General features: G+C 36.2%; 58 protein-coding genes. 30 read left to right on the top strand and 28 right to left on the bottom strand.

Annotated features, from left to right (window positions below):
• Window positions 1-38: 38 nt before the first annotated feature.
• From ODR02_RS12960 to ruvX, 5 genes are all read right to left on the bottom strand, one after another.
• Window positions 39-914 carry an SdiA-regulated domain-containing protein gene (locus ODR02_RS12960; RefSeq protein ID WP_309513138.1) on the bottom strand — a complete coding sequence of 292 codons (876 nt, stop codon included), beginning with the start codon at window positions 912-914 and terminating at the stop codon, window positions 39-41.
• A gap of 57 nt (window positions 915-971) precedes the next feature.
• A complete protein-coding gene (gene mazG / locus ODR02_RS12955; RefSeq protein ID WP_209785987.1) occupies window positions 972-1,739 on the bottom strand; it encodes a nucleoside triphosphate pyrophosphohydrolase in 768 nt (255 codons plus the stop codon).
• Between the two features lie 289 nt (window positions 1,740-2,028).
• Window positions 2,029-2,586, bottom strand: a complete 558-nt coding sequence (locus tag ODR02_RS12950) for a DUF5606 family protein (RefSeq protein ID WP_209785988.1) — start codon at window positions 2,584-2,586, stop codon at window positions 2,029-2,031.
• A 75-nt stretch (window positions 2,587-2,661) separates the two neighbouring features.
• A complete protein-coding gene (def, locus tag ODR02_RS12945) occupies window positions 2,662-3,234 on the bottom strand; it encodes a peptide deformylase (protein ID WP_105684357.1) in 573 nt (190 codons plus the stop codon).
• Complete coding sequence (gene ruvX, locus ODR02_RS12940; protein WP_209785989.1) at window positions 3,231-3,647, bottom strand: Holliday junction resolvase RuvX; 417 nt, start codon at window positions 3,645-3,647, stop codon at window positions 3,231-3,233. The genes def and ruvX overlap by 4 nt, the downstream gene beginning before the upstream one ends.
• A gap of 115 nt (window positions 3,648-3,762) precedes the next feature.
• On the opposite strand from ruvX, the gene ODR02_RS12935 reads away from it, so the two are divergent.
• Window positions 3,763-4,239: a SixA phosphatase family protein gene (locus ODR02_RS12935; RefSeq protein WP_062675602.1), complete on the top strand. Its 477-nt coding sequence runs from the start codon at window positions 3,763-3,765 to the stop codon at window positions 4,237-4,239.
• Window positions 4,220-5,113: an archaemetzincin gene (locus tag ODR02_RS12930; protein WP_309513139.1), complete on the top strand. Its 894-nt coding sequence runs from the start codon at window positions 4,220-4,222 to the stop codon at window positions 5,111-5,113. Before ODR02_RS12935 ends, ODR02_RS12930 begins: the two co-directional genes overlap by 20 nt.
• A gap of 163 nt (window positions 5,114-5,276) precedes the next feature.
• Here the strand turns inward: ODR02_RS12930 and ODR02_RS12925 are convergent, their stop codons facing one another.
• Window positions 5,277-6,821 carry a serine hydrolase gene (locus ODR02_RS12925; protein ID WP_309513140.1) on the bottom strand — a complete coding sequence of 515 codons (1,545 nt, stop codon included), beginning with the start codon at window positions 6,819-6,821 and terminating at the stop codon, window positions 5,277-5,279.
• Window positions 6,822-6,909: 88 nt separating this feature from the next.
• On the opposite strand from ODR02_RS12925, the gene ODR02_RS12920 reads away from it, so the two are divergent.
• The 6 genes from ODR02_RS12920 (at window position 6,910) to ODR02_RS12895 (ending at window position 10,386) form a co-directional block, all read left to right on the top strand.
• Window positions 6,910-7,374 carry a hypothetical protein gene (locus ODR02_RS12920; RefSeq protein WP_309513141.1) on the top strand — a complete coding sequence of 155 codons (465 nt, stop codon included), beginning with the start codon at window positions 6,910-6,912 and terminating at the stop codon, window positions 7,372-7,374.
• 58 nt (window positions 7,375-7,432) lie between these two features.
• The gene (locus ODR02_RS12915; protein WP_309513142.1) at window positions 7,433-7,882 is read left to right on the top strand and encodes a hypothetical protein; all 450 of its coding nucleotides are present in this window, start codon (window positions 7,433-7,435) and stop codon (window positions 7,880-7,882) included.
• The gene (locus ODR02_RS12910) at window positions 7,882-8,379 is read left to right on the top strand and encodes a metallophosphoesterase family protein (RefSeq protein WP_309513143.1); all 498 of its coding nucleotides are present in this window, start codon (window positions 7,882-7,884) and stop codon (window positions 8,377-8,379) included. Before ODR02_RS12915 ends, ODR02_RS12910 begins: the two co-directional genes overlap by 1 nt.
• A gap of 120 nt (window positions 8,380-8,499) precedes the next feature.
• Window positions 8,500-8,994: a Smr/MutS family protein gene (locus ODR02_RS12905; protein WP_105684363.1), complete on the top strand. Its 495-nt coding sequence runs from the start codon at window positions 8,500-8,502 to the stop codon at window positions 8,992-8,994.
• 18 nt (window positions 8,995-9,012) lie between these two features.
• Entirely contained in the window at window positions 9,013-9,729 is a 717-nt protein-coding gene (locus ODR02_RS12900; protein WP_105684364.1) for a DUF3822 family protein, read from the top strand.
• An 84-nt stretch (window positions 9,730-9,813) separates the two neighbouring features.
• On the top strand, window positions 9,814-10,386 hold the full coding sequence (locus ODR02_RS12895) for an RsmD family RNA methyltransferase (protein WP_309513144.1): 573 nt from the start codon (window positions 9,814-9,816) through the stop codon (window positions 10,384-10,386).
• On the opposite strand, the gene ODR02_RS12890 is transcribed toward ODR02_RS12895, so the two are convergent.
• Entirely contained in the window at window positions 10,383-10,730 is a 348-nt protein-coding gene (locus ODR02_RS12890) for a winged helix-turn-helix transcriptional regulator (RefSeq protein ID WP_309513145.1), read from the bottom strand. The two genes, ODR02_RS12895 and ODR02_RS12890, sit on opposite strands and share 4 nt — an antisense overlap.
• An 84-nt stretch (window positions 10,731-10,814) precedes the next feature.
• On the opposite strand from ODR02_RS12890, the gene ODR02_RS12885 reads away from it, so the two are divergent.
• The gene (locus ODR02_RS12885; RefSeq protein ID WP_309513146.1) at window positions 10,815-11,414 is read left to right on the top strand and encodes a nitroreductase family protein; all 600 of its coding nucleotides are present in this window, start codon (window positions 10,815-10,817) and stop codon (window positions 11,412-11,414) included.
• Window positions 11,415-11,670: 256 nt separating this feature from the next.
• On the opposite strand, the gene murI is transcribed toward ODR02_RS12885, so the two are convergent.
• The 5 genes from murI to ODR02_RS12860 form a co-directional block, all read right to left on the bottom strand.
• A complete protein-coding gene (gene murI, locus ODR02_RS12880) occupies window positions 11,671-12,501 on the bottom strand; it encodes a glutamate racemase (RefSeq protein WP_079240419.1) in 831 nt (276 codons plus the stop codon).
• 61 nt (window positions 12,502-12,562) lie between these two features.
• Window positions 12,563-13,687, bottom strand: coding sequence for a radical SAM family heme chaperone HemW (gene hemW, locus ODR02_RS12875; RefSeq protein ID WP_309513147.1), 1,125 nt, complete (start codon window positions 13,685-13,687; stop codon window positions 12,563-12,565).
• A gap of 51 nt (window positions 13,688-13,738) precedes the next feature.
• The gene (locus ODR02_RS12870; RefSeq protein ID WP_105684369.1) at window positions 13,739-14,689 is read right to left on the bottom strand and encodes a PorP/SprF family type IX secretion system membrane protein; all 951 of its coding nucleotides are present in this window, start codon (window positions 14,687-14,689) and stop codon (window positions 13,739-13,741) included.
• Between the two features lie 51 nt (window positions 14,690-14,740).
• Window positions 14,741-15,814, bottom strand: a complete 1,074-nt coding sequence (locus ODR02_RS12865) for an RluA family pseudouridine synthase (RefSeq protein ID WP_209785998.1) — start codon at window positions 15,812-15,814, stop codon at window positions 14,741-14,743.
• Between the two features lie 73 nt (window positions 15,815-15,887).
• The gene (locus ODR02_RS12860) at window positions 15,888-16,979 is read right to left on the bottom strand and encodes a PASTA domain-containing protein (RefSeq protein ID WP_209785999.1); all 1,092 of its coding nucleotides are present in this window, start codon (window positions 16,977-16,979) and stop codon (window positions 15,888-15,890) included.
• A 156-nt stretch (window positions 16,980-17,135) separates the two neighbouring features.
• On the opposite strand from ODR02_RS12860, the gene ODR02_RS12855 reads away from it, so the two are divergent.
• The 4 genes from ODR02_RS12855 to ODR02_RS12840 all read left to right on the top strand — a co-directional run bounded on the left by ODR02_RS12855 (window position 17,136) and on the right by ODR02_RS12840 (window position 19,957).
• Window positions 17,136-18,119: a D-alanine--D-alanine ligase gene (locus tag ODR02_RS12855; protein ID WP_309513148.1), complete on the top strand. Its 984-nt coding sequence runs from the start codon at window positions 17,136-17,138 to the stop codon at window positions 18,117-18,119.
• 96 nt (window positions 18,120-18,215) lie between these two features.
• Window positions 18,216-18,680, top strand: coding sequence for a pantetheine-phosphate adenylyltransferase (coaD, locus tag ODR02_RS12850; protein ID WP_209786001.1), 465 nt, complete (start codon window positions 18,216-18,218; stop codon window positions 18,678-18,680).
• 103 nt (window positions 18,681-18,783) lie between these two features.
• Complete coding sequence (locus ODR02_RS12845) at window positions 18,784-19,416, top strand: trimeric intracellular cation channel family protein (protein ID WP_105684370.1); 633 nt, start codon at window positions 18,784-18,786, stop codon at window positions 19,414-19,416.
• A 4-nt stretch (window positions 19,417-19,420) separates the two neighbouring features.
• Window positions 19,421-19,957, top strand: coding sequence for a hypothetical protein (locus ODR02_RS12840; RefSeq protein ID WP_309513149.1), 537 nt, complete (start codon window positions 19,421-19,423; stop codon window positions 19,955-19,957).
• Between the two features lie 35 nt (window positions 19,958-19,992).
• Here ODR02_RS12840 and ODR02_RS12835 read toward each other — a convergent pair whose 3' ends face one another.
• Together ODR02_RS12835 and ODR02_RS12830 are read right to left on the bottom strand one after the other, a co-directional pair.
• A complete protein-coding gene (locus ODR02_RS12835; RefSeq protein WP_105684372.1) occupies window positions 19,993-20,562 on the bottom strand; it encodes a hypothetical protein in 570 nt (189 codons plus the stop codon).
• 75 nt (window positions 20,563-20,637) lie between these two features.
• Complete coding sequence (locus ODR02_RS12830) at window positions 20,638-21,132, bottom strand: dihydrofolate reductase (protein WP_209786003.1); 495 nt, start codon at window positions 21,130-21,132, stop codon at window positions 20,638-20,640.
• 73 nt (window positions 21,133-21,205) lie between these two features.
• Between ODR02_RS12830 and ODR02_RS12825 the strand changes: the two genes are divergently transcribed.
• The 6 genes from ODR02_RS12825 to ODR02_RS12800 all read left to right on the top strand — a co-directional run bounded on the left by ODR02_RS12825 (window position 21,206) and on the right by ODR02_RS12800 (window position 26,380).
• Window positions 21,206-21,811, top strand: a complete 606-nt coding sequence (locus ODR02_RS12825; RefSeq protein WP_034693337.1) for a LemA family protein — start codon at window positions 21,206-21,208, stop codon at window positions 21,809-21,811.
• Between the two features lie 2 nt (window positions 21,812-21,813).
• Entirely contained in the window at window positions 21,814-22,242 is a 429-nt protein-coding gene (locus tag ODR02_RS12820) for a TPM domain-containing protein (protein ID WP_185126838.1), read from the top strand.
• The gene (locus ODR02_RS12815; protein ID WP_209786004.1) at window positions 22,223-23,038 is read left to right on the top strand and encodes a TPM domain-containing protein; all 816 of its coding nucleotides are present in this window, start codon (window positions 22,223-22,225) and stop codon (window positions 23,036-23,038) included. The genes ODR02_RS12820 and ODR02_RS12815 overlap by 20 nt, the downstream gene beginning before the upstream one ends.
• Before the next feature lie 98 nt (window positions 23,039-23,136).
• Window positions 23,137-23,715, top strand: coding sequence for a hypothetical protein (locus ODR02_RS12810; protein ID WP_209786005.1), 579 nt, complete (start codon window positions 23,137-23,139; stop codon window positions 23,713-23,715).
• A 250-nt stretch (window positions 23,716-23,965) separates the two neighbouring features.
• Window positions 23,966-24,487 (top strand): NAD(P)H-dependent oxidoreductase, encoded by a 522-nt coding sequence (locus ODR02_RS12805; protein ID WP_105684376.1) that lies wholly within the window; start codon window positions 23,966-23,968, stop codon window positions 24,485-24,487.
• 3 nt (window positions 24,488-24,490) lie between these two features.
• Complete coding sequence (locus ODR02_RS12800) at window positions 24,491-26,380, top strand: monovalent cation:proton antiporter-2 (CPA2) family protein (RefSeq protein ID WP_309513150.1); 1,890 nt, start codon at window positions 24,491-24,493, stop codon at window positions 26,378-26,380.
• A 1-nt stretch (window position 26,381) separates the two neighbouring features.
• Here ODR02_RS12800 and ODR02_RS12795 read toward each other — a convergent pair whose 3' ends face one another.
• Window positions 26,382-27,209, bottom strand: coding sequence for a GIN domain-containing protein (locus ODR02_RS12795; protein WP_309513151.1), 828 nt, complete (start codon window positions 27,207-27,209; stop codon window positions 26,382-26,384).
• 254 nt (window positions 27,210-27,463) lie between these two features.
• Between ODR02_RS12795 and ODR02_RS12790 the strand changes: the two genes are divergently transcribed.
• Both ODR02_RS12790 and ODR02_RS12785 read left to right on the top strand, forming a co-directional pair.
• Complete coding sequence (locus ODR02_RS12790; protein WP_309513152.1) at window positions 27,464-29,605, top strand: M3 family metallopeptidase; 2,142 nt, start codon at window positions 27,464-27,466, stop codon at window positions 29,603-29,605.
• A 148-nt stretch (window positions 29,606-29,753) separates the two neighbouring features.
• A complete protein-coding gene (locus ODR02_RS12785) occupies window positions 29,754-30,131 on the top strand; it encodes a YchJ family protein (protein ID WP_105684380.1) in 378 nt (125 codons plus the stop codon).
• Between the two features lie 200 nt (window positions 30,132-30,331).
• Here the strand turns inward: ODR02_RS12785 and ODR02_RS12780 are convergent, their stop codons facing one another.
• Together ODR02_RS12780 and ODR02_RS12775 are read right to left on the bottom strand one after the other, a co-directional pair.
• Window positions 30,332-30,832 carry an FKBP-type peptidyl-prolyl cis-trans isomerase gene (locus ODR02_RS12780; RefSeq protein WP_309513153.1) on the bottom strand — a complete coding sequence of 167 codons (501 nt, stop codon included), beginning with the start codon at window positions 30,830-30,832 and terminating at the stop codon, window positions 30,332-30,334.
• A 146-nt stretch (window positions 30,833-30,978) separates the two neighbouring features.
• Window positions 30,979-31,227 (bottom strand): VF530 family protein, encoded by a 249-nt coding sequence (locus ODR02_RS12775; protein ID WP_309513154.1) that lies wholly within the window; start codon window positions 31,225-31,227, stop codon window positions 30,979-30,981.
• A 123-nt stretch (window positions 31,228-31,350) separates the two neighbouring features.
• Here ODR02_RS12775 and ODR02_RS12770 point away from each other — a divergent pair, with 123 nt between their 5' ends.
• The 3 genes from ODR02_RS12770 (at window position 31,351) to ODR02_RS12760 (ending at window position 35,958) form a co-directional block, all read left to right on the top strand.
• Window positions 31,351-31,503: a hypothetical protein gene (locus ODR02_RS12770; protein ID WP_309513155.1), complete on the top strand. Its 153-nt coding sequence runs from the start codon at window positions 31,351-31,353 to the stop codon at window positions 31,501-31,503.
• 210 nt (window positions 31,504-31,713) lie between these two features.
• Window positions 31,714-32,919 carry a metallophosphoesterase family protein gene (locus ODR02_RS12765; RefSeq protein ID WP_309513156.1) on the top strand — a complete coding sequence of 402 codons (1,206 nt, stop codon included), beginning with the start codon at window positions 31,714-31,716 and terminating at the stop codon, window positions 32,917-32,919.
• A gap of 3 nt (window positions 32,920-32,922) precedes the next feature.
• Complete coding sequence (locus ODR02_RS12760; RefSeq protein ID WP_309513157.1) at window positions 32,923-35,958, top strand: SMC family ATPase; 3,036 nt, start codon at window positions 32,923-32,925, stop codon at window positions 35,956-35,958.
• A 73-nt stretch (window positions 35,959-36,031) separates the two neighbouring features.
• On the opposite strand, the gene ODR02_RS12755 is transcribed toward ODR02_RS12760, so the two are convergent.
• Window positions 36,032-37,057: an LLM class flavin-dependent oxidoreductase gene (locus tag ODR02_RS12755; RefSeq protein WP_309513158.1), complete on the bottom strand. Its 1,026-nt coding sequence runs from the start codon at window positions 37,055-37,057 to the stop codon at window positions 36,032-36,034.
• 284 nt (window positions 37,058-37,341) lie between these two features.
• Window positions 37,342-39,480, bottom strand: a complete 2,139-nt coding sequence (locus ODR02_RS12750) for a S9 family peptidase (protein WP_309513159.1) — start codon at window positions 39,478-39,480, stop codon at window positions 37,342-37,344.
• A gap of 530 nt (window positions 39,481-40,010) precedes the next feature.
• Here ODR02_RS12750 and ODR02_RS12745 point away from each other — a divergent pair.
• Both ODR02_RS12745 and ygiD read left to right on the top strand, forming a co-directional pair.
• Entirely contained in the window at window positions 40,011-40,523 is a 513-nt protein-coding gene (locus ODR02_RS12745) for a YceI family protein (RefSeq protein WP_034693303.1), read from the top strand.
• 80 nt (window positions 40,524-40,603) lie between these two features.
• Complete coding sequence (ygiD, locus tag ODR02_RS12740; RefSeq protein WP_309513160.1) at window positions 40,604-41,431, top strand: 4,5-DOPA dioxygenase extradiol; 828 nt, start codon at window positions 40,604-40,606, stop codon at window positions 41,429-41,431.
• Between the two features lie 78 nt (window positions 41,432-41,509).
• Here the strand turns inward: ygiD and ODR02_RS12735 are convergent, their stop codons facing one another.
• The 4 genes from ODR02_RS12735 to hutH all read right to left on the bottom strand — a co-directional run bounded on the left by ODR02_RS12735 (window position 41,510) and on the right by hutH (window position 45,557).
• Window positions 41,510-42,991: a S8 family peptidase gene (locus ODR02_RS12735; protein WP_209786017.1), complete on the bottom strand. Its 1,482-nt coding sequence runs from the start codon at window positions 42,989-42,991 to the stop codon at window positions 41,510-41,512.
• Between the two features lie 91 nt (window positions 42,992-43,082).
• On the bottom strand, window positions 43,083-43,529 hold the full coding sequence (locus ODR02_RS12730) for a GNAT family N-acetyltransferase (RefSeq protein ID WP_309513161.1): 447 nt from the start codon (window positions 43,527-43,529) through the stop codon (window positions 43,083-43,085).
• A gap of 81 nt (window positions 43,530-43,610) precedes the next feature.
• The gene (locus ODR02_RS12725) at window positions 43,611-44,060 is read right to left on the bottom strand and encodes a DUF2059 domain-containing protein (RefSeq protein WP_309513162.1); all 450 of its coding nucleotides are present in this window, start codon (window positions 44,058-44,060) and stop codon (window positions 43,611-43,613) included.
• Window positions 44,061-44,063: 3 nt separating this feature from the next.
• Window positions 44,064-45,557, bottom strand: a complete 1,494-nt coding sequence (gene hutH / locus ODR02_RS12720) for a histidine ammonia-lyase (protein WP_309513163.1) — start codon at window positions 45,555-45,557, stop codon at window positions 44,064-44,066.
• A 129-nt stretch (window positions 45,558-45,686) separates the two neighbouring features.
• Here hutH and ODR02_RS12715 point away from each other — a divergent pair, with 129 nt between their 5' ends.
• Window positions 45,687-46,448 carry a hypothetical protein gene (locus ODR02_RS12715; protein ID WP_309513164.1) on the top strand — a complete coding sequence of 254 codons (762 nt, stop codon included), beginning with the start codon at window positions 45,687-45,689 and terminating at the stop codon, window positions 46,446-46,448.
• A gap of 85 nt (window positions 46,449-46,533) precedes the next feature.
• A complete protein-coding gene (uvrC, locus tag ODR02_RS12710; RefSeq protein WP_209786022.1) occupies window positions 46,534-48,327 on the top strand; it encodes an excinuclease ABC subunit UvrC in 1,794 nt (597 codons plus the stop codon).
• A gap of 393 nt (window positions 48,328-48,720) precedes the next feature.
• Here the strand turns inward: uvrC and ODR02_RS12705 are convergent, their stop codons facing one another.
• The 4 genes from ODR02_RS12705 to ODR02_RS12690 all read right to left on the bottom strand — a co-directional run bounded on the left by ODR02_RS12705 (window position 48,721) and on the right by ODR02_RS12690 (window position 54,391).
• Window positions 48,721-51,585: a T9SS type A sorting domain-containing protein gene (locus tag ODR02_RS12705; protein ID WP_309513165.1), complete on the bottom strand. Its 2,865-nt coding sequence runs from the start codon at window positions 51,583-51,585 to the stop codon at window positions 48,721-48,723.
• Between the two features lie 76 nt (window positions 51,586-51,661).
• Window positions 51,662-52,405, bottom strand: coding sequence for a hypothetical protein (locus ODR02_RS12700; protein ID WP_309513166.1), 744 nt, complete (start codon window positions 52,403-52,405; stop codon window positions 51,662-51,664).
• 11 nt (window positions 52,406-52,416) lie between these two features.
• Entirely contained in the window at window positions 52,417-53,499 is a 1,083-nt protein-coding gene (locus ODR02_RS12695) for a PorV/PorQ family protein (RefSeq protein WP_209786025.1), read from the bottom strand.
• Between the two features lie 13 nt (window positions 53,500-53,512).
• A complete protein-coding gene (locus ODR02_RS12690; RefSeq protein WP_209786026.1) occupies window positions 53,513-54,391 on the bottom strand; it encodes a DMT family transporter in 879 nt (292 codons plus the stop codon).
• 170 nt (window positions 54,392-54,561) lie between these two features.
• Between ODR02_RS12690 and ODR02_RS12685 the strand changes: the two genes are divergently transcribed.
• Window positions 54,562-55,083, top strand: coding sequence for a GNAT family N-acetyltransferase (locus ODR02_RS12685; protein WP_209786027.1), 522 nt, complete (start codon window positions 54,562-54,564; stop codon window positions 55,081-55,083).
• Window positions 55,084-55,369: 286 nt separating this feature from the next.
• Window positions 55,370-56,998, top strand: coding sequence for an acyl-CoA carboxylase subunit beta (locus tag ODR02_RS12680; RefSeq protein ID WP_209786028.1), 1,629 nt, complete (start codon window positions 55,370-55,372; stop codon window positions 56,996-56,998).
• A gap of 83 nt (window positions 56,999-57,081) precedes the next feature.
• Here ODR02_RS12680 and ODR02_RS12675 read toward each other — a convergent pair whose 3' ends face one another.
• Window positions 57,082-57,279 carry a hypothetical protein gene (locus ODR02_RS12675; protein WP_149835059.1) on the bottom strand — a complete coding sequence of 66 codons (198 nt, stop codon included), beginning with the start codon at window positions 57,277-57,279 and terminating at the stop codon, window positions 57,082-57,084.
• Between the last annotated feature and the right edge of the window lie 392 nt (window positions 57,280-57,671).

Below are 57,671 nucleotides of genomic sequence, written 5' to 3'. Positions count from 1 at the left end.
TGATGCTTTTGGCGAGATATTAGTTTATTATAAAAAATTTAGTTTAGAGAAAAAGTATACACATTTCCACCTTCATTCTTCCCTTTCTCATCTGCAATCATTAATGTTTTATCATCAAAGAAAACAAGGGCTTCCTTCTGGGAATTATGACTCAACGGGACTTTCTGAATTTTTGCAGCACTGAAATCGTTGGCCGTGAATCCTGTAAGAACATGTACATTTTTATGGGTAAGCAATACAATTTTATCTTTGGTACTATTGATGGTAGCAGAGGTAATAGCAGCATCGTTATACCCTCCATCAAGCTTTAACGTCCCTATTAACTTCGCTTCAAAATCCCCTTCTTTATTAGGTACCTGGAATACAAGGAAAGTTCCGTCAAAACCTTTGCTTCTGTTTTTGGTGAATAAGTAGAAGTTACCATCCATTTCTACAAAAGCCTCACAATCATACAAAAGATTTGATTTTTTCGGAGGAAATTCCGTCTGTCCCTGATAATGGAATTTCGTAGTCTGAACAACCTTGGTGGTAATTTGTTTGCTGTCTTTCAAATCTGTTTTTAAGATAGCAAGATCCTGTCTGTTATTATCATTATTACCAAAATCCCCAATATAAATATTTCCCTGAGTATCTGATATGATGTCTTCCCAGTCTGTATTTTCAGCACTTTCCACAGGGATCTTTGCCAGCATATCACCTTTGTCACTCAGCCCGTATATTGCATTTTTATTTCCTCTGTCTTCTATCACCCAGATCGTTTTCTTATCTTTTGACAAAGTAATTCCGGAAACTTCCTTCAACTTTTTAGGTAAGGAAAACTGAACTTTTAATTCATCTTCATTAGCAGGAGAATTCTGAGCTTTCGGATTGCAGCTCAATAAAAGCAAAGCAGGTAAAATAAGAAAACGTAACATAGGTATATTTTTATTTTTTAATTGAATGTAAGAAGCATTAATTGTTCCAATCAGAAGTTATGAAAGTTTTTTGGCCTTTTCCCAAAGAACATCCATTTCTTCCAGAGACATATCTGCTAATTTTAAATCCTGCTCTTCAGCAAGCCCTTCCATCTTTTGAAATCTTGAAATAAACTTAAGATTAGTTCTCTCCAGCGCAGAATCCGGATTGATTCCTGAAATTCTGGCATAATTGATCAGGGAGAAAAATACATCACCAAGTTCCTGTTCTTTTTTATCCAGATCAGTCTCAGCATGAAACTCCTGGATCTCCTCATCTACTTTCTTCCATGCATCTTCTGCATCATGAAACTCAAAACCGATACCTTTCACCTTATCCTGAATTCTGTAGGCTTTAACCAGACTCGGAAGACTTTTCGGTACACCACCCAAAATAGATTTGTTTCCTTCTTTTAATTTTAATTTTTCCCAGTTCTGTTTCACTTCTTCTTCATCTTTCACCTCAACATCTCCATAAATATGAGGATGACGGAAAATCAGCTTTTCATTAAGGGAGTTGATGACATCTGCAATATCAAAACTCTCTTTTTCCGAACCTATTTTAGCATAAAAAACCAAGTGAAGCAAAACATCACCCAGTTCTTTTTTTATTTCCTGTAAATCATCCTGTAAAATGGCATCTGAAAGCTCATAGGTTTCTTCAAGGGTAAGATGGCGAAGCGACTGTAATGTCTGCTTCTGATCCCATGGACATTTTTCACGCAAATCATCCATAATATCCAGTAATCTTCCGAAGGCCTCTAGTTTCTCCTGTTTCGTATTCATAAGTAATGGAAATTCAATCTTACAAATGTAAGGGATATTTTGGGTCTTTGGTAGAGGTTTGAAGTGAAAGTTTGGACGTTTATGGTTAACAGGATACGAGATACGGAGTTAGTGAGATTCTAGGTTCAAGGTTTAAGGTTTAAAGATAAAGACGAAGCTTGAACTCTGCAGAAAATTTCACTAATCCCTGCTACCTGCTTCCTAACATCTGCTTCCTGCTACCTAATAAAAAACAAAAAGCCTTGTCCGGATATTCCAGACAAGGCTTTGTATTTTTAATTCAAATGAATTATCCTTGTTTTCTGTGTGTACTCTTCGGAGCTGATTTTGCTGCTGAAGTAGCTTTTACTTTTGGAGCCGCTGGTTTTTCTGCTTTTGGAGCTGCTTTTTTAGCGTCTTTTTCAATGCTTACTTCTTCAGCCGGTTCTCCTTCTAAAGTTTCAGGCTCTGCTTTTACAAAGCTTTCCGGAGTGATGTATCCTGCTTTATGAAGGATATTATACCACTGAGCCAGTTTTTTGATATCAGAAGAATATACTCTTTCTGTATCATAGTTAGGAAGAGATTCAAGCATAAAATCTTTCAAATCTGCATCAGAAGATTTGTGAGAAATTGTTGGCTTATAGTCGTTGTTTTTAGCAATATTTTCAAATACTTCAAACAAAGGAACTTCTTTCTCAAATGTAAACATGGCAATATTGTCCAATAAACTTACTTGGCTTGAGTTTCCAATGCTTACTTTTTTCTTGTTGGTAACATCTTCAATGATGAATCCGTTTCTTAATTGAGAAACTAATTTGAAAAGTCCTGGTTTTCCAGAAATTGAAATTATTTTTTCTAACAGCATAATTTTATTTTTTGTAAATTCTGCAATCAGCACTAGCTTTTTGCTTTTTATTATTTCTTTTAATCCTTATTTAAATTACTTTGGAAATCTCATTTTGTAACCGATGTTTACATCACCCTGAGAGATTTTAGTCAGCTTACCTTTTACCAGTTTCTTCTTCAGAGCACTTAGGTGGTCAGTAAATAGAACTCCTTCAATGTGGTCATATTCATGCTGAATTACGCGGGCTCTAATATCGGAAAAAGTTTCTGTATGTTTCACAAAATTTTCGTCATAATATTCAATAACGATTGTGCCCTTTCTTTTCACGTCTTCTCTTACATCCGGGATAGAAAGACAACCTTCATTAAACTTCCATTCTTCGCCAGATTCTTCAAGAATTTGAGCATTAATAAATACCTTTTTGAAGTCTGCCAATTCATCTTTAATATCTTCATAATCCTCATCTTCTGCAAGAGGCGTCACATCTATTACAAACAGACGGATATCCAAACCAATCTGTGGCGCTGCAAGACCTATGCCATTTGCGCTGTACATGGTTTCGAACATGTTATCTATCAATTCCTGTAATTCGGGATAATTTTTGTCTATATCTTTTCCCACTTTTCTCAAAACAGGATCCCCAAAAGCTCTTATCGGTAATATCATCTTAATCTTTGTTCTAAAAAATTCTGCAATATGATTGTTGCACTTACTTTATCTATTAGTCCTTTTTCCTGCCTCTTTTTCTTATTTTTTCCGCTTTGAGAAATAAAGAATGAAGCCATTTTGGAAGTAAATCTTTCATCAAAACGGTGAACTGCAATATCCGAAAATTCTTTTTTAAATTCTTCAATGAATTTTAAAATATCGGTTTCCACCTCTGAAACATTTCCTTTCAAATCTATGGGAAGCCCAATTACTACGTCATCTACCTTATTTTCGCTGAAATATTTTTTCAAAAACTCCATTAAAGAACGGTTCTCTACAGTGTCCAGCCCACTGGCTATAATCTGCATATCATCGGTTGCAGCGATACCACAACGAGCTTTTCCGTAGTCTATTGCAAGGATTTGTCCCATAAGTCTGCAAATTTAGTAAAATTTACTGATTTTATTCATAACGCAGTTTTTTTATATAAATCATGTTTTATTCCATTATTTTTTTTATAATTTTAATCTTCCAAAAAACAATTATATGAAGAAACTCATCCTCGTAAGACATGCAAAAAGCGATTGGCCTGAGGAAACGGAGGACTTTGACAGACCTTTGGCAGACAAAGGTCTGGAGGATGCTATGCACATGTCCAGATTCCTGAAAAACAATAATATTTCCATCGATCATTTTGTGTCCAGCCCTGCGGTGCGTGCGCTGAATACCTGTAAAATTTTCAATCAGGCATATCAGCTGAACTGTTCCACTGATGAAAAATTATATAATCCTTCGGAAAGAAGTTTTGAATCTGTAATTTATGACCTGGATGACAACCTGAATTCGGTTGCTTTCTTTTCTCACAATAATGGAATTTCCAATTTTGCCAATTCTATTTCTGAGGATATTTTCCATTTCCCCACTTGCGGAGTTGCAGGCTTTGAAGTAGACTGTGAATCATGGTCCGAATTTGATGGTGCTAAAAAGAAACTTCTCTTCTTTTATGAGCCAGGGAAAATATAACTTCACCTCTTTATTTTTTTATGTACCCTTATTAATCCTTCTTTTCTCATGCCAGAAACAGAAGAAAAACTACTATGAATCTATTGCACTGAATGATATAAAGCTTTCCTCTTCTCCAAAACCCGGAAGCTGGCGGTATAATCATGATGAACATTTCCAGACATTTGAAGATTTTCAGAAATTAAAAAAGATAAAACCTGAGCCTGGAAAGAACACCATTTATCTGCAGCCGATCGGGCAATTTGATGAACTTCAGAAAAAAGAAATAGAACTTACCCAACAATATCTGAAAACCTATTTTCAGCTGGAAACGAAGGTACTTCCTGTTTTACCCAATACAATATTTCCTGAAAAGGTTAAAAGAATTTCAAAAGAAGGGCAGAAACAGGTTCTTGCTGGATATGTTTTAGACAGTATTCTGATTAAAAGGAAACCGAAAGATGCAGTGGTACTGATGGGAATCACAGAGCAGGATCTTTTCCCAAAACCGGAATGGAACTATGTTTTCGGACTGGCTTCATATGAGGATGGCGTGGGAGTAACCTCGATGTACAGATTTGCCGGAGGTCAATTAACAGATTCTAATTTTAATGAAAGTCTTTTAAGACTCATAAAAATCAGTTCACACGAGATTGGCCATATGTTTGGAATTAGTCATTGTCTGAATGCCAACTGCGTGATGAACGGAACTAATTCATTATCGGAAACAGATTATCATCTTGCCAGAGCCTGCTCGCTCTGCCAGAGAAAACTGAGTTCAAGTATCCATTATGACAGTAAGAAAAGACTTTTTGAGCTGAAAAATTTCTTTGAAAAGCTACATCTTAACACAGAACTTACTTTAGCAAATCAGGATCTGAATCTTGTAAAATAAACCAACATTTGTTGTACCGGCTGCATATTCCCCTCCATCGTAGGGGTGGCAAAAAATTTATTTTTGGACGGGGTGGTTAGCATCGGCTAAAGCCATTATCGTGGTAAAAATGAAAAAACGGGCTTAGCCCGTTTCTATTGAATATCTTTTGCGATTTCATTTTCTATTTTCTCTTCAAATCCAGATCATCAAAATCAAAACTGAAATCCGTTACATCAGAGATTGCTTTCAATCTTGCAGATTCTGCTTTTCCGTTTTCATCATAATTGAAAATAATATAAGCATCTGCATCATAGCTTCTGTCATCCCATTTAATAATAAAAGAATTGTTGGAGTATGGAAGTAACTCGCCTTTTAATCTTGGAGAGTTTTTGCATGAGATTCTGTAGGTATTTCCCTGTTGTGCAATTTCCACATCACCAAACCAGGCATCATTGTATGTTCCTGTAAACTGTTCTGCTTTTGGCTGAAGAGATTTTTCTTTTTTGAATGCTTCAGATTTTGCAAAGGCATCTTTCTTCTGTTTGTTGAATTCAGCCTCCATTTTAGACATTCTGTCGCCGTAAGTTTTTAGCCAGTTTCTGTCTGCTACCCCAAGGTAAGAATCTTTCACCGTATTGGTAATCGTATTGAAAGCCGCTCCTGACTGTTGATTTGTCAATACTACGATTCCCAGCTTCATATCCGGAATTAAGGTAAACTGAGTAACAGTTCCAATCAATCCTCCTGTATGCTGTACCTGCTTGTGTCCTTTAACATCACTCAGAAACCATCCTAAACCATATCCGTAGAAACTTGTATCATATGGATTTTTTGCAGCTACTCTGTCTGGAATCTGCAGGCTCCAAAGCTGTTGAGCATTCTTATCAGAAACCAGTTTTTTTCCATCTTTAGTCGTAAAGTTATTTAACAGACATTCAGCCCAGGCTGTCATATCTTTAATATTACTCATAATTCCTCCGGCAGCATTGGCTGTCTCATTCCAATCGTGAGGAACAGCAATTGCTTTTCCGTCTACAGGAGCATGTGCATCAATTTTGTTGACCGTAGCTTTTGCTCTGTTGTAGCTCCCAAAACTTGAAGTCATTCCTACAGGTTTCATAATTCTTTGCTCAATAAATTCTGCCCAGCTTAATCCTGAAACTCTGTGGATTACTTCTCCGGCAATAATAAACATGATGTTGTTATAGTCTAATTTCGTTCTGAAAGGATTCTCCGGTTTCAGGTATCTCACATTATGAACAATATCATTCACGGATAAATTTCCTCCTTCCGGAAAAAACATAAGATCTCCCTGTCCTAGCCCTAATCCGGCTCTGTGCGTGATAAGATCTTTAATTGTTACATTTTGAGAAACGTAAGGATCGTACATTTGAAACTCAGGAATATATTTTGAAACTTTATCATCCCAGTTCAGTTTTCCTTCATCTGCTAAAATTGCTAACGCTGTACATGTGAAACCTTTAGAATTGGAAGCAATCCCCACCAATGTATTATCATCCATAGGCTGTTTGGTCGTAAGAGAACGTACTCCAAACCCTTTGGAATAAATCATTTTCCCATCTTTTACAATTCCAACGGACATTCCCGGTACATCAAAGGTTTTCAGGGTATTTTGGATCAGTTCATCCAGTTTTTTTTCTTCAACCTGCGCATTGGCCAATCCTACGGTCAAAAGAAAAATGAAAAAAGAAAGTTTCTGTTTCATTGTTTATTTTAATTTTCCCAAATTTACTAATTATTAAGGGATGCTAATTTCAGCATTGCTAAAACTTTACGATAAATCAATTGTATTCATGAAAAAGCCTATTTGTATCTGTATTTTTTCTCTTTTCATTATCATTGGCCTGAAAGCTCAGGACAGAACATCCAATCCTTTGCTTTTACAAACCTGGAATCTAAATAAAATGGACACCTATATTTATACCTATGAAAAACAGGATGGTTTTGAAGCAAGAAGAGAAGGAATCAGATTTCAAAAAAATGGGAAAATCACAGGAAACCTGATTAAATCTACATTAAGATATGATAGTTTGGAAGAACCTGTGACTAAAAATGAAAAGCCCGACCGTTATATAGGAAGCTGGAAAAAAGCTTCAGATTCCACAGTCACTATTATATTTCCTTCCAATACGAATATGACCGGAACTTTTGTTATTTCAAAACTTACAGAAAACGGGTTGAAACTAAAAAAGGTTTTCAGTGCGGATATTGAAAAGAAACTGGATTCTATCCGCAGAACAAAAAATATTACGGATTAAGAACTCTGATCCGTTTTATTAAAGCTTCTTTATATTTGCAATCTTAAAAAATAGTAAAATGGCAGTAAACAGGTTATTCGCTTTCTTCTTACTGATGATAAGCTGTAATTTATATTTTTCCCAGGATGTAACCATTAAAGATGATAAAGTTTTAGTGGATGGGAAACAAATCCTGAAAGCAGAAAAGATCAATGTAGCCCAATATTCATTTTTTTCCATGAAAGACGATGAAGAGATTCTTCTTTACCGATATATGGATAATGAAACGCCAAGGTATGTAAATGATGATTATTTTATCCTGAATTTTCTCACAGAAAAAACAAAAGTAGAGTCTACTGATTTGGGTAAAATCTCCAATTTTATGAATTCCAAAAAAGGAATGGAAAAACTGGTAAGATGGTTATTAAAAGAAAGAGTGATCAATCATGACGGAGAGCTAAACCCTGATCGTGTAGCGGTATTCAAAGATAAATACAACGAAAATATTACTGAAAGAACCATTAGATAATGACCAAAGTCCTTCTCCTTTCCGACTCTCATTCTTATATTGATGACAGAATTCTGGAATATGCTTCTCAGGCCGACGAAGTATGGCATTGTGGTGATTTTGGAAGTCTGGATGTCATAGAACAGCTGGAAAAAATAAAACCTCTGAAAGGTGTTTACGGAAACATTGATGATGCTAAAATCCAGGCTGAGTTTCCGGAAGTAAACCGATTTTTTTGCGAAAAACTGGAAGTTTTGATGATCCATATCGGAGGTTATCCCGGAAAATACACTCCAATTACGAAGAAAGAAATTGCTGAAAAAGCTCCGAAATTATTTATTTCAGGGCATTCACATATTTTGAAAGCGATGTATGATGAGAAAAACAGTCTGCTCCATCTGAATCCCGGTGCCTGTGGAAAACAAGGCTGGCATAAAGTAAGAACAATGATGCGCTTTGTAGTGGATGGTGAAGAAATCAAAGATCTGGAAGTTATAGAACTGGGACCAAGAGTTTGATGAGTGAGAATGCGTCTGAGTTGGAGAATTTGAGGGTTGGAGAGTAAAGGAGTTTGTTTTCTATACCTTTTACTTTTTACCTTTGCACCCGTAATGGGTTCAGACAAGTCTTAAAAAAATATGAAGATCGGCGATAAGGTTTCGGTAGTAGATGAAGATTTAAGCGGAGTAATTACTTCCGTGAAGGGAAATATTGCCGTTTTTAAAGATGAATATGGCTTTACCCATCAATACCCTAAAGAAAAACTGGTTCCTAAAGATGCTGATCTGTATGAAAACATCAGGGTTGTGAGAAAACCAGAACCTAAAAAAGTAATTTCCAAGAAACATCAGAAAAATCATTTGGTTTTAGACCTGCATTTTCATAATTTGGTAAAGAATCCCAATGACTATGACAGCTTTGAAAGACTCTTTATACAAAAGGAAAAACTGATTGAAGTGATTGAGTTTTGCAGAAAGAACAACCTGAAAAGACTGGAAATTGTTCATGGCATTGGTGACGGGACTTTGCAGAGGATGGTTCGGGATGTGTTGGAAAGCCAGGTTAATATTGATTTTTATAATAAGGAAATACTTCACCATCAATCGGGTGCGGTAATGGTAGAATTTCACTAAATTTGCAGGAATTGAAATATGAACGTACTTAATTTACTTTTTACCAAAGACGGATTGATCTGCCAGATTGTTAAAAACAAAAACATTCTGGAGGAAAAGTCTTATTTCGTTACTGAAGAGACACCAGCCAATCTTATTGAGCAAAAGCTGGACGAAGTTCTTATTAAGCAGCGCTATGAGGAAATCCATGTGATTTCAGCATTTAATCATTTTACCCTGATGCCGGAAGGTTTTTCTGAACATGATGCAGGATTTGATCTGATTGCCTTTAATGCTCCTACTGACAGAGAAAAGGAAGAGCTGATGCTTTCTATCAACAAAAAATTCAACATTCAGTTTTATTATACTTTCCCGAAAAATTATTATAAAAAAATAAAAGAACTGGCAATACCGGCTCATTTCAATTTCTCCGGTGAAAAGTTTCTAAGTTCAGTTAATAATAAAACAGGTAAGGAAATTCACATCAATCTCTATCACAATCAGTGTGAATTTTTTGCGATTGACAATAAAAAAATCATTCTTTATAATAACCTGGATGTCAATTCAGAGGTAGATTTTCTTTACTTCATTATGTTTACATTAAGCAAAATAGGTTTCGGAATTAATGAAACCAGCTTTTATGCTTATGGAGAGACTACGGAGAATGAAACATTTATTTCAGAGCTCCAGAAATTTGTTAAAAACCTGAAAATTGTTTTTGACAATATTCCCAATAAAAATTTTATACTTAATTAGGTTCCAGGCTGCAGGTAATGAGGATTAGCCTCCCAAAATAGTCACCTGCCACCTATAATCTATTACCTAAACCCTAACAAAAATATGTTCAGAATAATATCAGGCAAATGGAAAGCCAAAAAAATTGCCGCTCCTAAAAACTTTGATGTAAGGCCAACCACCGATTTTGCGAAAGAGGCTTTATTCAGTATTCTGGAAAATAAATATGACATGCAGTCGATTTCAGTACTTGATCTTTTTGCTGGAATTGGCTCTATCACCTTTGAATTCGCTTCCAGAGGATGCCAGAGTGTAACTTCTGTAGAAATGAACCCGAAGCACACTGCATTTATCAATTCTACAGCTTCTGAGCTTGATATGGCTCTTCAGATCAATGTACAGCTAGGAGATGTTTTTGACTGGCTTAAAAAATTCAGAAATAATAAGTCATTTGAGATTGTTTTCTCTGATGCTCCTTTCGAAATGGAAGAGAAGAAATATTATGAATTGATTTCTCTGGTTTTAAACAATAAATACCTGAAAGAAAACGGAGTTCTTATTGTAGAGCACCAAAGCCGTATGAAGCTGGAACATCCCAACCTAATAGATACACGAAAATACGGAAACGTGAGTTTCAGTTTTTTTGAACCGAATAAAGAAGATAATCAGGAACTTTAATTCCTGATTATTTTTTTTGATCTTTCCGGAGCTGTTTTTCCCCAATCTGTAATCGCTTCCAATACAGGAAGAAGGGTTTTTCCAAATTCCGTTAAGGTATATTCCACCATGAGTGGAGGTTTTGCTGTAAATACTTTTCTGTCAATAATATCATCTTCCTCCAGCTGTTTTAGCTGAAGACTGAGTGTTCTTTCCGTAATGGTAGGGATTACTTTTCTCAGTTCATTATATCTTTTCGCACCATCTATCAGGTGAAATAAAATCACAGCCTTCCATTTTCCACCGATAAACCTCATGGTAACGCTGGTACAGCATGGGTACGCTTTATCATCTATTGTATACATTTTTATACTATCCTTTTTTACCGTTATTGCAAAGTTAATAAACTTAAATTAATTTTGTAACTATAAAAATGATAGTATAAAATTATGAACTTTTTAGACCAAATGAAAAACAGGTATACGGTAAAAAAGTATAACCCTCAAGGAAAAATCAGTGAAAAACAGATTGAAGAGCTTAAGGAGATTCTGAATCTGAGTCCTTCATCCATTAACAGCCAGCCATGGAATTTTATTTTTGTAAATGATCCGGAACTGAAAAAACAATTGGGTGATAACTCTTACTTTAATAAAGAAAAAGTATTGGACAGCAGCCATATCATTGTTTTTCAGGTAATCAAAAACATAGAAAACTTTGAAAAGCAAATTGAAGAAAATCTTCCGGAAGGGTCTGTCAACTATTACCGTACCATGGTAAAACCGAAGGGAGAAGATGCCATAAAATCATGGCTTGGACACCAGGTTTATTTATCATTGGGAGTGCTTTTATCTGCCTGTGCAACCATGGGAATAGATTCTACTCCAATGGAAGGTATTGAACCTGAAGGCTATGATGCAATTCTTAAGAATGAAAAGTATGAGACATTATTTGCAGTTGCTATCGGGCAGAAAGATGATGCAGATGCCAATCAGCCTAAATTTAATCCGAAGAAAAGACTGAATGCTGAAAAAGTAATTGTGGAAGCATGATTTTCATGATCTTTTTCACAAGAAATACGAATAAAATTGAATATTATTTCCCACAAATTTCACAGAGGACACAGATTTTTAGTTACCCTTTAATTCTAAAAGCGTTATCATCTGTGGGATTTGTGAAATCAGTGGGAATTAAATGAAGCATAAGGTTTTACAAAAAATAAATCTTTGTGCCTTAAAAACATGATTTTGTAATGACAACATGTAACAAATAAAAAAGTCTGCTTCCATACGAGGCAGACTTTTTTGTTTATAATACTTTTAATTCTAAATCAATTGTTTTTCCGAAGAACTTCTTAGAGATCTTTTCAAAATTTTTGGTAAGGTCTGAAAGATAGAAGTGATAATTCGGTTTGGGATTGTTATCATTCAAAAGATTGTACTTATCCAGAATAATCTTCAGATGATTGGCTACAATATTCGGAGAGTCAATGACACGAACCCGGTTTCCATAATACTGCTTGATCTCGTCAATTAAAAGAGGATAATGAGTACATCCCAGAATCAGTGTTTCAATATTTTTTAATTTGCTGTTACTTAAATAATTATAAATAATAGCATGGGTAATCGGATGGTTTTTAAATCCTTCTTCAATAGCAGGAACCAGCAATGGCGTTGCCAATTCATCCACTTTGATCCATTTATTATGCTTGCGGATACTCTTTTTATATAATCCTGAATTCACAGTAGCTTTGGTAGCAATAACCCCTACATTATTATGGATTTCATAAGATACTTTTTCTGCCACAGGATTAATAACGTCAATTACAGGAACTTTTCCCGCAACAGACTGCATAACTTCATTTAAAGCATTAGCCGTTGCTGTATTACAGGCAATCACAATAGCTTTACAGTTTTGCTCCAACAGAAAATTGGTGATCTTTGTAGAATATTCAATAATGGCTTCCTTAGATTTTTCTCCGTAAGGAAGGTGCTTTGTATCTCCAAAGTAAATCAAATCTTCGTTAGGCAGAAGTCTTTTGATTTCTTTGGCAACGGTAAGACCTCCCACTCCGCTGTCGAAAATTCCGATAGGCTGGCTTGGTGAAAGATGTGAATAATCTTGTTTCTTCGTTTTCAAATGAAATGAAATTTTATACAAAAATAGTGAATTTTATGGCATGTCTGTATATATACAAACATTATACAATAAACAAATCTGAAGCAATTCCGTCTGCCATAAACCAATGTTTTTCAGGAATTTTTAAATAACTATTTTCAATGATTAAAATACCGTCTTCAATTTTGGACTTAATTTCTGCCTGGAAGTGCTCCAGCATTCTATCTGAGAATTTATTCTTCAGGCTTTCAAGATCTACTCCCCAGATGGTACGCAGACCTATCATAATCATTTCATTAAACTGATCTTCCTGGGAAAGAATCTCTTCCTCTTTGGCCAGCAATTTATCATTCAGTTTTTTAATGTACTGCTGATTATTGGCTACATTCCAGCTTCTGATATCAAATCCGTTATAAGAATGTGCCGAAGGTCCTATTCCAAGGTATTCCTGATATTTCCAATAGGAAGAATTATGACGCGAGTAGAAACCGGGTTTGGCAAAATTGGATACTTCATAATGCTCAAAACCATTGTCTTTTAAAAAGTCAGACAGGTAATAGAATTCTTTATTTTGCTCCTCTTCTTTAGGACTTTTTATTTTTCCTTTTGAAATCCAGTTTTCCAGAGCTGTTTTAGGCTCTACCGTTAATGCATAGGACGAAATGTGAGGAACTTCCAATGCAATTGTTTTATTCAGATTTTCTTTCCAGATCTCAAGATTGGAAGTAGGCGAACCATAAATCAAGTCAATACTCAGGTTTTCAAAACCAAAATCCTGTGCTCTTTTAATGGAACTTTCTGCCTCGGAAGCAGAGTGAGCCCTGTTCATCAGTTTTAAATCTTCTTCAAAAAAACTTTGGGTACCAATGGAAAGCCTGTTCACAGGGGTTCCGGAAAGTTGTTTTAAAAAGTTTTTATCTAAATCATCGGGATTAGCTTCCAGAGTGACTTCAATATCCTTTTCAAAACTGAAATAACGTAATACTTCATCTATTAAAGAACTGATTTCATCTACAGAAAGAATAGAGGGAGTTCCTCCTCCAAAATACAGGGACTTCAGAGTTCTGTTCTGCAGCTCATCCTTTCTCAGTGCTATTTCAGTTTTCATGGCACGAAGCATTTCATCCTTGAAATTCAGGGATGTTGAAAAATGAAAATTACAATAACTGCATTTTTGTTTACAGAACGGAATGTGAATATATATCATAAAAAAAGCTCTGAAAAATTTCAGAGCTCAAATTTATTTAAATTAAATTAATTAGTATCTAAATCCTCTAGCATTAATGAAGTTGTCGAAGTTATAACCCAGACCAATCATGAAGCTGTTTCCACCATAGCTCTGGATATCAGATAATCCAAGGTTATAAGTAGCTCCAATCATGAATTTGTTGAATCTTACTTTTACAATGGGAGAGATACTCAGGTTCTGATTGTCAAATCTGTTCTGAACCGTTCTGTAGCTTACCCCGAAAGAGAATGCGTTGATATCATTAGAGAATGTTGCCATCAAATTCCAGTCGATCATTCTCGTTGAGTTGGTATTAAGGTTGATTAATGCTGACGGTGCTAATGTAATGTTATCAGCAATGTTCCAGTTATATCCTAAGTTTAAGAAGAATTTAATTGGAGAAGGTTCGTAGTTGTTTACGATAGAAGCATCATTACTTAATGCGATATCATTTACGGAAACACCCCCGAATAAACCTCTGTACGTAGCAGCCAAACCAAAGTTTGCATACACCATAAAGATGTTACTTTCTTCACCTCTCAATAATGGGTCACCACCTTCTTCAGTATTAATTTTTGAATAATCAAAATTCATGTTATAGAAGTTAACACTTGTACCGAAAGAGAACTGGTCTTTTCTGTCTCCTTCACTACTTAGCGGAATAAAATATGAAGCACCAGCCGTGATACCACCAGCAGAGATCGGTCCATTACTGTCTCTGAACACGGAAATACCAGCACCCACTCTATCAAAGATATTCGCATTCATCCCGATTGACTGAACATTCGGAGAATTACTGAATTTTGAAAATTGTTGTTGATAATTGGCGTTGAGCTGTACGTAATCTGTTTTTCCGTATTGAGCTGGGTTGAACAGGAACTCACCATCCAAAAGATATTGCTGATAGTATGGTAGTGATTCTTGTGCTTTGTATGCATTTGACAAAAGAGCTAAACATACGATAGCATATAGTTTTCTCATAACAAATCTTGATTTCAATTCAACAAATATAAAAAAAATCTCAATATATTTTTAGTTTTCCAAATAATTTCTCCATTTTTTTACAGCATCCGCCATATCTTTGGGCATTGGGCTCTCAAAATATAATTCCTTTTTTGTCGTTGGGTGTATAAATCCGAGGGTATGTGCATGAAGAGCATGTCTTGGCAAAATTTCAAAAACATTTTTAATAAATTGCTTGTATTTGGGAAGATTTACCCCTCTTAAAGGAGTATGCCCCTCATACCTTTCATCATTAAACAAAGTATGCCCTATATGCCTGAAATGCGCTCTGATCTGGTGCGTTCTTCCCGTCTCCAGTTTACACTCTACCCATGTCATGTATTTAAACCTTTCCAACACCTTATAATGAGTCACTGCATGTTTCCCGTGGCTGCCGTCTTCATAAACAGACATCTGCATTCTGTTTTTAGGATGCCTTCCGATATGACCTCTGATTGTACCCTCTTCATCCTGCATATTTCCCCACACAAAAGCCCAATACAGCCTTTTCGTAGTTCGGTTAAAGAATTGTTTTGCCAGGAAGCTTAATGCATATTCATTCTTAGCAATCACCAATAGTCCTGAGGTATCTTTATCAATTCTGTGAACAAGCCCTACTCTATCAAGATCGGATTTCTCACCATTCTTTTCAAAGTGGAAAGCCAGTGCGTTCACTAATGTTCCGTCCCAGTTACCAAATCCCGGATGTACCACCATTCCTGGTTCTTTATCCACAACAACAAGGTCATCATCTTCATAAACGATATTCACAGGAATATCTTGTGGAATAATGACATTCTCTCTCGGAGGATGCGTAAGCAGTACAGAAATCTGATCTCCTGGTTTTACACGATAGTTCTGCTTTACCGCAGTTCCGTTCACGATGACATTTCCGGCTCTGCAGGTTTGTGAAATTTTATTCCTTGAAGAATTCTGTCGGTATATTAACAGGAACTTATCAATTCTTAACGGTTCCTGCTTGCTGTCAACAGTGATATTAAGATGTTCATACAATCCTTTATTTTCCTCATCAATATCGATGTTTTCAATACTGTTGGAATCTAATAATTCTTCATCTAAAAAATCGTCGTTATCTTCTGACATTGTTTTATATTTTTTACACAAAAGGCCTCAACATTTTGCAGTTGAAGCCTGTATTTTTGATATTAATCTGATTTTATTCTACGACAACCTTCTTAGCTTTTGGCTTTTGCGCAGGTTGTTGTGTTGTGGCAGCCGGTTTGGCTGTACTTCCTGTAGCATGAGTACCGTTCCCTGCAGACGTTTTAGGTTTTTCAACAGTGGTAGCAACTGGTTTAGCTGCTGTAGTCTGAGTTTTAGGAGTTTCAGTTTTCGGAACTTCCGGCTTTGGAGTTTCTCTTTTAGGTGCAGGAGCAGGCACTACGGGAGCATCATAACTTGGCTCACTGTGCACTTCTTCATATCGAACCGGAGGAAGTGAAGTATCCACTTTCATACGGTAGATAGAATTCAGCTGCTCTACTTTTGCTCTTAATTCTGCCGGAGTTTTCTTACTCGCCCAAAGGTCGATCTGCATTCCCTGATCACGAACATCTCCGGAAGCAGGATCCTGATAATAGATAATATCAGACTCATCTGTACTTCCATCTTCATGTTCTACCAATCCTACTTCAAACATACTTTTGGCAATAACAGCTCTCGCTTCTTTTACCGTAAGTCCTACTACATTAGGAATAGAAATGTTTCTCATAGGCCCGGATCCTACCACTACATCAATCGTAGAGAATCTTGGTAAACGAGTTCCCGGGTTTACAGCATTTCCTTTATATAATATTCTTAAAAGAGCATCTTTCTGAATACTCGGCTCATAAATGGTATCACCGATTTTAAGACCTACCTGATCCAATCTCTGGAATGCCAGTCCTGAATATTTATTGATAACATTCGGCACTGCAATAGGAGCCCATGTTCTCGGATTTACTTTAAGCGTTACCGTTCTTCCGTCTTTCACACGGGAACCTGGTGCAGGATACACCTGCAACACCTGGAATGGTCTGTACTTCGGGTCGTAATTGGCACTGTCTACTTCATATTCCAGTCCTGTATCATCTAATATTTTAACGGCATCATGTACCGATTTATTTACAATATTGGGAACAGGAATTTCCTGACCGTGATTAGTATGGTATTCCAACCAGCGAAATGTAAGCCATACAAGCCCCACGAAAACACCGATGGCTACTACTAAATTCAGTAAAACTTTCCAATTGAAAAGTGATTTAAGCATACTTAAAAATACTTTAATTATAACCGCAAATATAGCTAATAATTTTAGAATGGACTTTTTATTTAACACAATTCATTTTCGATTTTAAAATTTGCCGATTTCCCATATTGCATTGCATAAAATGATTAAATTTGCCTTAATTGATACTATATGGTTATGAATAAAAAAAGTGTTGCCGTAGTAATGGGAGGCTATTCTGATGAATATGTTGTTTCTTTAAAAAGCGGACAATTGATTTATGATTCTCTGGACAGAAATCTCTATGACGTATATAAAGTAGTAGTCCTTAAAGATGAATGGTATTTTTTAGGAGAAAATGATAAAAAATATGCCATCAACAGAGGAGATTTTTCTGTGACTTTAGATAATGGTGAAGTCTTAAAATTTGATGTTTGTTTCAATATTATCCACGGAACTCCGGGGGAAAATGGAATTCTTCAGGCATACTGGGATGCCATTGGTCAAAAATATACAGGTTGTGATTTTTACCAGAGTGCTCTTACTTTCAATAAAAAAGATACTCTTGCCGTATTATCTAAATATGGAATTCCTTCTGCAAAAAGTATTTATTTAAGAAAAGGTGAAGACATTAATGTGGATGAGATTGTATCAGAACTCAATCTTCCTCTGTTTGTAAAACCTAATCAGTCCGGATCTTCGCTGGGAATTTCCAAAGTAAAAGAAAAATCAGAACTGATTGCGGCTACTGAAATTGCATTCAAAGAAGATCATGAAATCCTGATTGAAAGTTTCCTTGATGGTATGGAAGTTTCTGTAGGCGTTATTGATTTTAAAGGAGAAACTATTGTATTAGGAATTACAGAAATTGTTCCTACTAATGAGTTTTTCGATTATGAAGCAAAATACGAAGGAGCCTCTGAAGAAATTACACCGGCAAGAATTGACGAAGAAACCACAAAGAGAGTGGAAGAAATTGCTAAAAAAGCATACAATTCATTAGGGATGAGCGGCTTTTCAAGAAGTGAATTTATTCTGATGAACGGGATTCCTTATATGCTTGAAATGAATACCAACCCGGGATTCTCTCCTGCAAGTATCCTTCCTCAGCAGGCAAAACATTATGGAATTTCCATCATGGATCTTTGCGGAAATGAAGTTGAAAAAGCACTTAATAAATAAAATAGAAGTTAGAAATTAGAGGTTAGAAGCCAGAAGCAAAATACACTCACAGCTTATAACAGATAATTCACGATTCAAAATTATAACTCGTACAACATGAAAATTGCTGTTTTCCCAGGGTCTTTTGACCCGATTACACTAGGACATTACGACATTATAGAAAGAGCGGCACCGCTATTTGATAAATTAATCATCGCTATCGGCCAGAATTCTCAGAAAAAATATATGTTCCCTCTTGAGAAAAGAGTGGAATTTATCCAGAATTCTGTAGCAGAGTTTCCCAACGTGGAAGTAGACTCATTTGAAGGCTTAACAGTGGATTACTGTTTTGAGAAAAATGCTCAGTACATTATCAGAGGACTGAGAAACCCTGCCGATTTTGAATTTGAAAAAGCAATTGCTCACACCAACAGAACATTAGCTCACAAAAAACTGGAAACCGTATTCTTATTGACTTCTTCTGGAAAATCTTTCATCAGCAGCAGCATTGTAAGGGAAATCATTACCCACGGCGGCGAATATGAACTGATGGTTCCGGACTCAGTAAGGGTGGAAAGATAAACAAAACAATATTTGATAAGCGATAAATGATAATTGATACAATGGCCAAGAATTTGCTTAAGCAAAAAATCATTCATCAATTATCATTTATCATTCATAACTTATGCACGAACAGTTCAATTTTGCCATAGAAGTCCTGGGGACCATTGCCTTTTCCATGTCGGGAAGTTTTGCAGCAATGCAGAAACGGCTTGATCCGTTCGGAGTGCTTATTATTGCATTTGTAACTTCTGTGGGAGGAGGAACTGTAAGAGATTTACTGCTTGATATCCCTGTATTCTGGATGCATGATCTTCTGATGTGTGCTTTGATTCTCGTGACCAGCATTTTTTCAATGGTCTTCAAATCTCTTGAAAAGAACTTCAAAGTCACTTTATTTATCTTCGACAGCTTTGGTCTTGGATTATTTACCATTATCGGAGTTCAGAAAGGCTTAAATGCTGGAATCCATCCTATGATCTGTATTGCTTTAGGAACCATAACAGGTTGTTTCGGAGGGATTATCCGGGATATATTGCTCAACAGAATTCCATTAATTTTCAGAAAGGAAATTTATGCCACAGCATGTATATTGGGAGGTTCTGCATTTTTATTGATGACCAGATATACCATGCTTTCTTATACTTTTATACAAATCTTCACTATTTTACTGATTGTTGCTATAAGAACCTTTGCAGTAAAATACCATTGGCAGATGCCTAAGTTCTATGGCTACGACCAGAATTCGGAAATGTAACTTTGTGAAAAAACTACCTCTTATCATTCTATCACTTTCTTTATTCTCCTGCAAACACGAGAGTCAATTTGATCTGAATAAAGATCTTTATCATTTTTCCGAAAGAATGGAAAACGGAGATACGGTTAAGATCATGACTGATCTTTCAGCCTGCACATTCCTTGCATTTGAAACCTATACTTTTACCAAGCAGCATGACACTCTGTTTCTGGAGAAATACTCTGAAATAGCATCATATGGTAAAACGAGCCAAACATTACCTAAAAGAATCTATAAAGTAAAAGCCAGCGATCCTTTGTCTTTTGAAAATTATCTTAAATTCCTGAACAAAGAAGATAAACCGCATGAGAAAGGAGATTTCCCTCTGGTTACGGTAACCTATAAAAAACAAAGCCGGAAATTTTATGATGACGGACTCCAAGATAAGTTTATGAAGCATGATAGTTTGTTTGCCGTTAAGGAAAACATTTACCCAAAAGATACATTTTTTAAACAGGAAGCACCTCCACCACCTCCAATCATAAAAAACAAAAAGTCCTGAAAAATCAGGACTTTTATATTATATTTTTTTATTGACTAGAAGAATTTTCCTCTGTTTCTCATATTCGGGTTATGCATGTGTTTCTGCATAGTCGGCATTTTCAACTGATCTTTCATCATTTTGATTTGATCCGTCATCATGCCTGCGCTGTCTAATCTTTTTGCTTCTTCCAACAACTTCTGCCCTTCCTGTTTTCTTCCTTTGGAAATAGCTGCTGCCGCAAGATTCAACGTAGCCATTGCTCTATCGTGTTTCATATTTAAACCATACTCCAACGCTTTCTTCATGAAAGGTTCTACTTTCGCAGGGTGATCCTGAGCTTGTGTCAATCCTGATAAATAGTGAAAATATCCGTATTGAGTTTTGTGAAGCTGGCCTTTATAATCTGTTATTTTGGATAACCATTCTCCGGCTTTTTCCATATTTTGTTTTCTCAATTGCCAGAATGCCAGCAGAATATATTCGTTCTTGAAGAATAGTAAGATTGGGAATGCAGCTAAAAGAAAAACAACAATTCCCCACCCAAGGTTTCTTGTGAAAAACATCATATAAAGTCCTAACAGGATAAGAAGTGCTGCTACTGCAATTTTTATGTATTTATTCATTATTAAATTTTAAAAGTGCAAAGATAAATAAATTAGAGATTAGAAGCTAGAAGTTAGAGGTTAGAATTCCTATAACTATTCGCTCTTAATTTTTTCAAACGTCTGGAAGCAGAAATCATAGCCATTTTTTTCATCTTTTTCATGGCAGGTTTCGTTTGTTTTTTTCCAGATTTTCTGATCTATTTTTGGAAAGAATGTATCTGCTTTAAGATCTGCTTTCACCAGAGTAACCTCAAGTCTGTCTACTAAATCAATAGTCTGCTCATAGATATTTCCTCCACCGATAACGAAAACTTCCTCATCAATCTTTTTAGCAAATTTCAAAGCTTCTTTAATGCTTCCCACGATAAGAATTCCTTCTTCAAACCAGTCTTTTTTTCTTGACACAACAATGTTGGTACGGTTCGGAAGAGGCTTGCCAATACTTTCGTAGGTTTTTCTTCCCATTATAATCGGATGCCCTGAAGTAATATCTTTAAAATGTTTTAGATCTTTGGGAAGATGCCAAAGCAACTGGTTTTCAAAACCAATTTCGTTTTTCTCTCCCATTGCCACCACTATTGTTGTCATTCAAATAATTTTTTACAAAATTAGCACATAATTTGTATATTTGGTTAGCACAAAAAATTTAAAAAAATAAACTATGAAAAATAAAGGATGTCTGGGTGCAGGAACCATTGGTATTGCCCTTCTTATTATTGTTGCTATTCTATTCTTCTGGGGAAAAAGCGGATATAACAGCTTTGTCAACAAAGAACAGACTGTAAACGCAAAATGGTCTAATGTAGAGACCGTATATCAGAAAAGAGCGAACCTTATTCCTAACCTGGAAAGAACGGTAAAATCGTATTCAAAATTTGAGCAGGAAACTTTAACTCAAGTGGTAGAAGCCCGTTCCAAAGCGACTTCTATCAATATTGATCCTACGAATATGACCGAAGCTGATCTTGCCAAATTCCAGGCTGCACAAGGAGAATTATCGGGTGCATTAAGCCGATTGATGGCCGTAGTAGAGTCTTATCCTAACTTAAAAGCAGACCAGCAATATATCAACTTCCAGAGAGAATATACCGCTATCGAAAACAGTATCAGAACAGAAACTGTTTATTATAACGATGCTGCAAAGGATTACAATACTTCCATCAAGACTTTCCCGAATAATATTCTGGCGAATTTCACCAACTTTAAAGAAAAACCTTATTTCAAAGCTGATGCAGGAGCTCAGAAAGCCCCTGAAGTATTCAAATAATAATGGGTAATTTCCTAACAAATCAACAGATCGCTTCCCTCGTGGAAGCGATTCAGTCTGCAGAAGATCATTCTACGGGAGAGATCAGGGTACATATTGATTCCAATACAGAAAACCGTGATGCTAAAACGGCATTTGATGTTTTCAAAAAACTCGATATGGATAAAACCGCTGACCGGAATGCTGTGCTTTTCCATGTGAATTTCGAACAAAAATATCTTACCATTATTGGAGATATCGGAATTCATGAAAAGGTAAGACAGTCTTACTGGGATCATCTTCACGATTATATCACTGCTGAATTTGCCAAAGGAAATTATTATCAGGCTCTGAAAAGTGCCATCCTGGAAACAGGACTTGAACTCAAAAAATATTTTCCTGTAGAAGGAGAAAATCCAAACCAACTCTCAAATGAAATTACATTCTCTTAAAATAGTATTTTCATTTTTACTACTCTGCTTTTACACTTTTGTATCAGCACAATACACCATTCCTGAAAAACCAGCAGTTCTCTATCCTGTTTTTGATGAAGCAGAATTGCTTTCTCAGCAGGAAAAAGATGCCCTTAATAATAAACTGATCAAGTTTGCAGATTCTACCTCAACGGAAATTGAAGTAGTCATCATCCGCTCCACCAAAGGAGAAGATGTGAATTTTCTGGCAACCATGTTCGGAGAGAAATGGAAAATCGGGAAAAAGGGTGTTGATAACGGAGTGGTTTTCCTTATTGCCACAGAAGACAGAACCATGTCTATCCAGCAGGGACGTGCCGTGGAACAATATCTTACAGCATCCGTAGCAGGACAGATCTTAGATTATATTGTCACCCCAAATTTCAAGAAAGGCCTTTGGTATGAAGGAATCAACGGTGGAACCTCAGCCATTATGGAGGCTGTTGAGGGAAAATTCAAACCTGTAGCAACCACAGCTCCTTCCGGTAACGGAAGTGCTTTTAAAGTCCTTATTATTGCTTTTGTTATTTTCATCATTATTGCTATCCTTTTTGGTAACAGAGGCGGCGGACGTGGCGGAAATAATGACGACGATGATGATGTGATTATCACAAGAAAAGGACGCAGAAATTATCCTGGCGGGTTCTTCCCATTCCCAGGCAGTTTCGGAGGCGGTGGCTTTGGCGGAGGAAGTTCCGGCGGTGGCGGCGGCGGCTTTGGAGGCTTCGGCGGTGGCGGAAGTTTTGGAGGCGGCGGTGCATCCGGAGGATGGTAAAATTCACCCTTAAAAGAACGTACATCTATCTCATCTTTTTTACATTATCATTTTAAATTCTTTTTCGAATTCATTACAATTTTTATTCAACTCAACCCATGAAATTCTTATTTAATCTTTTCTTTTTACTTTTCTCAATCAGTACATTTTCTCAGAAAATAAATTCAGAAAACTATTATAATTTTTATAACAACAATAAAGAAAATTTAAAAAGCAAAAGATTATATACGGTATGGCTGAATAAAACAGAAGCCAGCATGATCTTAAAAGAAGAAATGAAAAATGCAGGTTTTGAATGGCTGAGTGATTTTAGAATTGTCAAAATTAATGATGAAGAATTCGTTATAGCTCTTTGTTATTCGGAAAAGTCTAAGTTTGGCTTTGTGTATGAATCATCCCATTTTGCAATTCCTAAGAAGGAAAACAGAACCATAAAAAGTTTATATAAACAAGATACCGGAAATGATTATTCAGAAAAAATAGTAAGTATCAATGGAGATTCTAAATTTGTTAAAATAAAAGATCTTCCTTCCAATTTACAAATCATAAAAGAAGATATCTACTGGTATCAACGTACTGAGAATCCTGAAGATGATAAATATTTAGTCACCAAACAGGATATGATTACTATTCTTCGTGAAGACATACGCAAAACCTTAAGCAGCTTCAAAAAATAAACAATATCTTTTTACAAAGCTCATACCCGAATTAAAGAATGAATAAAGAGATTTTTAACCTATTATTCTATTCATTCCTGGCTTCACTCCCACCAACTAATACTTGTTTTTTATCTAAATGACAAAAATACTCCCTTTATTTATTTAATCTTAACATTAAATTCAATTTTCCATATTAAAAAATTAATAAAAGCGTTAAAAAATCACCTTTTATTCAATATTTTTTATTATATTTACTGAAAACAGGATTATGAAGAAGACGCTGGTAGTATTTGCACACCCTTATCTGGAGCACTCCAATTCGAATGTAGAGCTCATCAATTTCTACGTTCGCCACCAGCATTATACCCTAAGAGATCTTTACGAAGAATATCCTGATTTTCATATCGCTGCTTTCCGGGAAAGAAAACGTCTTAAGAACTATGAACGTTTTGTTTTTCAGTTTCCCCTGATATGGTTTGGAATGCCTCCACTTCTCAGATTATGGATTGATGAAGTTTTCGACAGAGACTGGCTTAAAGAAGGTGAACATAATCCTCTGGAAGGAAAAGAAGTGTATATTCTGGTCACCACGGGCGGAAAAGAAAGATCTTTCAGCAAAACCGGAACCTATCAATACACCATAGATGAACTCATCAGCGGACTGATTGTTTCATTAAAGGTTTTCAAAGCTGATATCAGGCACATCAAAATCGTATACGAAGCTAACAAGCTTTCTAAAAAAGAAATTATTTTACATAAAAAGGAATTTACAGAACTACTCAATCAATAGCATATGGAATCCAGCTTAGCGATGAACACATTAATCTTCCTGGGTGTAGCCATTATTATGGTTCCATTGGCCAGGAAATTAGGGTTGAGCTCTGTAATCGGTTATATTTTAGGAGGAATCATTATAGGTCCTTATGCCCTTAAACTTACAGGAAATAATGTAAATGACATTATGCATGCCAGCGAGTTTGGAGTCATCATGCTTTTATTTTTGGTGGGCTTAGAGCTGGAACCCCGTAAATTCTGGGAAATGCGAAAAAAAATAATGGGTCTGGGACTTTCCCAAATGGTACTCACCATTCTTTTGCTTTTCTTAGTATTTACAAGTGTAGGCTGGAGAGTAGACAAAGCTATAGCTATTGCGATGTGTTTTGCTTTATCGTCTACCGCAATTGTCCTCCAGACTTTGCAGGAAAAGAATAATCTTAAGACTACAGCAGGAGAAGCTTCATTCTCTACCTTGTTGTTTCAGGATATTTCAGTAATTCCTATTTTGGCAATACTCCCTATTCTGGCCAATTATAAAGCCAAGCATCACGATAATGAAATTCAGATTCTGATCCAAAAACTACCGGAATGGCTTCAGGCCGGAACCGTAATTTTCGGAGTGGCTTTGCTTATTTTACTGGGCAGATATGTCTTTGTTCCATTCCTGCGCTATGTGTCAAAATCTGGAATGTCAGAATTATTGACGGCTTCTTCCCTATTCCTCGTTATTGGAGTTTCTGAACTGATGGTTGTTATCGGGCTTTCTCCGGCACTCGGTGCTTTCCTCGCAGGAGTAATGCTTGCCAACAGTGAATTCCGTCATGAACTGGAAGCCCAGATTGATCCTTTCAAAGGACTGCTGTTGGCTGTTTTCTTTGTCAGTGTAGGATCAACGATCAATTTTAATATTATTCAGCAAGATCCGTTATTTATCTTCAGTACTGTTTTTGCTGTACTGGCCGTAAAATTTGTTGTTTTATATACGATTGGAAAGTTTTTCAGGATAGATACTCCTCAGAGTCTTTTTTATGCTTTTGCGCTTTCTCAGGTAGGAGAATTTGCATTTGTACTGCTCAATTATGCGTCGGATCTCTATCTTTTAGGTCCTGAAATGAATGCACAAATGATGGCTGTTACGGCAATCACCATGTGTATTACTCCCATTCTTCTTATTATCAATGATAAGTTGATTACCCCGAAATTCATTAAAGAAATTCCAGAGGAAGAACATGATTATAATATTCTCGACAGTGATGTTACCCAAAAGAAAATTATTATTGTAGGTTTTGGGCATTTTGGAAGTACGGTGGGACGTCTTTTAAAAGCCAATAAAATACCCGCTACCGTTTTGGACCGTGATTCTGATCGTGTGAAATTGCTCAGAAGCTATGGTTTTAAAGTCTATTATGGTGATGCTACCCGAATACCTATTTTAAGAGCCGCAGGAATTGAAGATGCTGAAATTCTGGTTTTATGTCTGGATGATTCAGATGATAACAAATTCATTGCAGAACTTGTGCGTGAACATTATCCCAATGTGAAAATTTTTGTAAGAGCGAAAAACAGGATTGATGCTTATGATTATCTAAACAGCGGTGTTAATCATATCTACCGTGAAACATTAGGAACAGCCGTTGATATGGCTGTGGATGTACTTCATGAAACAGGAATGAGGAAATATGCCGCAAGACGTCTTGGACAAAGATTTATGGCTATTGATAAAGCTTCAGTCAGAAAACTGGCAAAAATGAAGGAAAATAATGATGACATTACACTATTTACCACAAAAGAAATCCTCCAACGGGAGGAGGAATTATTAGCTTATGACAATCTTAATTTTGATAATAAAAACTGGGAAGGTTCCTCATCCGCTGATGAAGAAGATGAGGAGGAATCTCAGGGTTAATTTATTGGATGTTTACGCTTCCACCACTGCTTTCATCTTTAATGACACTCTTAAGCTCTCCTTTTTTCGAAATGTCCACACTTCCACCGGATGAAGCGCCTGCATTCACACTGGAAACAGCACTGATCTGAATACTTGCTCCACTGGAAGCATCAGCGTCTACATTATCAGCAACAACTCCTTTAGCAGAAACACTGCTTCCTGAAGAAGCACTTACCTCTACTTTTTTCGCTTTTCCGGAAAGATCAAGTGTGGATCCAGATGAAGATTCAATATCAAGGTTGACAGCCCAGATTTTACCATCGAAACTGCTGCTGCTGCTTACATTGATATCCATATCATTAGCCTCCAGATCTCCGGAAATACTTCCTGCACTAGATGCTTCGATCTCTGTTTTTTCCTGGGTAAATTTATCTTTTACAATAATTCTTGCAGCTGAGTCAGCAAGAAGTTTCTTAAAATCTTTTGTATAAATTTTTGCCGTCACTTTACTGATATTCATCACTCTGATCCCCGGCTTATAATGAATATGCAGTTTTCCGCCATCATTATCTACAAGAATTTCATTGATGATACTCTGAGGTGCTGAGATTTCTACTTTTTCTGTTTCAGATTTTATAATTTCAGCTTCTATGGCTTGTGAAACCTGGATTTCATCAAAATCTCCGTTAAATTCTTTATGCTGTATCGGGCCACTTTCTTTCGTTACTACTTTCTCTACCCAGTTACTTCTGTCTCCTTCTCCGTCTCTGTTTCTGTTCTCATGCTTATCGTTACATGAGGCCAATGCCACTAAGGCTGAAAAAATAAATAAAGTCCTTGTTTTCATGCTTATTTCTTTTGTTGATTATTTTTTTGATTCCTTTATTAAATAACAACTAATTTATAAAAAATATTACATTACATTTAAAAATACTGCAATTGTCTGCAACACAGATTTTTCAGAAGCCCTTTTCTTTACTTACCCTACCTAACTCATTCATTTAAAAACACTCCCGGAACAGTTTCAATAAATACATACACCAAAATAGATTCTATGATACAAGTTTTTAATATCTTTATCATTTAATAACAACTATATTTATGAAGAATATTTCATCGGTATTATTAATTTCTGCCTTGGCGTTCAATCAATCTTGTACTACAATGAAACAGACCGATATTCAACAGGAGCTTCCTGCCCCTGATCCCTCTTTATCTTCAAATCCTTTTATGAAGAAAAGCAAGCTTCAGTATGAAGCTCCGGAGTTTGACAAAATCAAAAATGAACACTTCAAACCTGCTTTTAACTATGGTTTAAAGCAGCATGAAGCTGAAATTGTAAAGATTGCCAACAATCCTGCTGCTCCTACTTTTGAAAATACCATCGTTACATTGGAAAAAAGTGGCGAAGTATTAAGAAGAGCACAAATTGTATTCTCCAATCTTACAAGTGCCAATACAAATCCTACCTTACAGGCTTTGGATGAAGAATATGCACCTATTTTTGCTGCACATTCTGATAAATTGTACCTGAATGAAAATCTTTATAAAAGAATACAATCCATCAAAGAAGACGGTCTTGATTCTGAAAGCAAAAGACTTTTACAATATTATAAGCAGAATTTTGAAATCGCAGGAGCGAACCTTTCTGCAGCTGATAAAGAAAAACTAAAACAAATCAACCAGGAGCTGGCTTCCCTTTCTACTCAATATTCCAATAAATTACTGGAGGCAAGAAAGCAAGGTGGAGTTTTCTTCTCTGATGCTAAAGAGCTTGACGGCCTTTCTGCTGATGAAATTGCTGCGGCAGCATCTGATGCTAAAACAGCAGGACAACCTGGAAAATATCTTCTGGCGTTACAAAATACAACACAGCAACCTCTTTTACAAAACTTGAAAAACAGAGCTACCAGAGAAAAGCTGTTCAAAGCATCATGGACAAGAGCTGAAAAAGGAGATGCTAATGATACAAGATCTACGATTGAGCAACTGGCTAAGCTGAGATTGAAAAAAGCTCAGATTTTAGGTAAGAAAAACTTTGCTGAGTGGAAACTTCAGGATCAGATGGCCAAAACACCTGAAGCAGCTACCCAACTGATGAATCAGATTGCAACTCCTGCAGTGGAAACAGCAAGACGTGAAGCAAAAGATATTCAGGATCTTATTGATCAGCAGAAAGGAGGTTTCAAAGTAGAACCTTGGGACTGGAATTTCTACGCTGAACAGGTAAGAAAAGCTAAATTTGATCTTGATGAAAGCCAAATAAAACCCTATTTTGAAATCACAACGGTTCTGGAAAAAGGAGTTTTCTTTGCCGCTGAAAAATTCTATGGACTGACTTTTAAAAAGAGAACAGATCTTCCGGTGTACCACCCTGATGTAGTAACATACGAGGTTTTCGATCATGATGGAAAATCTATCGCCATTTACTACCTGGACTTCTATACAAGAGATTCTAAAAACGGTGGAGCATGGATGAGCAATTTTGTTGAGCAGTCTTATTTATTAGGAACAAAACCTGTAATCGTTAACTGCTACAATTACCAGAAACCAGCTCCAGGAAAACCTTCATTAATCAGCTATGACGATGTTTCAACTATTTTCCATGAATTTGGACACTCCATTCACGGAATGTTTGCCAGCCAGAAATATCCTTCTCTTTCAGGAACAAATGTACCAAGAGACTTCGTAGAATTCCCGTCTCAGATCAATGAGCACTGGGCTTTGGATCCTGCTGTTCTGAAGAATTATGCTGTTCATTATGAAACAAAACAGCCTATTCCGCAGGCTTTGGTAGAAAAAATTAAAAAAGCATCTACTTTCAACCAAGGATATATGACTACTGAATTGGTTTCTGCTGCCGAGCTTGATATGGATTGGCATACCGTAAGCAATGACAGTCAGTTCATTCCTGTTTTAGATTTTGAAAAACAATCTTTAGCCAGCCATGGATTCAACTTAGCAACAGTTCCTCCGAGATACCATACTCCTTATTTTGCACACATCTGGGGAGGTGGATATTCAGCAGGATACTATGCTTATTTATGGTCTGAAACATTGGATAACGATGCATGGGAATGGATCAGCAAAAACGGAGGCCTGACCAGAGAAAATGGTGACCGTTTCAGAAAATACATTCTGTCTGTAGGAAATTCTGTAGATCTGAATCAGGCATTCAGAGACTTTACAGGACACGATCCGGATATCAAACCTTTATTAAGAAACAGAGGTTTTATTAAATAAATTAACGGGAAGCATTCTTTAATTAGAGTGCTTCTTTTTATGTTTCGGCTAAAGCCAATGGATTTTTATTTGTTTATTTTTTAACGGGCTAAAGCCCGTTTCTATTGATATTGATTATTTTTGCCGTTCAACATTTAAAATACAATATATGGACTGTCCCTGCTGTTCAGGAAAATCCTACGAAGAATGCTGCAAGCCTTATCATACCGGAGAAAAACATGCTCCAACGGCTGAAGCTCTGATGCGTTCAAGGTTCTCCGCATTTGCTATTCCCAATGGTGAATATCTGATGGAAACTACTCTTCCCGGAAAAAGAAAATACCACAATAAGAAAGACCTTCAGGAATGGGGAGAAATCAACCAGTGGACAAAGCTGGAAATCATCCGCACTCCCACTTTAAATCATGTAGAGTTTAAAGCCTATTATACAGATCAGGATGGCCATCCTCAACTTCATCATGAGTTTTCTCTTTTTCAGAAAATGCATGAACGATGGTATTATGTTTCAGGAGAATTTTTGGATTAGTAAATATAGAGTGATGCTTTGTGTGTAGAACCACCCCGTCAAAAATTTAAAGAATTTTTGACACCCCTCCGAAAGAGGGGAATGCCAAGCATTCATTAACTATTGTACCTTATAAATAAAAATAAGCCAAAGAATTATCTTTGGCTTATTTCGTATTTGGTATTTAAAAAATGTCCGAAAGTCGGTCATTTTTTTATTTTTTAGTGAGCTTCGTTTCCGTCAATTCCGTGAGCGTGACCATGTGCCAATTCTTCTTCAGTTGCCGGACGTGTGTTCAAAATTTCTACTTCAAAGTCTAACACTTTACCTGCCATTGGATGGTTAAGATCTGCAACTACAACTTCTGGTGTTATTTCTACCACAAATGCCTGGAAATTATTCCCTTGGTTATCAGATAAAGGTAAAATAGCTCCAATAGGTGGAGTTCCCGATTCTTTGAACATCTCAATTGGCAATTGAGCGATAGCATCAGGCTGTCTTTCACCATAAGCTTCTTCAGGCTGAATAACAAAAGCAGCTTTATCACCAGCTTTTAAACCTAAGATATTTTGTTCAAACTTTGGAATCATCATTCCTACACCATACAAAAATGTAAGTGGATTTTCTGCTGTTGTTTCTTCTACAAGAACTTTAGTTCCGTCCGCTTCGATAGTGTGAAGGATGTAACGTACAGCTACAACGTGATTGTTTTCAATTGTCATATTTTTTCTTTTTTTCGTGATTTCGTTTCACGATTAATAATACAAATATACTATTTTTGAAATGATTCAATGAGCTTGGAAGCCAGGAGATAGAAGAAGGAAGCTATGAAAGGCATAAAGAAAAACAGATCTTATTTTTACCACCTTTATTTTCTTCTACCTTCCTCTCTTTTTTTCTGTCTCAGGACAAAAAGATACAAACTTTCAACTTTTGTTCTTGCCCAAGGTGTTTTTCTTAAAAACTTCAAGGAAGAGTTTATACTTGGGTTATCTGTAAAACATTTTATATTGATCTGTTCGCCAAGCTTTTCAAAACCTTCATAGTATTCTACGAGTTCTTCAAGGATAGCATCCAGCCTTTTTCCATGTAAAGGATCTTTGGACTGTTGTTCCATCTTTTTTTTGCAAAATTAAATTATTATAAGTTTATACGGAAATCCACAACGCTTCTTCCCTTTTTGTTTCTTATTTTTGAAGAAGTTATTCTCATCCATAAAAATTATTCGTTACAAAAAAATATGAGCAAAAACAACGAAGCGAACAGGCAAAAAAATAAAAAGAAGATTGATCAGAAAAAACGCAAAATACAAAATGCAGAAGCAGAAAGGAAAGCCAAGTTAAAGAAAATCCGAGAAGATTTCAAAGCAAGGGAGACTGATAATACACTGTAAAATCAGTCTTTGCTAAACCCTACTCAGTTTTTGAAACAGCTAGATTTAAGGTACTAAAATAATAGCTGGCAACAGGCAAAATCGTCTGAAATTTTTATCTGAATTAAGGGAAACCTTATTTTTTAAAATTAAGTATTTTCTATATTTACATTTTAATATTTGCAGGATAATTCTCTGCATATACTCTTTTTTAATTCTCAAACTTAAATTATGAAAATCCTCCACACTGCCGACTGGCATTTGGGTAAACGCCTCGACCGTTTTTCAAGACTAGAAGAACAGGTTTTGGTTATGAATGAAATTGTTCAGATTGCCGACGAGCAAAACGTTGATTTAGTTTTAATTGCCGGAGATTTATTCGATAATTTCAATCCAGGTGTAGAGGCCGTTGAACTTTTTTATAAAACTTTAAAACGGTTATCACTAAACGGTAAACGTCCGGTAATTGCTATTTCCGGTAATCATGATTCTCCCAGTTTAATCAATGCTCCTGATCCTCTGGCCAGGGAATGCGGAATCATTTTAATAGGCCATCCTAAAGCAGAGATCAGCCCTTTTGGTACAGAATATTTCAACATTACCCATTCAAAAGAAGGTTTTATCGAACTGAAAACAGAAGGAATAGATTTCCCGGTAAGAATTCTTCACACTCCTTATGCCAATGAAATCCGGTTAAAGGAATATTTTGGCGAAAATAAAGAGGAAGAAATCAACAAGGTTCTTTCACAAACATGGAAAAATCTTGCCGATCAGTTTTGTGATGATTCCGGAGTTAATCTTCTCACTGCTCATTTATATATGAATAAAAGAGGCTCGGAAATTCTGGAAGAGCCTGAAGGAGAAAAACCTATTAAAATCGGAAATGCCGATCTGATTTTTTCGGATAGCATTCCTGAACAGATTCAGTATACAGCCTTGGGCCACCTGCATGGGTTTCAGAATATCGGCACGAAGGAAAAACCTGTTATTTATTCCTCTTCTCCTCTGTGCTACAGTTTCAGTGAAGCGGGACAGACAAAGTATGTTTCCATTATTGATGCAGAGCCGGGAAAGCCTGTTTCTTACGAGAAGAAAACACTGACAACAGGAAGAGCTTTAGTCAGAAAAACATTTACCTCCATTGAAGATACCGTCAACTGGTTGGGTGAAAACCCATATACATTTATAGAACTTACACTGGAAAGTGAGACTTTTTTAACGGCTGATGAAAGAAGATTAATCTATCAGTCGCACAACGGAATTGTTCATCTTATTCCCAAAGTAAAAAACCTGGAATTATCAAAAGATCAAAGCCATGAAATCAATTTAAGCCAGGATATTGATATATTATTTAAAGACTATTTTAAATCCAAAAACGGCGGGCAGGAAGCCAATGAAGAACTGATGAATTTGTTTAACGAAATTTTAAATGCATAAGCCATGATCCCTGTTCAACTAACAATCGAAGGACTTTACTCCTATCAGGAACGCCAGACTATTGATTTCAGAAATCTTACTGAAGCGGGATTATTTGGTATTTTCGGTGCTGTGGGTTCCGGAAAATCATCCGTTTTAGAAGCGATTTCGTTTGCTCTCTATGGAGAAACGGAACGTCTGAACATGCGTGATAAAAGGGCTTACAACATGATGAATCTGAAATCAAACAGTTCTTATATAGAATTTGATTTTGTGAATTATGAGAATAAACTTTTCCGTGCTACCCGTGATTTTAAAAGAAATTCAAAAAAATTCGAAGAAGTAAAACCTAATGCCGTTACTTTTTATGAGCATATTAATGGCAAATGGATTCCTTTAGATCATTCGAATGCCGAAATAATTATTGGTTTAAGCTATTCCAATTTTAAAAGAACCATCATTATTCCGCAGGGGCAGTTCAAAGAATTCCTTGAATTGGGTGCTGCAGAAAGAACGAATATGATGAAGGAGATTTTTAATCTTCAGAAATTTGATCTTCAGAACAATGTTTCTGCGCTCCATGTAAAAAACAGATCTGAACTGGATCAGCTGGAAGGACAACTAAAAGGCTTTGAAGAAATCAATGAGGAAAAAATCAAGATTCAGAAAGAGCAGCTGGCAGAGGAACAGAAACTCCTTTCGGAATCTAATGAAAAGCTGGAAAAAATTTCCCAAACTTATCAACAGCTAAAAAACTTAAAAAGTGACTTCGATAGTTTACAGCAGAATAAGGAAAAATTCACCAAACTTTCTGAAGAAAAGCCTCAAATAGATGCTCTGGAAGCACAAATGGAATTATATGACCGTGTTTTCAGGATTTTCAACCCGTTGATTATTGAGAAAAATAAGCTTTCAAAAGAAATTGCTGATAAACGAAACGATAAAGAACAACAGATCAAAAGCCGGCAGGAAACTGAAAAAGCTTTTACCATCATAAAAGAGCAGCTCACAACCCTTGAACCAAAGTTTAAGGCCTTGGAGCAGTCCAGAATCCAGGAAAACGACCTGAACCTCATCATTCAGATCCTGAAATTTTCTGAAGAGATCAAAGTTCTGAATGAAAGAACACAGAAAGGTTCCGAAAAGGTAAAAGAAGTTGATATCAACAAAGAAAAGATTCAAAAGACGATTGATCAGCTTTCTGCCCTGGTTAAAAACTTAAAAGAACAGAAACTTGATTCTGCTTTGCTTTCCGATGTGGGCAACTGGTTTATTCAACAAAAAAATTTAAAAAAATCCCTGCAGGAACAAACCGAAAAGGTTAATAAACATCAAAAACAAATCGGAGAAATTGCAGAAGAATTACAACCTTTTGCCTATCACGAAAATTATAAAGATGACTTCAAAAACAGGAAAGAAACTTTAGAAACAAAGGAAAAAGAGCTTTCTCAGAAACTGGATCACCTTAAAATACAAAAAGAACTTTCCCGTTTTGCCAGTGAACTTCATGACGGTGAAAACTGCCCTCTTTGCGGGTCTAAGGAACACCCGCATATTGTGGAATTTCATGATGTGAATGCTGAGCTAACCGACATCCAGGAGAAAATAACATCCGTTGAGCAGGATGTAACCGGTCTTCAAAAGCAGGAAGCAGAAATTGATAAGATTCTCGACCGCAAAAAAATCTTTGAAGAACAGCTTCTTTCGGAGCAGAAAATTGTTCTTCAGATTCAACAAAATATGGAAACCCATCTTCAGCATTTCATCTGGAAACCATTCTCTCCGGATCAGGAAGAGGATTTTGAAAAAAAACGTTCAGACTCCTTTAATCTTGAGAAAAAGATTGAAAAAACGGAACGTAATATAGCCATTGAAAGGGAAAATATTGACAAGGAAAACAAAACGCTGGAAAAGTATAAAAGTGCTCTGGAAGGTTTCCGCATGGAAGAAGTTTCAAAACAGGAACAGATTAATATCAGCCGCTCCGGTCTTAAGATCCTGGACTGGAATCTGTATGCTCAAAAGGAAATAACAGAGGTTGAAGAAGCTTATCAAAACCTGGTACAATCCAATAAAGAAACTGAAGAAAATTATCAGAAAGCATTACAGCAGGAAAAAATTCTTTCTCCAAAACTGGCGGAGCAAAGGGCAATTGTCAGCCAATCTGAAAAACAGATTACAGAGCTTGAAAAAGAAATTTCCGGAAATGAAGAAGCTATTGGTAAAGCTTTGACAGATCAAAATTTCACTGAATTCGGAGAAGTTGAGAATATCTTGCTTCAGGAAATCAATGTTCAACTGGTGAGAAGCAAAGTTCAGAACTTCAAAGTTGATTTTGAAGCTTTAAAGAAATTCATCATCGAACTGAAATTAAAACTGAAGGGACTTTCATTCGATAACGAACAGTTTTCTTTGGTTGAACAGCAGTTCCAGGAGGCGCAAAGTGAGCAGAAAAAAATCAGTGACTCCGTAGTTACCAAAACTGCAGAAATAGACCGACTGGAAAAAGAATTCGTAAAAAAAGAAGATCTTCTGAAAGAACTGGCAAAGCTTCAGAAACGTTCAGAGAATTTAAAAATAATGATGAACCTGTTTAAAGGAGCGGGTTTTGTACAATATGTTTCATCTATTTATCTGAGACAGCTTTGTGACCATGCGAATGTGCGTTTCCACAGAATGACCAGAAACCAGCTGAGTCTGCAGCTTAATGAAAATAACGATTTTGAAATCATTGATTACCTCAACGAAGGAAAAAGCAGAAGTGTAAAAACGCTTTCCGGAGGACAGGCATTCCAGGTATCTTTAAGTTTAGCATTAGCGCTGGCAGAAAGCGTTCAGGCGAATGCACAGGCAGATAAAAATTTCTTTTTTATTGATGAAGGTTTTGGAACTCAGGATACGGAATCTGTGAATATTGTATTTGAAACCCTTACCAATCTGATGAAAGAAAACAGGATTGTGGGGATTATTTCGCACGTTGAAGAACTGAAAGAAAAGATTCCTACAGCTCTGAATATTATCAAAGACGAAGAAAGAGGAAGTCTGATTGAAATTATTTAACTGAAATATTTAAACGACAAAAGCCACAAAAGATTTGTTCTTTTGTGGCTTTTACATCTGATAAACTTCCCTGTTACAGTCCTTTTATAACGGGTTTCACTTCTTTTCCAAATAACTCAATAGACTTCATCATCACATCATGAGCAGGATCTCCTACGTCCATGTGCCCGATAAATCTGGTAATTCCGAAAATCTCTTTCATATAAGCAATTTTATCTGCTACTTCAGCCGGACTTCCGATAAATAAAGCTCCGTCTCTGCTTCTTCCACCATCATACTGCGCTTTTGTGTAAGGAGCCCATCCTCTGGAAGCCCCAATCCTATCCATCTGGGATTTATAATTATGGAAATACCCATCCACTGCTTTCTGATCATCACTCACAAAAGTATGTGAATGAATGGCAATCTGCATCTTCGAGACATCATGTCCTGCTTTCTGGTATTCCTGCTTATAGAACTCGATCAGATTTCTAAACTGAATCGGCATTCCTCCAATGATGGCTACCACTAAAGGCATTCCCAATTGTGCTGCACTTAAAACAGACTGCGGAGTACCTCCTACCGCTCTCCAGATGGAAAGTTTTCCGTCATTTTTTGCTCTTGGATATACGGTTTGATTCTGCATCGGAGCACGAAGTTTCCCAGACCAGCTTACGTTTTCTTCAGAATTAATTTTCAGTAATAATTCTAATTTTTCATCAAATAGCTGTTCATAATCATTCAATGAATAACCATATAACGGAAATGATTCAATGAAACTTCCACGCCCCACGAATATCTCAGCTCTTCCGTCAGAAATCAGATCCAGTGTTGAAAAATCTTCATATACTTTTACCGGCTCGGAAGAACTTAAAACAGTCACTCCACTGGCCAGTTTTATATTTTTTGTAATACTTGCTGCCGCTGCCAATACTATTTCCGGAGAGGAAACAGCATAATCCGGACGGTGATGTTCTCCCATTGCAAATACATCAATTCCAACCTCATCCATCAATTTTACCTGATCCAGTATTTCACGGATCTTAATTCCTGCATCTCTATATTTTCCGGTTGACTGGTCAAATGTCAGATCACCGAACATTCCTATTCCTAATTCCATATTGTTGATTTTAGTGATACAAAATTACCACTCTGAAAAATCAAAAACATTGATGTTTGTTAAGATCGGAGGTACTGATGTTTCAAGTTGGAAAACGCAAAGGCGCAAGGATTTTATCTGCGATAAAATTTCATAACTCTAATACTATAAGAATTAATCCTTGCTGAAAATCTTTGATTTTCTTGCGCCTTACAGCAGCATAATCATAAAATTCTTTGCGCCTTTGCGCTTTCCAACAACTCTATTTATCAAAAAAATCCAGCCGTTCCGGCTGGATTTTTTTATTATTTTTTCAGATACAAATCAAAATAATCTGTGATTTTCTGCATCAGGTGAACCCTGTCTTTCCCGATCACATTATGCGGATGTCCCGGATATGTAAAGTAATCTAACTGAACTCCGTTATCAACCGCAGACTTGATGAATTTTATAGAATGCTGCCATACTACCACATCATCCTGCGCCCCGTGAATCATCAGTAATTTACCTTTCAGATTCTGAACTTTATCTAAAAGATTAGCTGCTGCATATCCCTGTGGATTTTCCTGTGGGGTATCCATATATCTTTCTCCGTACATGATCTCGTACATGCTCCAGTCGATTACCGGTCCTCCTGCTACTCCTACTTTGAATACATCCGGCTTACGAAGCATAAAGCTTGTTGTCATAAATCCTCCGAAGCTCCATCCATGGATTCCCATTTTATCTCCATCTACGTAAGGAAGAGATTTTAAGTACTCAACCCCTTTCATCTGGTCGTTCATTTCTGTAGTTCCAAGGTTTCTGAATACAGCCTGCTCGAATTTCATTCCACGGTTAGAAGAACCTCTTCCATCCATTGTGAAGATGATATATCCGTTCTGAGCCATATATTCGTACCAAAGGTTTCCTGAAGCCGGGAAGCTGTTTGTGATCAGCTGTAAGTGTGGTCCGTTATACAGATAAACAATGGCAGGATATTTTTTATTCGGATCAAAATTTGTTGGAAGAATAATTTTCCCATACAAAGGAGTTCCGTCATCTGCCTTTAGCTCCACGTTTTTAATTTCCGGTCTCTGATAATTCTTTAATGGATTTTCAGAAGTAAGAATATTTGTAGATTTTAAATTAGCTGTATTAATAATATTGGCAACTCTGGGTGAATTGGCATTGCTGTAAGCATCGTAAAGGTAGTTTCCATCACTGCTTAAAGTTCCGGCATGCATTCCTTCTGCACTGTCCAGTCTCTGCATTTTGAAATTGGTCCAGTTGATTCTGTATAAATGTCTTTCTAAAGGAGTTTCTTTTGTTGAAGTGAAATAGATTTCCTTTTTCTTTTCATTAAATCCTAAAATATCTGTTACCAGCCAGTCTCCTTTTGTGATCTGTGATACCAAACCTTTTTCCAGACTGTAATGAAACAGGTGATTGTATCCTGTTCTCTGACTCTGCCAGATAAAGTCTGTATTAGAGTTCGGAAAGAAAGTAAGCGGATGTTGTGGTTCAACATATTTACTATCAGTTTCCTCGAATAAAGTTTTCACCAATTCTCCGGTTGCAGCGTCATACTGATTCATTTTCATATGATTCTGACCTCTGTTCAGAACGCCTACAAAAATGTATTTTGAATCCGGACTCCATGTAACAGCAGTCAGATACTGATCTTTTTCCCCTTCAACTTTCAGGAAAGTTGTGGATTGGGTTTTAATATTGAAAACACCTAAAGTCACCTGGTGAGAAGTCTTACCAGCCATTGGGTATTTAATATTATGGTTAACGGCTGGAGTTACAGACCAATCGATGATCGGATAATCTGCTACCATGCTCTGATCCATTTTATAGAATGCTACGCTCTCAGAATTGGGAGCAGGGAAAATTCCGGTATCAATTCCGAATTCATTTCTGTGAACAGCCTGTCCACTGATGATATTTTCATTGGTTTCATTGGTTACAGCAATCGTTTTTCCATTTCTGTTTACAAATAAATTATTCTTTGCTGTGAAGGCAAAAGTCTGACCATCACCAAACATCTTTACGTTGGCTGCATCCTGATCAATTACAGCTGTACTTTTTACTTTCCAATCGTTTCCAGATTTTTCAATCCATGACATTTTGCCACCTGTCGTAAAATAACCATTGGTATTTCCTGTAAATTTGATTGCCGGAACAGCCTTCAGCTTATCATTGGAAAGATTTCTGTTCAGTTGGCTCAGCGAGATCAGAGTATCCTGTTTGTTGGTTTTCAAATCCGTAATCAGATAACCGCCTTTTACGGCCTGGATGTAAGATTTTCCGTCCGCAGCCCATGAAAATTGAGAAATATTTTTCACAGCAAGGTTGGTTCTCATCCCATTTACAGCCTCAGCCATGGTAAACTTCTGGGTCTGGGCAAATGCTGAACTGCATAAAACCAGCATTAATAAAGAAAACTTATGTAATTTCATTGTATAAAATTGAATCCTCCAAAAATAAGAAATAAAAACCAACCGTTAAGAAATGTTAAATTAAAACATTCATAAAATGGAATTTATGCACTCATAAGAAATTATTTCTTAACTTAATAGTGGATTTTTATAGGTAGTAGAATAGGTCAATGGTGAATGGTCAATCCGCTCCGCTTGTCAATTTGATGTTGGAGTAGATTCACCATTCACTTGCGAAGCAAAATTGACGATTAATGTTAAATAAGTCAATCGTGAACTGTCAATCCGCTCCGCTTGTCAATTTGATGTTGGAATAGATTCACCATTCATTTGCGAAGCAAAATTGACGATTGATTATTAAATGAGTCAATCGTGAACTGTCAATCCGCTTTGCTTGTCAATTTGATGTTGGAATAGATTCACCATTCACTTGCGAAGCAAAATTGACGATTGACAAAAAAAATCTCATTTCTTATCCTATATCAATGACTTGTATAGGTACTCTGTCCTAAATTTGCATCATTAATAACAAACAAAAAATACAAAATACAATGGCAACAAAATGGATTTTAGACCCTACGCATAGTGAAATTACTTTCAAAGTAAAACACATGATGATCTCTAACGTAAAAGGAAGCTTCAGAACTTTCACTGCAGAAATCGAGTCTGAAGATGAATTCTTTGCAAATGCAAAAACTACAGCTACTATCCAAACAGATTCTGTATTCACAAACAATACAGACAGAGACAATCACTTAAAGTCTGCGGAGTTCTTCAATGCTGAAGTACATCCTACAATCACTTTTGAATCTCAGGCATTAAACAATTCTATCGTTGGAAATCTTACCATCAATGGAATTACAAAACCTGTAACTCTTGATGTAGACTTCGGAGGAATTAATGTAGATCCATGGGGAAATACAAAAGCAGGTTTCTCTTTTGAAGGGAAAATCAGCAGAAAAGATTTTGGATTAAACTGGAATGCAGCTCTTGAGGCAGGAGGTGTAATGGTAAGTGATGATGTAAAAGTAGCTGGTGAATTACAGTTTGTAAAGCAAGCATAGTAAATAACATATATTTAAAAGGGTTCAGGGATTTGTCTAAAAGCCTTGAACCTTTTTTATTTTTTATAATCTTCAATATTATGAACCTCAATGATCTTCAAAACATAAGCGACGGTTTTAAACGCACACAGAGAATGCCTGTTTTATTTCTTGGACACGGCTCACCGATGAATGCCATTGAAGAGAATCAATTTGTGCAGGGTTTCCGAAAAGCGGCTTTAGAAATTCCTAAGCCCAATGCAATTCTTTGTATTTCTGCCCATTGGTATACAGACGGAACTTTTGTAACCGCTATGGATATGCCGAAAACCATCCATGATTTTTATGGGTTTCCAAAAGCTCTTTTTGATGTGCAGTATCCTGCTCCGGGAAGTCCGGAATTAGCAAAAGAAACAGCAGAACTCCTTCTTCCTATTGATGTGGAAGAGGATCATAGCTGGGGGCTGGATCATGGGGCATGGTCAGTCATTAAGCATATGTATCCTGATGCAGATATTCCTGTGATTCAACTGAGTATTGATCATACAAAACCTCCGCAGTATCATTATGATCTGGCCAAAAGACTGAATAAGCTTCGTGAAAAAGGTATTCTGATTATAGGAAGCGGAAATATTGTTCATAATCTCCGTCTTATCGACTGGAAAAATATAAACACAGTAGGAGCTGGCTGGGACTGGGCTGTAGAAGCCAGAGAGAAAACCAACAACTGGCTTCTTGATGGTAATTTTCAGAATATCATTGATTATCAGAAACAGGGAACTTTCTTACAGTATGCTGTTCCTACCCCTGATCATTATCTTCCTTTATTGTATACTTTAGGTCTGAAAGATCAGTCTGAAGAGCTTACTTTATTCAACGATGAGCTTATCGGCGGCTCGTTGAGCATGACGAGTGTAAGGATTGGATAATCATAATTTGATATTAAAAATAAAAAAGGAAATACCTCAGCCGAGATATTTCCTTTTCTTGTATAATGATAGTATTATTTACTGTACTGCTTTTAACACATTGATATTTCCGTAGCCATAGCTTGAATTAACATTTGGATAATAGGTAGCAGCCTGTCTCATTTTATTAAGCACCTGATCTCTCGTCCATGATGGATTTTTAGCCCAAACCAAAGCTGCAATTCCTGCTGTAGCAGCCGTAGCCACAGAAGAACCACCCACATAATCAGCCTGTCCATTGTAGTAACTCAATACAGGAACGGTATTTCCTGAAGGTCTCTCCATCTGAAAGGTAAAATCAATCTGGCTTCCTGAATGGCAAACATCACATTTCTGATTGGATGTATTTTCTTTTACTCCTGTTATCGCCTGAGTTTCCGACATTGATGCAGGGAAAATCACCCCAACAAAACTGGTAAAGCTGGTAGAAGTACCTCCGGCACAGAAAATTAGTTTTCCTTTAGAGTAAGCATATTTAACACCATCTTCAATTTTTCCGACAGAAAAGATATGCCCCATTGACATTGAGATGATCTTTACATTAGTGTTGTTACCCAATTCTGTAAATGCTGTTTTTACAGCGGTCTGCTCACTGGAAGTTTCCAGAACAACATTTTCTGCTGCTCTGTAGGCGATCAGATTGGCATTATAAGCAACTCCCACTGGTAACCCTGCATTATTTCTCGGAGCAGCCATTACGGATGCCATTTTTGTTCCGTGCCCACACTGATCTCCGGATCCATCTGAGTTATACACTCCCACTTTGCTGATTGTCCTTCCTGAAGAAGCACCATTATTAAAGCTTCCTCCCAATAAAGTCTGTTCTGGAGAAACTCCTGTATCTATAAGTCCGATGGTAACACCTGCTCCTGTGCTGTAGCTCCATGCTTCAGGAATGCTATGTTTTGTGAAAGCCCAAGGAATTTTTGCACTTGGAGTGGTTGAAGTATAGTCTGCCGTACTTAATGTAGATGATGAAAATCCACATCCTGATGAGCCACTTCCTGAAGATTTTGCAGCAGCATTATATTGAGCTTCAAACTCAAAATAATGATAGTCTGCCGGTTCTACATATCGGATGTTCTTCATTTGTCGAAGAGCAGTAATGGTTTCTTCATTTTCAATCACCACATCCATCTGATTAAGATATTGATCTGAAAGAAGAAGGAAATTTCTTTCGTCTTTTCCTTCATATTTTTTGATAACAGAAAGAACTTCTTTTTCCATATCGCTGCTGTTTGGAGATTTACTTCTGTCGAAATCATCTTTAGAAGCTCCAAAACCAATAGATACCATTTTATTTCCGCGGAAAATAGCACTCCACACGAAATGATCGGATTCATTCTTCCAATTGAAAGTACCATCCGTTTTAATAGCCTGGTTAATCCTTTCGTTGATCTGTTTTGCGGTCAACGGATCTTTCTGAGCCATTTCTGTTTTTACATTTTCGTTCTGAAGTTCTTCTCTGGAACACGAGTTTAAGGCAAAAAATATTGCCAGTAGGAATACAGTTTTTTTCATATGTTATAATTTTGGTTGGATCCACAATATAACACTTTGACGGGAATTAAAAACTTAAAAAAAAAGAATTTACCATTACATGAATATTAAATTACAATCCTTTCTCGTAACAGACACTTTGCTCTATTCCAACGTATTGTCCATAATTTGGTATTCTGTAAAAACCACTTTTTTCGTATACAGAGATTGCACTTTTAAGGTCTTGAGAAGTCTCCAATACTGCTTTTTTAAAATTCAATTCGGATGCCCAGTTTTCGAGTTCTTTTACAATTGCTGAGCCCAATCCTTTTTTTCTGAATTCCGGATGCGTAAACATTCTTTTTATTTCTACCGCATCTTCTGAAAATGGTTTGAATGCACCGCAAGCTGTAGGAATACCATCTATGTAAACTACTACGCAGTTTTTAAGGGTATCAATTGTATTGAACTGAGCAAAGAAGCCATCGTTTTCACCATTATGTTTAGCTAAAACAGCATCTAGGGATTTTACTAATTTTTGAAAATCTATGTTGGTGGAATCTGTTCTTAGTATGTGCATTTTGTTTGATTAAAAGATTAAAAAATTTAATAATTTAAAGATTTGGGAAAACAAAAAGCTCCCTTTCGGAAGCCTTTATTTTTATGGAGCTGGTGGAGGTGGATCCTGAAAGTGATAATGTTTATTCAATTTTTCATTAACCCTTTTATCTAATGCTTGTGCATAATCAGTTCCAATTTTCATTGAATCATTCATTAAGTTGGGCATATTTTCAATCATTTTCTGACCAGCCGGAGTTTTATAAAATTTAATGAGCTCATCAACGTCCGAATCTGTAAAATACTTTTTATAGACAGGAATGTACAACGCAAAAATTTTCTCTAGAGACATGTCTTTTTTAAACTCATCCCAAAAACTATCCGGTAAATCTTTATACCTATTGTTATAATGATCCATAAATTGTTGAAAAGCTATAGACAACATCTTATCTGATCTTGTTAAAGTGATCAGTTCTTTCAATTTTGCTTCATTTGACTGAGAAAAAGCATTTATCCCCAGCAAAAAGAAACATAAAATAATCGCCTTTCTCATTTCTTATTTTACATCAACAATAAACTTTCTCTCATTGATCAACTCTGCAATTGCCAGCATATCTTTACCGATCAGTCGGTCGTCTTCAAGTTTTGCAACTTTAGAACGAAGAATCGTAAAGTTTTCTTCAATTACTTTAGAGCATTTTGCTGGTCTTCTGAATTCAAGTCCCTGAGCGGCAAACATCAGCTCAACAGACAGAATGTTCACAAGATTTCCAAGAACCTGATTGAATTTTCTTCCTGAAATACTTCCCATAGAAACATGATCCTCCTGCCCTAAACTTGTAGGAATAGAGTCTGCTGATGCAGGGAAACATAATGTTTTATTTTCTGTAACCAAAGCTGCAGAAGTATACTGAGGAATCATAAATCCGGAATTTAATCCTGAGCTTTCGGTCAATAATCTTGGAAGACCGTATTTTCCTTCTAACAATAAATAGCTTCTTCTGTCTGAAATATTCCCTAATTCTGCTGCGGCTAATGTAGCATAATCTAAAGGCAATGCCATCAGCTGTCCGTGGAAGTTTCCACCTGAAATAGATTCTTCGGCACTTAATACAATCGGATTATCTGTTACAGAGTTCAATTCTGTTTCTGCCATCCCTCTAAGGTGTTCAAAAGCATTTCTGCTGGCTCCGTGAACCTGTGGCACACATCTCATAGAGTAAGGATCCTGAACTCTCTCACAATCTTCGTGAGCTTTCATATTTTGTGATCCTTTCAGGAATTTAACCATTCTTGCCGCCACTTTTTTACTGCCTTCAAAAGGTCTGATCTCATGAAGTTCTTTTTTAAAAGGGCTTTCTGAACCTCTGTAAGCTTCAATACTCATAGCAGCTGTCATATCAGCAAGGTCTAGTAAATACTCAAATTTTTCAAGTCCTTTGATTGCATGAGCAAGGATAAACTGTGTACCGTTGATTAATCCCAACCCTTCTTTTGGGCCTAATGCTAATGGTTCAAGGTCATGTTTTTTCAGCACTTCCATTGTTTCAGAAACCTTATCTCCTTCCCAAACCTGTCCTAACCCCAATAAAGGCAATACCAGATGTGCTAACGGAGCAAGATCTCCTGAAGCTCCTACAGATCCCTGTTCAGGAACCACCGGGATGATATCTTTTTCAAGCATCAGGATCATTCTTTCAATAACTTCCAGGGAAACTCCTGAAAATCCTTTCGAAAGAGCATGTACTTTAGCAATCATCATGATCTTGGAAAGTTCTTTATCAATAGGCTTTCCTACTCCCACCGCATGGGAAATAATCAGGTTATATTGTAACTGGGCGGTTTCGTCAGCTGAAATTTTAGTATCACATAATGGTCCGAACCCGGTATTGATTCCATATACACATCTGTCAGACTCTACTATTTTCTGTACGTTTTTCTGTGATTTTAAGATTTGTTCTTTTGCGGCTTTATTAAGCTTGGCTTTATTTGGCTTTTTACAGATTTCCAGAACATCATGGAAAGTAAAAACATCTACTCCGTATATCATTTCTAAAAAAATTTCTTTAAAATTACGCATTTAACAATAATTGGAAAAGCTAAATTTTAATCTTCTATATTTTTATAAAACAAGCGAATTAATTTACTATTTTTAGCCCCGAAAATTAAAAACAATAACATGAGACTGAAAACTCTATTCCTTGCCGTATGTGTAGCAAGCACAACTGCTTTCGCCCAGAAAGTAAAATATTCTAAAGAGGATATCAAAAAAATGGAAACTTATCTTTTTAATGAAGGTTTCAATAGTCCATCTCCTAAGAAAACTTCTACGATTCTCCTGAAAGACGGAACTACCTACAAAGGATTCTGTAACAAGATCGAAACTAAAAAAGGACAGATTTACGAAGTAGCTATCAAAGACAGTGTTACCAAGAAGAATACTACATTCAATGCTTATCAGATCAACGAAATGTATGTATATCCAAGCAATGCTGAAAAAATTGCAAAAGTGGCCAAATACATGGGGAACATCAGAAACTTCGGAACTAAGAAGCTGACTAAAAACACCAATAATGACAGAATTTATTTTGTGAATCAGACGGTTTCTCTAAAGAATAAAAAAGATGATAAGGAATTCCTGATGCAGGTTATCAATCCAGGTTTTGATGATATTATTTCAGTATACCACGATCCCAGAGCTAAAGAAACAACAGGTTTTTCTGTAATGGGTTCTCCACAGCTTGGTGGCGGGGTTATTAAATCTTATTACGTAAAAAAGGGCAACAAAGTAATGTGGCTGCATAAAGATGATTTTGAAGATAATTATGATTTCCTTTTTGGAGATAATCAGGATTTCATGAAAAAATATCCTAAAAACTCTGTGGAATGGGATTACTTCAGTTTTCTTGTGAATGAGTACACTACAATGACTAACGGATAAAATCCTTTGAACCATACAATAAAGCCTGTAGATTCTCTGCAGGTTTTTCTTTTTTAAATAGGGAAAGTTTCCTTAATTTTGTTATATGAATCCTTCTTTAGAACTACAGCTCAAAACCTTACCATCCGAACCCGGCGTTTATCGTTATTATGATAAGAATGAACAGCTTTTGTATGTTGGGAAAGCTAAAAATCTTAAAAAAAGGGTTCTTTCCTACTTCAATAAAAATCTTTCCGGATACAGAATCAAAATAATGGTCAGCAAAATCCAGCGACTGGAAACAACCATTGTAAACAGTGAATATGATGCGCTTTTATTGGAAAACAACCTGATTAAGGAGCATCAGCCGTTTTATAATGTCATGCTGAAGGATGATAAAACTTATCCATGGATTTGTATTAAAAATGAAGATTTTCCAAGAATTTTCCTGACAAGAAATGTCATTAAAGACGGATCAGAATATTACGGTCCCTATGCAAAGGTGCGCCCTGCAAAGATTTTATTAGACACAATCAAACATATTTACAAACTCAGAACCTGTAACCTGAATCTTTCTCCAGCCAAGATTGCAGAAGGAAAATACAAGGTCTGCCTGGAGTATCATATTAAAAACTGTGAAGGACCATGCGAAGATCTGGAAAGTAAGGAAGAGTATGATGAAAAAATAGATGCCATCCGTGGGATTATCAAAGGAGATTTCCGGAAAGCAAAAGATTATCTGGTGAATCAGATGATGAAACTGGCTTCCAATCTTCAGTTTGAACAAGCTCAGATTATTAAGGAAAGACTGGACATTCTTGAGGATTATCAGGCTAAAAACACGGTAGTGAATCCGAATATTGATGATGTGGATGTTTTTGGGATGACCAGTGATGAAACGGCTGCTTATGTCAATTTCTTTAAAATCAGAAATGGAAATATTATCCAGAGTTTTACTACTGAGATCAAAAAGATTCTCGAAGAAACGGATGAAGATATTCTGGAAGAAGCATTAATAGAAATCCGTCAGAAGTTTTCTTCTGATTCTAAAGAAGTCCTTTTACCCTTCCATTTGTCTGTAGAAATCCCGAATGTAAAATTGATTGTTCCTAAAGTAGGAGATAAAAAAAGAATTGTAGAGCTTTCTGAAAAGAATGCTAAAGAATATCGTCTGGAAAAGCTGAAACAGGTTCAGATTATAGATCCTGAAAGACATACCAACAGAATCATGGCCGAGATGCAGAAACTTCTGAGAATGCCTGTAGAGCCAAGACATATTGAAGGTTTTGATAACTCAAACATTCAGGGTACCAATCCTGTGTCAGCATGTGTTGTTTTCAAAGATGGAAGACCTAGCAAGGCAGATTACAGAATTTTCCATCCGAAAACAGTGGAAGGACCGAACGATTTTGCAACTATGGAAGAAGTGATCTACCGCCGTTATAAAAGGATGCTTGATGAAGGTGAAGATCTTCCTCAGCTGATTCTGATTGATGGAGGAAAGGGGCAGCTGTCTTCTGCTGTAAAGAGCCTGAGATTATTGGGACTTTATGGCAAGATTACCATTGTAGGTATTGCCAAAAGACTGGAAGAAATTTTCTTCCCTGAAGATTCTATTCCTTTATATCTTGATAAAAAATCTGAAACGTTGAAAATCCTTCAGCGTGTCCGTGACGAAGCTCACCGATTCGGGGTAAAACACCACAGAACAAGAAGGAAAAATTCTACTATAAAATCTGAGTTGGAAGAAATTCCCGGTGTGGGAGAAAAAACTATTGAACTGCTTCTGTCTAAGTTAAAGTCTGTAAAACGTATCAAGGAAGCCAATCTGGAAACTCTGGAGGAAATTTTAGGGAAAAGTAAGGCTAAAGTAATTTGGGAGTTTTTTAATGCTCCTTGATAATATTTGTAATCCAACAGTTAAATTTTCACAAATAAAACCTACTATTTTTACAACATTTTATATTCATTTCCCATTTTCTCATTTAGGGACAAAAACCAACAATTCCTTTAACACAAAGAAAACACAATAATAAAAAATGTTAAAAAGCAAATATTTCACTAATAAATAGTATTATATGTGTTTTTTTCATAAATTAGTAATATCAACTAATAACAATAATACTGTGAAAATTTTTCTCTTTTTGTAAATCTTTTTCACATTCTCATTTAGCATTTGAATACTCAGGTTACCTCCCTCTTTGTAGGAGACTATGTTCAAATTTTCAAAAAATGAAAAACACATCAACATATATATTATAAAAGGCTCTTTTTCAAGAGCCTTTTACACGTATTATTTTTTTATAATCTTACCCAAATATTCTCCTTTAGCTGTTTTTAACTTAACAAAATATATTCCTGATGGAAGTTCTGCTACATTAATATTTTTATGATTATCTATAATATTCTTCACAAGCTTTCCGGAGGCATCAAAAATTTTCACGTTTTCTATTTTAGAATTTTCGTTCAGTTTTATTGAAAAATATTCTGAAACAGGATTAGGATAAATCTGCAGATCTGCATTTTCTTTTTTAATCTCTGCGCTGGATATTTCATGGATTGCCAGATAAACAGGCAGTGAATCAGTCACTATATACAATTCACTTCCATGTTCTTTCGTATTAATGGTCAGAAATAATTTTTCACCATCTGTTCCCATTTTTTGAATATTTTCATTAACCAACAGCTGGTTATCATCGTTTGTCACGAAAATATCCATCGGAGAAGTTGAAACACCGTCACTTTTCCATACCTTTTGGGAATCTCCATTAAGAAAGTAAAGATAATTGTTGGCACACGTCATATCTTTCACTGAAGAAAAATTTTGGGATAAATCAGATGTGCCATTTGCCGTTCCATCTGTTTTCCACAACTGTGTACTATTGTTATTGGTAAAAAATAACTGATTTCCACATTTTTTAAATTTTACATCACCCAAAAAGTTTCCCGCTAATATCTGTTCTGTCCCTGCAACTGTTCCATCTGTAGAATGCAGCGCTGGGGAAGGATAACCTGCAGTGACATAAAAAAGCTTATTATTAAATATTATTGTTTCTCTCGCAATACTTGAAGAGCCATAAGGAGCAGCGTAAGATTTCAGTAATATAGCAGATGCCTGATCACCGTTTGAAATCCAAAGTTCGTTTTGCCCGGAGCTGTAATTCGCAGGAGTATTTTCCTGTTGTTTTGTAAAGAATAATTTATTATTAAAAGCATTCAGTACCTTAATATCTCCATCTGTCCCATCCTGATAGGAGAACTGTAGTACCTTTTGGGTATTGGCTTCAGTAGCATCTGTTTTCCAAATCCCCAATTTCCCATTATCTTTTGCCACAAAATAAGCAAAACCATTCAGTATTGCAGTTTTTGAATCTACGGAATAAAGACTTCCCATATTATCCTGGGAAATATCTTTAACCATACTAACAGTATTGGAAGTATTATCAATCTTCCAAAGTTCAGTTCCTACCACATTATTATATCCGGCAAAAAGCAATGTATTATCATTCAAGCTGGTATATGGTACCCTGCTGGTAATATTGGGGGATGATATTGACAAAGTATTGGCTTCTGTACCATCTGTTCTGTAAGCTGCTTCGGGAGTATAAAGATAGTTTCCTACTTTAATGAAATTATCATTAAAGTCACTGCCCATACCTATAAACGAATTTCCTCCAAAGCTGGATATTCTCTCAATCTGCTGTGTGATTTTATTTCTCTTATAAATCTGGCTGTTATACTGTCTGTCTGTCGCAATGAAAATAAGATCATCATTCAGTATCTGAAATGCATGAGGCAAAGAACTTTCAAATCTACTGATGTCCGAAGCCATCGCAGTCTGATGGGTCACCGGATTTAGTGAAAATAGTTCAGTGCCATATTTTGGGGTATTTCCGGTAAGATAAATTTTAGAATTCAGGTCTACAAAACTATTATTATTTGGCATTCCAAGTCCTGTAATCTCAAAACTTTGTGAAGAATTTCCATTCACTACCCAATATCTGTTTCCATAATTAGCCATCGTAAGAATCAAATGATTACTATCTGAACTATTCCCATGAATCAAAGCTCCTGCGTGCGTATTGAAGAGAACAGTTCCGGCTTCTGTACCATCTGTTTCCCAGATATAATTACCATACGCTGCGTTAACACCGTTGGCACTACTTTCAAAGAATATTTTGTTATTATATTTTACAAATTTCTTCATTGCCATAGAACTTGTAGCTCCAGGAATTAGATTTTTCAACAGATAAGTTCCTGCCGTTGTTCCGTCAGAAACCCATGGTTCATAGCCATTTGCTGCATCAAATCCTGTAAAAACAAAATAATCATCAACAGCAGCTCCTTCCAGCTGCGGATAACCTACAGATTTTATGGATACTGTTCCCGCTTCTGTTCCATCTGTTGAATATAATTCATATCCCGCTGTTCCTGTTCCAAGATTAACAACGAAGTATAGTTTATTTTTAAAGATCAGTGCTTTAAAATCGCCATTAATACTTCCACCCGCATTGGGAACAATATCCTTTAATAAAGATGTTCCGGCAATGGTTCCATCTGATTTCCATATCTCTTTTCCGTGTGTGCCATCATCTGCTGCCAGGAACAAAGTATTATTCATGGTATACATTTTTACATCACCGGAATATTGAAATGTTTTTAATAGCTGCAGGCTATCTGTAGCGGTATTGTAAGACCAAAGTTCATTGTGGTGGTAGAAAAAGATATTATTTCCAACCGCAGCATTTGCAGCTACCGAAAACTCAAAATTCAGATCTTTCACCTTGGATGTTCCTACTGGGGTTCCGTCTGTAACCCAAAGCTGATTATTGGACGAACTATTGCTTTGTACAGCTATAAAGTAAATTTTATTATTGAGCCTCATAAAAGACGGATCTCCCGCCATCCCAATACTGTATCCCGGAAAAACATTCTTCAGCAGAATTGATTTTTGAGTACCCGGATCAAAGCTCCACAGTTCCCTTCCTTCCTCTGTAGACTTGGTGGCTGTGAAAAGAATATGATTATTGAATTTTATAAAATTATCAGGATCACTGGAAGCTCCAAAATTAATTTCGTTTAATTGGGTATTAAATACACTTTGTGCGCTCGAAAATACTGACAGTATTGCCAATATAGAAATGTAAACTTTTTTCATAGCTATTAGTTAAAATAAATCCTTAATTCTAAAAAGTTATGAATTAAGGATAATATTTTTTTATTATTGATGTAAATTATTTTGCTGTAAAAACTTCTTTGGAATATCTTCCGTCAGTCTGTGGAATATCGATCACAATATTTCCGTTTTCAAAATATCCGATGGTTGTATTTCCATCAGCCAGTTTTACAAGGAAAACAGAGTTCTTTGATGTTGCTTTGAAAACCGCAAACGGTACAGAACTACCAGACTTTGCTAAAATAAACTGATTGGAATCAATCTGGATTTTCTGAAGATCCATTTTCCCGTTTGAGTAATTATTGGCTTCAGGGGTTACTGTAGATGCTACAGACGCTACAGGTTCAGGAGATGTATGCTGAGCAGTATTATTAGATGCTGGTAAGAGCGCAACCGGATTGGAAACCGGTACTTTCATCAAAGCCTCTCTTAAAGCATCCTGCAATCCTTCTTCAAATTCTTTAATTCTTGACCCTCCTTTAGATTCCAGAATCATATTATTATTACAATCCTTAAACTGGAGTATTACTTTATTTTTAAATAAATTTTTATCATTAAGGAGATCAGCAGTAACCACGTTACAGAAATTACCTTTAGCTTCTGAAGGCCAGTTATCTTTAATGACAGGAAGGACTATGTACTTTTTCCCGGTCAAAGCTTTGGTCAAAAAGCCTTTCAAACCATAATCTTCCCCAAATGTTTCAAATTTTTCAGGAACTGCAACGTATTTGTAATCTGAAATCTTTTGTGCGAAAGCAATTGTTGAGCATACTGCCAACATCAGCATTGATAACTTTTTCATTTTTTTAAATTTTAATCGTTTCTGAATGCTCCCATATCCAGTTTCAATGAGAAGAAGTTGGAATAGAAATTAGATCCGCCTATCCCGGAATTCGTAATCGCATAATCCAGTGTAAGCCCTCTGTATCTAATTCCAAGACCTGCACTTGGCTGGAAAGAAACTTTTCTTTTAAGATCTTCTATATCTGTAATAGACTGGAATCTGTTAATCCCTAATCTTACAAAAATCATTTTCTGATACCCTAGTTCAGCTCCGGCATACGGGCTGATACTTGCAAAATCTGTGGAAATCAATGATGCTGTCTTTGCAAAATCCACATTCAAACCTGCCTCCGGTAAGACGTACACACTGCTATTGATTTCGAATAATTTGCTGGCACCCACATTAAGTTTAGGCATGGTAAGTTCCAGTTTATCTTTCGGAGCAGGGTTGAACTCTTCTCCGTTTACAACAGTAGAAAGTTCTTTCTGGTTAATTGTCCAGAAGTTTACCGTAGTGGTAATATCTCTCACCATACCTCCGAACTTCCATCCGTTATCAGCTTTATAAGTAGCTCCCACATCAAAACCGAATCCATAACCGTTTGCAAATTTACCCACATTTCTGTAGACAATCTTTGCATTTACTCCCACATCCAGTTTAGGGTTTCCACCAGGCCTGAATGCATAAGAAAGAATGGCTGCATAATCGGATTGAGAGAATTTTGTGATTTTATCATAATCAATATTCCCTTCAGAATCGATCATTTGGGTTGTATTCAAAATATTATCTACTCCAAGTCTTACCACAGAAACACCAAAAACACCTTCTTCAAGCACTTTTGCGTATGCCAGATAATCATATTTTGCGATAGACTCAAAGTACTCAGCGTGCATTGCTGCTCCTTGCCAGTCTCTTTCAATAGACATTAAACCTGCAGGGTTCCACATGGGAGAATATACATCATCCTGATTGGTGATTACTGCCCCTCCCATTGCAAGTCCTCTTGCTCCGGCTCCGATATTTAAAAATTCATTGGAATATTTCCTGATAATCTGAGATTGAGAAAGCCCAAACAGCAGTGAAAATGCAAGTAAAAAATATTTTTTCATCATATAAATTTGATGCTTAGTTTAAGTTTTTAGTTTTTCTGGCTTTAATTAATCCATTTACAATGATTGCCAGTATCATAACACCTGAAGCCACATAAAATATAGGGCTCATATGTTCTGATTCCCCAAAGATAAAAAAAGCTAGTATAATTCCGTAAACAGGTTCTAAATTAACTGTTAAAATTAAAGTAAAGGGTGATATATATTTCATTAAATTCACCGATTCCAGCATGGGAAAAGCGGTAAAAACACTGGCTAACAAGCATATTAACGCCAAATCCCGGTAGTTTATTTCATTCATTTGAAAAATTTGCCCCGAAAGCAAATAAAATACCATTAAAATGAACCAACCACAGAATATTTCATAAAAAATAATGTTTCCTGAACTTGTTTTACCAAACATTTTACCATTAAAAACCGAAAAAATTGTTCCAAATACTGCGCAAAGAATTCCATAAATAATACCCTCTTTGAAATGAAACTCGGTCTTAAAGATTAATAATATACAGGCAACGATAACCGTTCCCATCACCACTTCCGATACATCAATTTTTCTTTTGAAAATAATAGGTTCCAGAATGGAGGCAAAAAGTGTGGATAATGAAAGACAGCTCAATGCAATGGAAACATTCGAGACCTTAATAGAGTAAAAGAAACAGTACCAATGGAGCGCCATAGCCAAACCTATTGCTGCCAGTTGAAAAAATATCTTTTTTGAAACCTTTATGCTATCCTTCTTAAAAACCCGGATAAATACAAAAAGAAAAATAGAAGCAAACAACATTCTGTAAAACACAAGAATCTGTGCATTGGCATGAATCAATTTTCCTAAAATTGCGGTGAACCCCCACAAAAATACAATTAAGTGTAACCTGAAAAGCGCCAATTTATGCATAACCTATCTCCTTAGAATTTTTAACGTGCAAATTTACAAATACGCTTTTATAAATCTTACAAAAAATATAAATTTACATTAATAAAAAGATGATAAATAAAGTTTTTAATAGTTTTTCACCTAATACAGACCCTTTTCTATTCATTTAATCAAAACATCAGAATTACAATATGATATTAAGTCCAACTATTGAAATCAAAACAAAACGTCTGGTCTTACGACCTGTTAAAGACTTATACATAGATGATATTTTAGAACATTTTACCAATGAGGTTACCAGATACATGCCTTTTGACCCGCAAGGTAGCAGACAGGATATAATCACTTTTGTTAATGAATCAAAAAGAACTTTATTACAAAACACAGATCTGGTAATGGTTGCCCTGGACTCTGATGGTGACTTTGCAGGATGTTGTGGTATCCATAATATAACAAAAGAATCTGTTGAGCTTGGTCTATGGCTAAAAAAGAGTTCTCAAGGAAAAGGATTGGGAACTGAAATCATAAAAGCCCTCATAGAGTTTCTGGAAAAGAATTTCACTTTTAAGTATATTTTATATCCTGTAGATGAAGAAAATATAGCCAGCAGAAAAATTCCGGAAAAATTAGGTTTTATTCCTGCTAAAAAATATAAAAAAAACAAGAATCATCTTATGGACCTGAATATTGTAGAATATAGAAAGTATTACTAATTATTGCACACACAGTAATAAAAAAAACCCTGAAAATTTGTTAAACTTTCAGGGCCTTCAAATAATAAACTATTAAAAAAATAAACTAGGAACTTAGAGTATTTTGCAGAGAATATCACCTCTGTTACTCTAATGTAAAGTTAGAAAAAATATAAATTATTTAAAAATATTTTTTAGTTAAAAAATTCACAATTTACTAGAAACCAAATAATTAAACATCTGTTTTACTTCCAATTCATATTCCTCATAAAAATAGTATCTTTAAGCGTAAAAAATTGAAAATTTTATGGACATCGAATTCAATAAACGAGAAGATCAGAACAGATTAAAATTATCTGAAATAAATCGCTTACTCACTGAAATCAAAAAAGGAGGTGGTGAGAAGAGGCTTCAAAAGCTTCGTGATGAAGGAAAAATGACAGCAAGAGAAAGAGTGGATTATCTTCTCGATAAAGATTCAGATTCTATAGAAGTAGGTGCATTTGCAGGTTTTGAGATGTATAAAGAACATGGAGGATGTCCTAGCGGAGGAGTTGTAGTAGTGATAGGTTACGTTTCAGGGAGACAATGTATCATTGTTGCCAATGATGCTTCTGTAAAAGCCGGAGCGTGGTTTCCTATCACAGGAAAGAAAAATCTGAGAGCACAGGAAATTGCTATGGAAAACAAACTTCCTATCATTTACTTGGTAGACTCAGCTGGTGTTTACCTTCCTATGCAGGATGAGATTTTCCCGGATAAAGAGCATTTCGGAAGAATTTTCAGAAATAATGCCAAAATGAGTTCTATGGGAATCATCCAGATTTCTGCCGTTATGGGCAGCTGTGTGGCTGGAGGAGCTTATCTTCCCATTATGAGTGATGAAGCAATGATTGTGGATAAAACAGGTTCTATTTTCCTTGCCGGAAGCTATCTTGTAAAAGCAGCTATTGGAGAAAGCATCGATAATGAGACATTGGGTGGTGCTACTACGCACTGCTCTATTTCAGGAGTAACAGATTATAAAGCGAAAGATGATAAAGATGCTTTGAATAGAATCAAAAACATCATGAAATCTCTTGGAACAACTGAAAAAGCAGGTTTTGACAGAATAGAAAGTTTCCCTCCAAAAGAAAACCCTGAAAACATTTTCGGAATTATGCCGGTTTCCAGAGCTGAGCAATATGATACTTACGAAATTATCAAATGTATTGTGGATAACTCTGAATATGAAGAATACAAACCAGACTACGGTAAAAGTATTATCTGTGCAACGGCAAGAGTTGACGGGTGGTCTGTAGGGATTGTAGCCAACCAGAGAAAATTGGTTAAAAGTGGAAAAGGAGAAATGCAGTTTGGAGGCGTAATCTACTCAGATTCTGCAGATAAAGCAACACGTTTCATTGCCAACTGCAATCAAAGAAAGATCCCTTTAATTTTCTTACAGGATGTTACCGGATTCATGGTAGGTTCCAAATCAGAACATGGCGGAATCATTAAAGACGGAGCTAAAATGGTAAACGCAGTTTCCAATTCTGTAGTTCCTAAATTCACCATCATTACAGGAAACTCTTACGGAGCAGGAAACTATGCGATGTGTGGTAAAGCTTATGATCCTAGGTTAATTGTAGCATGGCCTTGGGCAGATTTAGCTGTAATGGGAGGTGCGCAGGCCGCAAAAGTGCTTGCTCAGATCCAGGAATCAACATTGAAAAAACAAGGAAAGGAAATATCTGAAGAAGAGCACAATGAGATTCTGGATACGATTTCTAAGAAATATCAGAAACAAACTGAATCTACCTATGCCGCAGCAAGATTATGGACAGATGCGATTATTAACCCTGTAGATACAAGAAAATGGATCTCCATGGGTATTGAAGCTGCCAACAATTCTCCTATCACTGAGAAATTCAACTTAGGAGTAATTCAAGTCTGATTACAATATATTTATAAAATAAACACGGCTATTTCAGTTTGAGATAGCCGTATTTTTATTTATACCTTTAAATTATAGGAATATTAGTTTCCATATTCTTCTTTACAAAATTCTATAGGGCCGCCCAGCCTCATACAGCATTGATATTTGCTCAAACAAATTCCATTAGGCCATCCCGGAGGATAACACATTCCAAATGCCGGATCATCCGGGCAACCTGGGCCACCGCTTCCTTTAAGTGATTTTAAACTCTCTCTTGAAATCTTTACCAGATTTTTCATAGTTATTTAGTTTTTGATATTTCCTACTCTATTATAGCTTTTCGGATTACGCTTTTCTAATATACCATTTTTTCAACATCCTGTGAAATTTAATGAGAAACTTCCATCTTAGATTTGAATTATACCTAATTAAGATTTATACACACGATAATATAGGAATAGCGAGAAAATACTTTAACAAATTTCAGGAGCTGTATCCCGCTATTCATTCATACTCCTCGCGCCTGCACGCTCCCACGCTCAGCCCCAACCACTCGCCAATCCAAGCTGCGGGGTAACCATTGCTATCGGGGCTAGGAGGACATTAATGATGAATGATAAGTCAAATTATGAGTTGTGGGATCCGATTTAAGAATGATTGGTTTTATATCGTGAGATTTAATAGTTCCGAT

It is taken from the genome of Chryseobacterium sp. CFS2 (assembly GCF_036543225.1).
GTDB classification, from domain to species: domain Bacteria; phylum Bacteroidota; class Bacteroidia; order Flavobacteriales; family Weeksellaceae; genus Chryseobacterium; species Chryseobacterium culicis_A.
The sequence above is the reverse complement of the archived record's forward strand: the minus strand, read 5'-3'. Positions and strand labels throughout refer to the sequence as shown.

Excerpts from the sequence above, each read along its gene's own strand:
- ODR02_RS12960 (WP_309513138.1), bottom strand. The coding sequence starts at position 914 with ATGTTACGTTTTCTTATTTTACCTGCTTTGCTTTTATTGAGCTGCAAT.
- mazG (WP_209785987.1), bottom strand. The coding sequence starts at position 1,739 with ATGAATACGAAACAGGAGAAACTAGAGGCCTTCGGAAGATTACTGGAT.
- ODR02_RS12950 (WP_209785988.1), bottom strand. The coding sequence starts at position 2,586 with ATGCTGTTAGAAAAAATAATTTCAATTTCTGGAAAACCAGGACTTTTC.
- def (WP_105684357.1), bottom strand. The coding sequence starts at position 3,234 with ATGATATTACCGATAAGAGCTTTTGGGGATCCTGTTTTGAGAAAAGTG.
- ruvX (WP_209785989.1), bottom strand. The coding sequence starts at position 3,647 with ATGGGACAAATCCTTGCAATAGACTACGGAAAAGCTCGTTGTGGTATC.
- ODR02_RS12935 (WP_062675602.1), top strand. The coding sequence starts at position 3,763 with ATGAAGAAACTCATCCTCGTAAGACATGCAAAAAGCGATTGGCCTGAG.
- ODR02_RS12930 (WP_309513139.1), top strand. The coding sequence starts at position 4,220 with ATGAGCCAGGGAAAATATAACTTCACCTCTTTATTTTTTTATGTACCC.
- ODR02_RS12925 (WP_309513140.1), bottom strand. The coding sequence starts at position 6,821 with ATGAAACAGAAACTTTCTTTTTTCATTTTTCTTTTGACCGTAGGATTG.
- ODR02_RS12920 (WP_309513141.1), top strand. The coding sequence starts at position 6,910 with ATGAAAAAGCCTATTTGTATCTGTATTTTTTCTCTTTTCATTATCATT.
- ODR02_RS12915 (WP_309513142.1), top strand. The coding sequence starts at position 7,433 with ATGGCAGTAAACAGGTTATTCGCTTTCTTCTTACTGATGATAAGCTGT.
- ODR02_RS12910 (WP_309513143.1), top strand. The coding sequence starts at position 7,882 with ATGACCAAAGTCCTTCTCCTTTCCGACTCTCATTCTTATATTGATGAC.
- ODR02_RS12905 (WP_105684363.1), top strand. The coding sequence starts at position 8,500 with ATGAAGATCGGCGATAAGGTTTCGGTAGTAGATGAAGATTTAAGCGGA.
- ODR02_RS12900 (WP_105684364.1), top strand. The coding sequence starts at position 9,013 with ATGAACGTACTTAATTTACTTTTTACCAAAGACGGATTGATCTGCCAG.
- ODR02_RS12895 (WP_309513144.1), top strand. The coding sequence starts at position 9,814 with ATGTTCAGAATAATATCAGGCAAATGGAAAGCCAAAAAAATTGCCGCT.
- ODR02_RS12890 (WP_309513145.1), bottom strand. The coding sequence starts at position 10,730 with ATGTATACAATAGATGATAAAGCGTACCCATGCTGTACCAGCGTTACC.
- ODR02_RS12885 (WP_309513146.1), top strand. The coding sequence starts at position 10,815 with ATGAACTTTTTAGACCAAATGAAAAACAGGTATACGGTAAAAAAGTAT.
- hemW (WP_309513147.1), bottom strand. The coding sequence starts at position 13,687 with ATGATATATATTCACATTCCGTTCTGTAAACAAAAATGCAGTTATTGT.
- ODR02_RS12870 (WP_105684369.1), bottom strand. The coding sequence starts at position 14,689 with ATGAGAAAACTATATGCTATCGTATGTTTAGCTCTTTTGTCAAATGCA.
- ODR02_RS12865 (WP_209785998.1), bottom strand. The coding sequence starts at position 15,814 with ATGTCAGAAGATAACGACGATTTTTTAGATGAAGAATTATTAGATTCC.
- ODR02_RS12860 (WP_209785999.1), bottom strand. The coding sequence starts at position 16,979 with ATGCTTAAATCACTTTTCAATTGGAAAGTTTTACTGAATTTAGTAGTA.
- ODR02_RS12855 (WP_309513148.1), top strand. The coding sequence starts at position 17,136 with ATGAATAAAAAAAGTGTTGCCGTAGTAATGGGAGGCTATTCTGATGAA.
- coaD (WP_209786001.1), top strand. The coding sequence starts at position 18,216 with ATGAAAATTGCTGTTTTCCCAGGGTCTTTTGACCCGATTACACTAGGA.
- ODR02_RS12845 (WP_105684370.1), top strand. The coding sequence starts at position 18,784 with ATGCACGAACAGTTCAATTTTGCCATAGAAGTCCTGGGGACCATTGCC.
- ODR02_RS12835 (WP_105684372.1), bottom strand. The coding sequence starts at position 20,562 with ATGAATAAATACATAAAAATTGCAGTAGCAGCACTTCTTATCCTGTTA.
- ODR02_RS12830 (WP_209786003.1), bottom strand. The coding sequence starts at position 21,132 with ATGACAACAATAGTGGTGGCAATGGGAGAGAAAAACGAAATTGGTTTT.
- ODR02_RS12825 (WP_034693337.1), top strand. The coding sequence starts at position 21,206 with ATGAAAAATAAAGGATGTCTGGGTGCAGGAACCATTGGTATTGCCCTT.
- ODR02_RS12820 (WP_185126838.1), top strand. The coding sequence starts at position 21,814 with ATGGGTAATTTCCTAACAAATCAACAGATCGCTTCCCTCGTGGAAGCG.
- ODR02_RS12815 (WP_209786004.1), top strand. The coding sequence starts at position 22,223 with ATGAAATTACATTCTCTTAAAATAGTATTTTCATTTTTACTACTCTGC.
- ODR02_RS12810 (WP_209786005.1), top strand. The coding sequence starts at position 23,137 with ATGAAATTCTTATTTAATCTTTTCTTTTTACTTTTCTCAATCAGTACA.
- ODR02_RS12805 (WP_105684376.1), top strand. The coding sequence starts at position 23,966 with ATGAAGAAGACGCTGGTAGTATTTGCACACCCTTATCTGGAGCACTCC.
- ODR02_RS12800 (WP_309513150.1), top strand. The coding sequence starts at position 24,491 with ATGGAATCCAGCTTAGCGATGAACACATTAATCTTCCTGGGTGTAGCC.
- ODR02_RS12795 (WP_309513151.1), bottom strand. The coding sequence starts at position 27,209 with ATGAAAACAAGGACTTTATTTATTTTTTCAGCCTTAGTGGCATTGGCC.
- ODR02_RS12790 (WP_309513152.1), top strand. The coding sequence starts at position 27,464 with ATGAAGAATATTTCATCGGTATTATTAATTTCTGCCTTGGCGTTCAAT.
- ODR02_RS12785 (WP_105684380.1), top strand. The coding sequence starts at position 29,754 with ATGGACTGTCCCTGCTGTTCAGGAAAATCCTACGAAGAATGCTGCAAG.
- ODR02_RS12780 (WP_309513153.1), bottom strand. The coding sequence starts at position 30,832 with ATGACAATTGAAAACAATCACGTTGTAGCTGTACGTTACATCCTTCAC.
- ODR02_RS12775 (WP_309513154.1), bottom strand. The coding sequence starts at position 31,227 with ATGGAACAACAGTCCAAAGATCCTTTACATGGAAAAAGGCTGGATGCT.
- ODR02_RS12770 (WP_309513155.1), top strand. The coding sequence starts at position 31,351 with ATGAGCAAAAACAACGAAGCGAACAGGCAAAAAAATAAAAAGAAGATT.
- ODR02_RS12765 (WP_309513156.1), top strand. The coding sequence starts at position 31,714 with ATGAAAATCCTCCACACTGCCGACTGGCATTTGGGTAAACGCCTCGAC.
- ODR02_RS12760 (WP_309513157.1), top strand. The coding sequence starts at position 32,923 with ATGATCCCTGTTCAACTAACAATCGAAGGACTTTACTCCTATCAGGAA.
- ODR02_RS12755 (WP_309513158.1), bottom strand. The coding sequence starts at position 37,057 with ATGGAATTAGGAATAGGAATGTTCGGTGATCTGACATTTGACCAGTCA.
- ODR02_RS12750 (WP_309513159.1), bottom strand. The coding sequence starts at position 39,480 with ATGAAATTACATAAGTTTTCTTTATTAATGCTGGTTTTATGCAGTTCA.
- ODR02_RS12745 (WP_034693303.1), top strand. The coding sequence starts at position 40,011 with ATGGCAACAAAATGGATTTTAGACCCTACGCATAGTGAAATTACTTTC.
- ygiD (WP_309513160.1), top strand. The coding sequence starts at position 40,604 with ATGAACCTCAATGATCTTCAAAACATAAGCGACGGTTTTAAACGCACA.
- ODR02_RS12735 (WP_209786017.1), bottom strand. The coding sequence starts at position 42,991 with ATGAAAAAAACTGTATTCCTACTGGCAATATTTTTTGCCTTAAACTCG.
- ODR02_RS12730 (WP_309513161.1), bottom strand. The coding sequence starts at position 43,529 with ATGCACATACTAAGAACAGATTCCACCAACATAGATTTTCAAAAATTA.
- ODR02_RS12725 (WP_309513162.1), bottom strand. The coding sequence starts at position 44,060 with ATGAGAAAGGCGATTATTTTATGTTTCTTTTTGCTGGGGATAAATGCT.
- hutH (WP_309513163.1), bottom strand. The coding sequence starts at position 45,557 with ATGATATACGGAGTAGATGTTTTTACTTTCCATGATGTTCTGGAAATC.
- ODR02_RS12715 (WP_309513164.1), top strand. The coding sequence starts at position 45,687 with ATGAGACTGAAAACTCTATTCCTTGCCGTATGTGTAGCAAGCACAACT.
- uvrC (WP_209786022.1), top strand. The coding sequence starts at position 46,534 with ATGAATCCTTCTTTAGAACTACAGCTCAAAACCTTACCATCCGAACCC.
- ODR02_RS12705 (WP_309513165.1), bottom strand. The coding sequence starts at position 51,585 with ATGAAAAAAGTTTACATTTCTATATTGGCAATACTGTCAGTATTTTCG.
- ODR02_RS12700 (WP_309513166.1), bottom strand. The coding sequence starts at position 52,405 with ATGAAAAAGTTATCAATGCTGATGTTGGCAGTATGCTCAACAATTGCT.
- ODR02_RS12695 (WP_209786025.1), bottom strand. The coding sequence starts at position 53,499 with ATGATGAAAAAATATTTTTTACTTGCATTTTCACTGCTGTTTGGGCTT.
- ODR02_RS12690 (WP_209786026.1), bottom strand. The coding sequence starts at position 54,391 with ATGCATAAATTGGCGCTTTTCAGGTTACACTTAATTGTATTTTTGTGG.
- ODR02_RS12685 (WP_209786027.1), top strand. The coding sequence starts at position 54,562 with ATGATATTAAGTCCAACTATTGAAATCAAAACAAAACGTCTGGTCTTA.
- ODR02_RS12680 (WP_209786028.1), top strand. The coding sequence starts at position 55,370 with ATGGACATCGAATTCAATAAACGAGAAGATCAGAACAGATTAAAATTA.
- ODR02_RS12675 (WP_149835059.1), bottom strand. The coding sequence starts at position 57,279 with ATGAAAAATCTGGTAAAGATTTCAAGAGAGAGTTTAAAATCACTTAAA.